Source organism: Paenibacillus macerans, assembly GCF_900454495.1.
GTDB classification, from domain to species: Bacteria; Bacillota; Bacilli; order Paenibacillales; family Paenibacillaceae; genus Fontibacillus; species Fontibacillus macerans.
The window spans coordinates 3,229,151-3,286,821 of record NZ_UGSI01000001.1 but is presented as its reverse complement, the minus strand read 5'-3'; the positions used below and the strand labels follow the sequence as shown (position 1 = coordinate 3,286,821).

Here is a 57,671-nt window from a genome sequence, read left to right as displayed (position 1 = left end):
CCAATTTCACCGATTTCGCTCCGCTCGCCGCCGAGCCGGACGTATCGCTCCGTTACGTGGACAAGCCCGCCGACCTGGGGCAGCCCGACGCGATTATCCTGCCGGGCACAAAGGACACGATCGGAGACCTGTCCTTCCTGCGGGAGCAGGGATGGGATCTAGCCATCCGCCGGCATATGGAGTTGCGGGAGCATGCTCAGCTGGCCGGCATCTGCGGAGGCTATCAGATGCTCGGTGCGCGTTTGCACGACCCCGAGGCGGTGGAGGCGGATGCGCCGCGGTCGGCGGAAGGTCTGGGCTGGCTGCCGCTCGCGACGACCTTCCGCGCGGGCAAAAAGACGGTTCGCGTCCGCGGGACGACGGCAACCGGGCATCCGGTACGGCTGCATCCTCCCGGCCAGGCCGCCTTGCCTATCGAAGGCTACGAAATCCATCAAGGGGAGACGGTTCGGTTGCCGGCGGATTCCGCTTCGCCATCTTCTGCTTCTGCCTTCGCTTCCGCCGGCTCCGCTATAGCCGATATGTTCCTGATCCGCCGCGAATTGGCCGCTTCCGTCGACGGGCCGCCTACGGATGGGGACGAAGTCCATCCCGAAGGCGCCGCACGCTCTGATGGACGCGTGTTCGGCACTTATTTGCACGGCCTGTTTCATAACGACGCGTGGCGGCGGGCCTGGTTGGACGGCATTCGCACGGCGAAGGGACTTGATCCCCTGGGCCCGACCTTCACGGCGGCCTCCCGTAAGGAAGCGGCCTTCGACCGCCTCGCTGGGCATGTCCGGCGGCATCTGAAGCTGGAGCAAATTTATGAAATCGCCGGGCTCGATCCGGCGCTGGCGAACAGGAAGGGCGACTAGGAAGTCAGCTAACCTCGTTTGCGGTGGATGGGTCATTTTTTATACGTTCAGTCATCAATCATTGACCCTGTTTTTAGGTTCAACCTAATCATCAGTGCTTGACAGTCAAGCCGGAAATAGACCATGGCCTGGAGCGAGACTCGCTATCCGGAGGCTTTGCACGATTATCCCGTTTGACCAGGTGACTTGGCTTCCTGAACTAAAGGGATGATCGTGCAAAGTGCTTTGGAGAGACAACCTCCCCCCCATCTCCATCATCATTTATTTTGTCAAGCACTGATTTTGGTCTTGAGCATGTTTTTTCTGACTTGTCCGACATAAGCGTATAGAATGGTGCATAAGTGCTAATGCGTTCTGACCGGCGGATGGAGCAGCTCCCATACGGAGGAGAGCATCTCCGCCCAATTAGATGCGGAACTTTTCCACCGCTTCGCGCAGCGACAGCGCCTGCTCGTGAAGGGAGCGCACGGTTTGGGCGTGGCTTTCCATTTCGGTGAGCTGCTGCTGGGAATATTGGGCGATTTGCTCCATGCTTTCCAGCGATTTGGCCGTAATGTTGGCCGCTTCCTCAACCGAGGCGGTAACTTCTTCCGTGCCGGCGGAAACCTGCTGCGTGGAAGAGGACACCGATTGGATCGTCAAATTGATGTTTTGGATCAGCACCGTCAGTTGGCCGAAGGCTCTGCCGGCTTGTTTTACGCGGCCGGTCCCGGAGACGATCTGCTCGCTGGCGCGCTGCATTGCGCTGACGGAATTTTCCGATTCCTCGCGGATGCTCAGCAAATATTCGCCGATTTCGTCCATGGCCCCCCGGGACTGCTCCGCCAGCTTGCGCACTTCCTCGGCGACGACGGCGAAGCCTTTGCCGTTCTCCCCGGCGCGCGAAGCTTCGATGGCCGCGTTTAACGCCAGAATATTAATCTGTTTCGTGATTTCGGTAATCGTGCCGACGACGGTGGCGATCGATTCGGACCGTTCGTTCAGGATGCGGATGTGCTCCAGCGTGCGTCCGGCCGCTTCCTCGACGAGCTGCATCTGCTCGACGGCCGTTTGTGCTAACGCATTGCCGGCGCCGGCTTCCTCGGCGGCTTGTCCGATCCGTTCGGTGACCTCGGCGGAAGAGGAGGCGATATGCTGGATGCCCTGCGAAATTTCTTCCATCGCCCGGGCGTTCTCGGCGGCGGCCGTGGCGATCGTCAGACTGCCGGATTCGATTTCCCGCGTCGCTGCGTTGGAGCGGGTGATCAGCTCCCCAAACGTGTCCACCGACCGGGATAAATGTTCCGATCCGCTCACGACGGTTTGCGATGTGTCCAGCACTTTGGCGAACATCTCTTTGAGCTGGTTCGTCATCGTCCGAAAGCTTGCGGCAAGCTGAGCGACTTCATCATGGCCAGCCACCTCGATCGCCTGCCGGAAATCGCCGCCGGCCATTTTTTCCGTAACGGCAACCAGCTTTTTGATCGATTTGGTGATGCGCCGGCTAACAAAATATGCGACCAACAGCCCGGCTCCGATCACGAGGGCGGTTATACCGATGCAGATCTGCAAAATTTCCGCCCGCTTCTGATCGATAAAAGTGGCGTCCAGCCCGATGGCCAGCACCGCTTTGCTTCCGGGGATCGCGATAAACGCCGTCTTGTGCGAACCGAACCGGTCCGAATACAGCTCGCTGATATGTATTTCGCCATCGGAGGTCTCGGCCATCGCGGCTTGAATCTCCAACGGGTCGCCGGCTTTCATGCCGGAATTTTCGTTGGCGGCGATGACGGCAGCTCCGTTTTCCTGAAGCTGGATCAGGTAGGCGTTGTTTAAATGAAACTCCTTGGCGCTTTTCGTCAAATAGGATTCAACCGCAAACCGGGAATTTTCCTTGCCGCTCATCAGTTGCATCGCCTGATTCGTGTCCAGCCTTTTGTAAATGTCCTGCGTACTGGTCAGGAGCACTTTGTCAAATTGCGGCAGCACGTTTTGGCTGATGATTCCCATAGAAATGTAATAAAAGCTTACACTAAACAAAAGCGAAGATACTACGATAAGCGCTGCAAACGTAAGCATGAATTTGCGGCTGATGGAGCTGTTGATTTTAAACACGGAAATCTCCCCAATCTCTCCCATAAAATAAGTGTTTTATGTCTATAGTCCTATGCCTGAACCGTGAATTCTCTTTTTTTAACCACTGGTTCATAAGTATTATTTTATAGGAAAAAATGCCCTTTGAAAATGAAAAATATCCGCTGAATGTTTGCGAAAAAGAAAAAAATCAGAGCTTTCGCCCTTTTGAAGGGGAAGGAGGCTCTGATTTCTTACATTTAGCGTTAGATATAAGTCAACTGTTTCGGATAGGCGGTCAACACTTCCACGCCGGAGGCGGTCACGAGCACGTCGTCCTCGATGCGGACGCCGCCGACTCCAGGCACATAAATCCCGGGCTCTACCGTAAATACGTTGCCTTCCGTCAGCAATTGTTCGTTTTTGCCGTGGACGGAAGGGAATTCATGGACGTCGATGCCCAGCCCATGGCCTAACCGGTGAATAAAATAGCGGCCGTAACCGGCGGCTTCGATTACGTCGCGGGCGGCTTTGTCGATCGAGGCAAAGCTGACTCCCGGTTTGATGGCTTCGATGGCGGCCGTGTTGGCAGCCAGCACGGTTTCGTATATTTTGACCAGTTCATCGGACAACTCCCCTACGGCAAATGTGCGGGTGATGTCGGAAGCGTATCCGTCCGCGTAAACCCCGATGTCAAACATGACAAGATCGCCGCGGCGAATTTGCCGCGTTCCGGGAACGCCGTGCGGCAAAGCCGTCTTTTCCCCGGACAGCACCATGGAGTCAAAAGAAGGGCCGTCCGCGCCCAGCTTGCGGATTTGATATTCCACTTCGGCCACCAGCTCGTTTTCGCTGATCCCTTCTTTGACCTGGCGCACCGATTCCGTCAGCACCTGCTCGATCAGGTTTACGGCGCGCTTGATTTTAGCGACTTCGTCCGCGCTTTTGCGGAAGCGAAGCTCACGCAGCCACGGGCCGGCATCCAGATACCGGGAAAAACCAAGCGTTTCCTGCAATTGTTCGAACCTGGCCATGGAGACCTGCTCTTTTTCGAACCCGATCGTGCCGATCGTCCCCTTCAAACGCTGTTTCAGCAGGAGATATGGATCGTCCGTGTCCTGGTGGGTGATGATTTCTGCGACGTCCGCCGCCGCCCGGGCCGCTTCCTCGTCCAGCGCGGGCACCACGAGAAACGGTTCGCTTCCCGCTTGAAGGACGGCGCCAAGAAAGCGTTCATGAGGATTGCTCAGGAATCCGGTGAGATAGTATACATGTTTCGGATCGGTAATCAGCAGGGTGCTGATCCCGGATTCGCGCATTTTTCGGTCAAGCTCAGCCCATTTCATATTCATAAAAAAATACTTCCTTTCGCAAGCAGTTTCAAATATCATTATAGGCTAATAATTGGAAAAGGGATAGTTGGGGGCCGGCGTAAAATTTAACGGAATAATGGTTTACATTTGCGGAAATTTCAATAGAATGGGAAGAAGCTATGTTATGTAAAATTTGAATCAATTGGCTAAAAGGAGAGACGACGTTGACAGCGGAAAAAAAGAATCAAACCCCACTCATCCTGATCGGCCTGATGCTGGCGATCCTGATGTCGGCCATGGACAATACGATCGTGACGACGGCGATGGGGACGATCGTCGCCGATCTCGGCGGCATGGAGCAGTTCGTCTGGGTAACCTCCGCCTATATGGTGGCGGTGATGGCGGGAACGCCGATTTTCGGCAAACTGTCCGATATGTACGGGCGGAAACGCTTTTTCCTGTTCGGGATCATCACGTTTTTGCTCGGATCGATCCTGTGCGGGCTGGCCGGCAGCATCATGCAGCTCAGCATCTTCCGGGCGATCCAGGGGATCGGCGGCGGGGCGCTGATGCCGATCGCATTTACGATCATCTATGACATTTTCCCTGTGGAGCAGCGCGGCAAAATGACCGGCCTGCTTGGGGCGGTATTCGGCACCTCCAGCATTTTCGGCCCGCTGCTCGGCGCGTTTATCACCGATTCGCTGGGATGGCACTGGGTCTTTTACATCAATGTGCCGATCGGGATCGTCTCCCTGCTGCTGATCACCGCATATTACCGGGAATCGCTTGCGCACACGAAGCAGCAAATCGATTGGAGCGGGGCGGTTACCCTCGTCGGCGCGGTGATTTGCCTGATGTTCGCGCTGGAGCTCGGCGGCGAAAAATACGCTTGGAACTCGGCGGTGATCATCGCTTTGTTTGCCGGCTTCGCCGTGCTGTTTGTCGCCTTTTTGCTGGCGGAAACAAAAGCGCGGGAGCCGATCATTTCGTTCGGCATGTTCAAAGTACGGCTTTACGCAACAAGCTGTTTGCTCGCCTTGCTGTACGGCAGCGTGTTTATCGTGGCGACGGTGTACATCCCGATTTTCGTGCAGGGCGTATTCGGCGGCTCGGCCACGAACTCAGGCATTATTTTGATGCCGATGATGGTCGGTTCGGTCGTCGGCAGCATGATGGGGGGAATGCTGACTTCCCGGCTGTCGTACCGCGCGGTTATGGCGATCTCGGTCGTCTGCTTCGTCTGCGGCGTTTTCGCCTTAAGCACGCTGACGAACGACACTTCGCGCCTGGTGCTTACCGTCTTCAGCATTTTGACGGGTTTTGGCGTCGGCTTCTCCTTTTCGGTGCTCAGCATGGCGTCCGTCCATCATTTCGATATGCGGCAGCGCGGCGCGGCGACGTCGACCAACTCCTTCCTGCGCTCGCTTGGCATGACGCTCGGGATTACGATCTTCGGCATCGTGCAGCGCAATCTGCTGGCGGACAAGATGTCGGCGGCTTTTGCCGGAACGGGACAAGCAGGGGGACAAGCAGGGGCAACCTTCGGCAATGCCCAGGAGGCGCTGAGTTCGGACAAGCGGGCCATGATCCCGCCGGAAATTTTGGATAAAATTACGGACGCCTTATCCGGTTCGATCGCGCACACCTTCATGTGGGCTCTGATTCCGGCCGTTTGCTCCGTCCTGGTCGTCATCGCCATGCCCAAGGACCGGATTGTCCGCGGCGCGGCGGCCAGGCCGTCCAAGCCGTCCAAGCAGCAGGGCTGAATGGTTTGATACAAAGTATACGATGATCAGGATGGAGAGAAAAGCACCATGCGGTTGCGCTCTGGCGACTAGAAATCGGCGCTTGAGAGCTGGCAGCTGGCTGAGCTGGCTGTGGAACGACGAACCTTGCCAGCGGGCAACTGGCTGTTGAAACGAACCGTAGGCTGGGTTTAGACGAAATGGCCTTCAAAATAGCGGCACTTTATGTACTTATTATCCGGAGCCAAGCATGTTTATCCTCATTAGCGGCATTTTTTGTCCTTATCTTCCTGCAGGTGGACCAAAATGCGGGCATTTCGATAGCGGCCGGGGAAATTAGCGGCATAAATTGCCGCTATCTCTCTCAAACGGGCGGAGATCGGCGGAATAACGGCGCTTTTTGTCCTTATTTTTTTCACTGGTGTTCTTCCGGCCATCCTGCCCAAAGAAAAAGCCGCTCCCGAAACATGGACGTTCAAGTCCAGGCCAGGGAGCGGCTTCTTTCCATGATAAGCGTGCCTATAGTCACACCTATAGGCACGCCGTGTAGTCACAGCGTGTAGGCACGCAATGTAGTCACGCCGCGTAGGTAAACCGCGTAGTCACGCCGTGTTAGGCACCCGCGTAGTCACAGCGTGTAGGCACGCAATTTAGACATGCCGCGTAGGCAAACCGCGTAGTCACGCCGTGTTAGGCACCCGCGTAGTCACAGCGTGTAGGCACGCAATTTAGACATGCCGCGTAGGCAAATCGCTTAGGCACGCCGTGTTAGGCACGCCGCGTAGGCATAGCGTGTAGGCACGCAATTAGGCACGCCGCGTAGGTAAACCGCGTAGTCACGCCGTGTTAGGCGCGCCGCGTAGGCACAGCGTGTAGGCATGCCGCGTAGGCAAACTGCGTAGTCACGCCGTGTAGCACACCGGCTTTAGGAGCGCAGCTCCTTGACCACATTCGGCGGTGTGCCGCCGGCTAGCGCCGTGGCCAGGTTCTCCGCGGCCAGCAACGCCATTTGACGGCGGGTCTGCGCGGTGGAGGACCCGATATGCGGCAGGGTGACGACGTTCGGCAAGCCGAGCAGCGGATGGTCCGGGGCAATCGGCTCGCGCTCGAAAACGTCGAGCCCGGCGCCGTAGATGCGTTTTTGCCGCAGCGCTTCGGTCAGCGCGGCTTCGTCGACCGTCGCCCCCCTGGAGGCGTTGACGAACACGGCCGTGGGCTTCATCCAGGCAAGCTCGCGTTCGCCGATCAGCCCCCGCGTTTCCGGGGTCAGCGGCGTCATCAGGACGACGAAGTCGGATGTTTGCAGCAGCTCTTCCATAGAGCAGTACACGGCGCCCAGTTCGGCTTCGGTCCCGGGCTTGCGGCTGCGGTTATGGTACAGCACGTCCATGCCGAAGCCCAAATGGCCCCGGCGGGCGACGGCTTCCCCGATTTCCCCCATGCCGATGACGCCAAGCGTCTTGTGGTGCACATCAAGCCCGAACAAAATTTCGTCGTCGCCGCGTTTCCATTTCCCTTGCTTGACGTACTGGTCCAGTTCCGGCACGCGGCGGGCGACCGCCAGCATCAAGGCAAAAATCAGGTCCGCGACCGTGTCGTTCAGCACCGACGGCGTGTTCGTTCCGATCACGCCGCGGGCTTTCATCGCCTCCAGGTCAAAGTTGTTGTAGCCGACGCTGATATTGCTGACGGCCTTCAGGCGGGGAGCATGCTCCAGCAGCTCCGCGTCGATCCGGGTGCCGGACGTCAGCAGGCCGTCCGCTTCGGCTAGGCTTGCGAGCAGCCGCGCGCGGGGAATCGGTCCGTCGCCGTCCCACTTGCTGCAAAGGCAGTGTTCGGCGAGATAGGCCTCAACCTCCGGAGGCACGGGTCTGGCGATAAATACATGTGGCTTCACGGTTCTCCTCTCCCTTTTCTATATAAGTTGAACTATTGATTGTACGTGTGGGGCAGCCGTGTGAAATGTTCTTACGAACGCTGTTGTTCGCAGATTTCGATGACCGGGTTTAAAATTAAATCGAATTAAATTCAAATATTGTAGAAATCCGCTCACAAAGGCGACCAAGCGTATGCTTTCGATGCAGCTTTCTTGCAGAAAGCTTTGAGTTTCTTCAGAATCATTTCCCCAAGGTTCAATATTCTAAAATGTCACTCTTTTAGAATATTGAACCCTCTTGCCTGACCACGCTTTTTTTAGTTCAACTTATAAAGATTTCGTACAAACACTTAAACTTACCTTTATCATACCAGAAAAGAGAGGGGGAGGCGTTAGCGATTGTCAATCTTTTCCGGGTACATGTCGTGATTGAGCAGGCGGTGTTCGGCCATTGCCTCGTATTTGGTGCCGGGGCGTCCGTAGTTGCAGTACGGATCGATGGAAATGCCGCCGCGCGGGGTAAATTTGCCCCATACCTCGATGTACTTCGGATCCATCAGCTTGATCAGGTCGTTCATGATGATGTTGACGCAATCCTCGTGGAAATCGCCGTGATTGCGGAAGCTGAACAGGTAGAGTTTCAGCGATTTGCTCTCCACCATTTTCACGTCGGGAATGTAGCTGATGTAGATGGTGGCGAAATCCGGCTGCCCGGTAATCGGACAAAGGCTCGTAAACTCGGGACAGTTGAATTTTACAAAATAGTCGCGGTAAGGGTGTTTATTGTCAAACGATTCGAGCACTTCCGGCGCGTAATTAAACGGATATTTTACGCCCTGGTTGCCCAGCAGCGTAACGTCTTGCATTTCTTCAGGTTTTCTTCCGGCCATGGTTGGCTCTCCTTTGCAAAGTGGTTTTATCAATATAGAAAAAATAATTGCCAAAACTATACGCCGCGTTTGTTCCCCCATACGAGGGCATGCAGCTGCGGCAGAACGCGCACGTTATTCAATTCGGACGAGGCGACAACCTTGTCGATCAACGCTTCATAGCGCCGCAGCAGATCGGCGGCATGCTCCCGGATATCCATCCGCCGTACGTCGGGATTGCCGACCTGCACATACATCGGCGTATCCGGGTAGCGGGCGTGCACTTGTTTGGCGTAGGCGAGATCGGCCTCGTCAAACACGACGACCTTCAGGCTGACGGCCAAGGGATGGGGGCGATGGGACAGCTTGGTCACGATATCGTCCAGAATAGCCCAATCGGTCTCCATTCCCGAGCTCGGCGGCTTGGGCGACAGCGTGACCTGCTCGATCTCGGCCAGCCAGTCCTGCCAGCGCGAGCCTTGCGTCTCGACGGCGATGGCAACGCCCTTGGCGTGCAGCAGTGCCACCAGGCCGGCGAGCTGCGGCAGTAGGGCGGGGTTGCCGCCCGACAGCGTGACGTGCGAGAAACGATCGCCGCCGATCTCCCGCAGCTCTTCCCAGATCGCCGCCGGCGTCATGAAGCGGATCGCGTCTTTGGCGCTGCCGTCCCAGGTGAAGGCCGAGTCGCACCAGACGCAGCGGTAATCGCAGCCGGCGGTGCGGACGAACATCGTTTTTTGCCCGATGACCATGCCCTCGCCCTGAACGGTTGGTCCAAACACTTCCAGCACGGGAATCGGCGGGTTATTCATCCAGCATCCACTCCCGTCTGACTTCGGCATAGCTGGTCGGCGTCTCGTACAGGCGGACGAACTCCGTCCGGCCTTCCAGCACGACATTCCGGTAGGTCTCCGACCCAAGCGCGGCTTCCATTTTCTCGAACAGCCATACGACCGTGTTTTCCGCCGTCGTATTCATCGGCGGCAGCGTTTCGTTCAAATAACGGTGATCGAGATAAACTTCGATCTCGTTTTTCCAGATCTCCTTAATCGTGCCGAAATCAACGGTAATGCCGATCTCGTTAGGCAGGGCGCTGATGCCAAACACGGCTTTATACGTGTGGCCGTGCAGATTTTTGCATTTGCCTTCATAGGCATGCAGATGGTGGGCGGCGTCGAAAGTAAATTCCTTGCTGACGAGAACGCGGCGCCGGTGGTAGCGCAGCTGCTCCTTGCCGATGTCGCGACCCAGCTTCTGCAGCGATTCGACGATTCGAAATTCGCCCGGCGTCCGGCTCATTGTTTGTCCGCCCCCTGACGCTCCAGCAGGTATTTGTCCAGGCCGGCTTTGCGCAGCTTGCAGGCCGGGCATTCGCCGCAGCCGTCGCCGATGACGCCGTTATAGCAGGTGAGCGTCCGTTCGCGCACAAAATCGAAGGCCCCTAGCTCGTCGGCCAGCTTCCACGTCTCGGCCTTGTCGATCCACATCAGCGGCGTGTGGATCACGAATTCGTAATCCATCGCCAAATTGAGCGTCACGTTCAGCGATTTGACGAACACGTCGCGGCAGTCGGGATACCCGCTGAAATCGGTCTCGCAGACGCCGGTCACGATATGCTTGGCGCCGATCCCTTTGGCCAGGACGGCCGCAAAGCTGAGGAACAGGTGATTGCGCCCGTCCACGAACGTGCTGGGGAGCTCCCCGTCCTTTTGCACGATGGCGATGTCGCTGCGGGTCAGCGCGTTTTGCGTCAACTGGCCGAGCAGGCTCATGTCGAGAATTGTGTGCTTGATATCAAGCTCTTGGGCGATGTCCTTGGCGCATTCGATTTCGCGAGCGTGGCGCTGGCCGTAATCGAACGTCACGGCCTCCACTTCGCCGAACTGCTTTTTCGCCCAGAACAGGCAGGTGGTGCTGTCTTGACCGCCGCTAAAGACGACGACCGCTTTTTCGTTTTTAAGCATAAAAAAACCCTCCATCTTCTTTGGGATTTGAAAGCGGCAAGCCTTGGCCGCCGGCAGAAGAAAGAGAGTTCTTGAACTGGTCGCAAAAAAACAAGCCCGGTTCCGGCGGGTGTTTCGGCTGCCCCTTCCGCGCTTGCAGCGCTGATGAACGGAACGCCAAAATCAACCCCTCCATATGACAGGGCGTTTTATAGTTTTTTATAGAGGGAGTTCTCGAACCTCTCCCATGCCGTAAGCCGGATCCGGCCAGCATGGATTCTTCTTCAATTGGGTGCTTTCATAATAGGCATTAGGCACAAAGTTCATTATAACACAATTTTTATAGCGGGAAAGGGGCTGATGCGATTCGGACGCAGGTAGTTCTTTGGAAGTGATATGTTATTTAGCTGTTCACAAAACCGGGGATATCGTCGATAATGGAGTAGATCATTTATAGATCAATATAGAGGAGGGTGAACGATGAAAAAAATGAAATGGCTGGCCATTCCCGTCATTTTGCTATTGGCGGTGCTGACCGGATGTCAAGCCGTAGGCGGCTTTGACGTCAGCAAGGCGCTGGCCGGCAGCCTGAACCCGACATCCAGCGAATCCAGACAGACGCTTAAGGTGGAACTGGTGCCGGCTTCCGGAAACTTGTCTGCCGAGGACAAAGCAGCTATCGAACTGATCAATTCTTTATCTATCAATATTGACAGCGCCAAGGTGCAGGATAAAAATCATGCGTCCATCAAAGGCTCGGTCGGATTCCAGGGAGGAAACATCCCGTTTCTGATGTCGATGGATGCCGCTAAAGGGATTGCGTTCCAGATCGAAGGAGCTAAGCAGCCACTGTACATATCGCTGGATAACGCGCTGTCCAAAGAAATGGGCATGAATGAAGAAGGCGTGCAAAATTTAACGTTGAAGACAGCGGAGCTTATTTTCAAGCATTTCCCGAATCCGTCGGTCCTCACCGTAAAACAAACGCAGGAACAGGTTAACGGCGAATCGTTAAACCTGACCAATCTGCACGCCGAGATCCGCGGCGATGAGCTGGTCGGCATGATCAAGCCGTTTCTTGTCAGCTTGTCCACGGATGAGCAAGGTTTGAAAGAGCTGATCGGCGAGTTTTATGATATGGTACTTCCTGTTGTTAACGCCGTTAACGAGTTTGGTGCCGGGGACATGGGAACAACGATGGACCAGCAGTCCAAAGCGCAAGTTGTAGAAGAACTTTACCCGGAAATCAAAAAAGAACTGGAAGAGTTCATCAAAGACTTTGATAAAGATATTGCCGTTCTGCTGAACGATACGCCGGAATTGTCCACCGTGCTTGGCAAAGATACGGTGCTTAAGCTGGACCTGTATTTCGACAGCAATCTGAACATCCGCAAGCAAACGATGGATCTGAACATAGCGCTCCCCAGCTCGGAAGATCTCCCGATTTCGGCGATCAAGGTTCACAGCGAAAACGAAGTCTGGAACATTGGCGGCCAGGTGGCCATCGATCAGGTGGATACCTCTGCGGGCGTGCTTGACACGACGGACGGAAAGGTAACGCCGGGGCAAATTTTGCGCAATTTCCAAGAAGTGACGCCGCTCTATAAGCTGCTTAAGGACCAAATGAAGATCGGCCATAAATATGCGGTGATCGATTCGAAAAACGATTATTACGGAGTCATCAATAAAAAGGGCACTGCTTTCGTGCCGCTTCGCTACTTGTCGGAGCAGTTCGACGCCGAAGTGAAATGGACGGAAGGCTCGAAACGGATCGTTGTTGTCAACGATCTCACCGGGGAGGAAATCGTCCTGACGATCGGCTCCAAACAAGCGGTGGTGGGCGGCAAGACCGTTCAGTTGAGCGGGCCGGTGTTCGTGCACAAGGACGGAGCGACCTACGTGCCGCTGCGTTTTCTGGCAGAAGCGCTGGGAGCGACGGTTGAGGTCGACCCCGAAGGCTGGATTACTGTGGAACGGAAGTAAAATGCCGCTTAGTTAACGTTTTGTTAACGCTTAGTCTTAACGTTTGGTTGAAGCTTTAGCTTATGCGTGGGATTGTCCCTGTCACTTTGGGTGGCGGGGACAATTTTTTATAGTCCCCAAATGCAAAAGTGCAGGCGATATTTGTCAGATTTCCTCGAAATAGTCCATCGAAATGCAAAAGCTTTTGCATTTGACGGGCCATTGTCAGGGGATTGGGCGCGAACGAACTGTATTTTTGCATCTCGCAGGAGCCGGCGCAGCCCGTATCCGTTACGTTTATCCCGGCTCCTATTGCCTAAATCCCTGTTTCTTTATATAATGATAATCATTATCAGTAGAGGTATGAATGGGGGATCAATTAGAAATATGCACGCTTTTAAATATCGTTTTCTTACTTTGGCTGTAATTATGCTGATGGCCGTCGTGCTTGCCGCCTGCGGCGGTCAAGGCGGAAACGCCGGGGCGAATGGGGCTGGCGGAGCTCCCGCAAATGGGGCCGCGAACGGCGGAGCCGCGGGGAATGCGCAGGGCGGAAACGCCGGAGCATCGGAAGGACAAGCCGGGACGAGAGTCTACACGGACTATAAAGGGGAGCAAGTGGAAATCCCAACGAATCCGCAGCGGATCGTGTCGATCACGCATTTGGGCGACCTGGCGGCCTTGGGCGTGAAGCCGGCTGGCGCCGGCTCGGTGGCGCTGGAAAATTCGGTTTTGCTGCAAAAGGAGCTGGAAGGTGTCGAGAATGTCGGCGATGTATCCGTGGAGAAGGTGCTGGAGCTTCAGCCAGACCTCATTATCGTGCCTACTTATCTGCCGGCCGAGACTGTGGAACAGCTCAAAAAAATCGCACCGGTCGTTACTCTGGCCACGACAGGCTGGGAGGGCGTCGATCCGCTCGAAGAGGTGAAGACGGTTGGCGCCTTGCTTGGCCGGGAGAAAGAGGCGGAAGCGTTCATTACCCGCTACAAGCAAAAAGCGGAAGAAGCCAAGGCTAAGCTGCAGGAAGTCATTGGCCCGGACGAAACCGTCGGAACGTATTCGATTTGGGCGAAAAATTTCTGGGTATGGCCGAAAACGCGGGATGCCGGCTACAACCTGTACGAGATGTCCGGCTTGAAGCCGCTTGACAAAATCGAAAAAGAAGTGTTCCCGACGACAGGGGCGGACATTTCGCTGGAGGTGCTGCCCGAGTATGCGGCGGACCACATGTTCGTAACGGTTTATGAGCCGGACGGCGGGGCGGAACGCGCGCAAGAGGTCATGAACGGTTCGATCTGGAAAAACCTCCCGGCGGTCAAAAACAATCATGTGTATAAGCTGGACAACAAAGAGTTTTGGATGGTTGACGGGCTGAACCTGGAGAAACAGCTGGATATTCTCGTCAATTTGGTCGTAAACCAAAATCAGAAATAACCGCGAGCGTTTGCTTGCATAAAAAAGCCGCTCCTTCAGTCGCTTGGACTGATGGAAGCGGCTTTTTGGTGTGCGGTAAGGATGGCGGAGGAAACCGGAGGATGCCGGATGCTGCGCAGGATATTGCGGGATGTTGCGGGATGTTGTTAGGATGCTGTCTTCCTATCTCGATGGACAACGGATACAGGACCCACGCCAGATGTTTAACGAACTCCGGCCCGCGCCGCGGGCGACCGTTAAACGAGCAGAGCCCATTCCTTGCGGATTGCTGTTTCCTCCAGCCCATAACCGATCAGTACGAGGTAATGCGGACCGCTGTGGGCAATGGACTCCCAACGGATCCGCTTGCCGGCGAATTGGAGGAGATACGTTTGCTTCTGCCGGGAAAACCGGAGATAGCCTTTAGCCCGCAGTACGCCGCTGCCCCATTGTTTGATAAAACGTTCCAGCTTGCTTGCCGGCAGGCTTAGAGGCTCGGGCAAAGGCAGAACGACGGTGCGGATTCTGCTGAAGGAAACGGGGGGATCATCCTTAAGCCCGCCCGAAGATACGTTGCCGGCAGGGTTCCCGCGCAGCTCGCTCCCCGGCCCGCTTCGGAGAGCTCCGGGAGAATGAGCGTGACCCGGCACGATCACCCGGAAAGGGGAGCGCTTCAACGGAACGGCCGTTTTGCCGGGGACCGGCTGCACGCCCTCAAAGAAAGGGCCCAGCGGGACGGCGGCGTTGACGGCATAATGCATCCGCGCCGCGGCATTGTGCTTGCGGGCCATTTCCGCCACTTTGGCGCAATGGGAGGAGGGGGCAAGATCGGTTTTGTTGATGATCAGGTCATCGGCCGTAGCGATCTGACCGCGCAGCGTTCGCACGAGCTGTTTGTCGGCGGCGAATATGCTGTTGTATTCAAGCGCATGCTCGGCATCTACGATCGTAATGACGCGGTGGAGATAGACCCGGCGGACCAACCCCGGCTCGGTGAGCTGCTCCACGATTTCTTCCGGATTGGCCACGCCGGTGAGCTCCAGCAGCAGCAAGTCGGGCGATTGCCGCAGCAGGCTGGCGATGGCTCCTTGGATTTCGTCTTTTTTCGTGCAGCAGATGCAGCCGTCCAGCAGCTTTTCCAGCGGAAAGGCCGTGCCGGATGCGCGGGACACGAGATCGCCGTCGATATCGAGCCGCCCGAGTTCATTCATTAATACACCGGGCCGAAGCCCGCGTTTGCCCGCTTCCTCAAGTAATTTCAGCAGCAGCGTCGTTTTGCCGCTGCCCAAAAATCCGCTTAAAATGATGACCGGCGTGCCTGGCGTGTTACTGTTAGGGTGCATACCTGCAAGCTCCTTTCGGGACATGTCATTGACAAATGGGAGACGTGCTCCTAATATATGTTTATTCGTAACAATTACGTTTAAACCACGAGAATGGAATGAGCTTATGTTAAAACTCAAACGCGGCGACGTGCTGCTGATGGCGTTTCTGGTGCTGGTCGGTTCCGTTTGGCTGCTGCTCCGGGCCGCTGCGGAAAACCGGCAAACCTTTGATCCGTCCGCCCTGGACGCGGTTATAACGGTGGATGGAAAACCTTATGCGACCGTACCCCTGGACGGTCCGGAGCAAACGGTCGATATCCGGACGGAATACGGCCACAATACGTTAAAGGTGTTTAACCAGGGAATTCAAATGGTTTACGCCGACTGCCCGAAAAAAATTTCCATGCAGATGGGTTTCATCTCCCGCCCGGGCGAAACGATCATATGCGTTCCCAACCGGGTGTACGTGGAGATCGTGAGCACCGGAGGCGGGGAACCTGATGATGACGGAATCGACGCTTACGTAAGGTAGCCCCAACGTCCGATCCGCCGACGCTAATGTAAGGCAGCGCTCCTAGCCGGCTCCTCCTTTATTCGTCTTGCCCGCTCTCCCAAACCTTCACCGAGTCCCCGCTCGGGTACACGTAAGGCGTGTCCGGCCTGGGGATTTCCTTGATCTGTTCGGCGGCGACGGTGATGATGTTTTTCCCCTGGCGAATCTGCGGCTCGATCGTTCCTTCCACTTCCAGCCAGGCATCCGCCCGAATATTCCTCAGCGGCTCGGCCGAGGTCACGACAACGCCGAACGGAGCCGCGTCCGCCGTGCAGCACATCACCAGGAAGCGGCCGAGAATAAATTCATGGGCGTTCGGCGCTTGGTACACAAACCCGCTCAGTTTGACTTTTTTTCCGCGAAATTGATCCTGGAACAGCTCGATCGCCCCCACTGTTTCCGAGAAAATCTCCGGCCGGATCTCGATGATCTCCTCCGGGTACAGCCGCTTGGCCAGTTCGGCGAATTCGGCGTTGTACGGGTCGGGCGCTTTAAACGTCGCCTCCAGTTGCTCTGCGGCAGAGAGGGGGGAGGTCAAGCTCATCCCTCTTTTGGCGGCGGCGAAGCTGCCGAGCGCCTGATCGGGAAGCAGCGCCCCCAGCAGCAGCGGGAGCAGGAACAGGCCGTAGACCGCGGCGTTTTTCCAGCTTGACGCGGACAGCGGGCGCTCGCAGTCGCAGAGGACGGCGGCTTTTTGAAACAATGCCTGATAAGCTAGGGCCACGGCCATCAAAACCAACGCGATCGGGCAGTAGCGGATATACGGTTCCATGGACGGGGCGATATAATATTTCAGCGCTCCCGCTTTGGACAGATGAGCGATGAACAGGGCGAACCCGAGCAGGATTAGCGATCTGGCGAAATAATGGGCCCGAATCACGCGGGGGTGGTTCATCCGGCTCGATACCTCCTTGTTTTTTCCGTTAGGGGCTTAGCCACAGCGCCTCCGTCAGCACGGCCCCCGTAAACACGATCGTACAGATGAGAAAGGCCAGGTAGAGGACGAATTTGGTTTTAAAGACGGAGAGCAGCATCAACCCGTTTTTCAAATCAAGCATCGGCCCGAACACGAGAAAAGCGAGCAGCGAACCCCCGGAAAACGTCTGCAGAAAAGTGGCGGCCACAAAAGCGTCGGACGTGGAGCACAAAGACAGCAGAAATGCAAACCCCATCATAAATACATAGGCGCTGACCGGCCCGCCGCCGATTTCCGCGAGGTTTTCCTTAGCGACAAAAGCCTGGATGCCCGCCGTCAACATGCAGCCGACCAGCAAATATTTGCCCATTTCGAACACTTCGTCCGCGGCGTGCACGAACACGGCCGTCAACTTCCCGCCGCCATGCCCGGGCGTATGCCCTCCATGTTCAACCGTCCCGCGGGCAAAGCTGAGCTTCAGCGGGCCGTCTTTCCAGGTGAGATAGACGATGGCGCCGATCGCCGCGGACACGGCAAAAGCCAGTCCCATCCGGGCGTACACCATTTCGGGATATAAGCGAAAAGCCATGTATGTGGCGCTGAACACGACCGGATTCAGGATAGGTCCCGACAATATAAACACGACCGCCATATAAACGGGCATCCCCTTCTGGATTAATCGGCGAATGAGCGGAATCATCCCGCATTCGCACACGGGGAAGATCAGGCCGAGCAGGCAGGCGCAAAGGATGCCGAGCGCCGGGTTTTTGGGCATAAAGCGGCTGAGGGTCTCCTCGGACACGAACAGATGGAGCAGCGAGGAGAGCAGCGCTCCGACCAGCACGAAGGGCAGCGCCTCCAGTAAAATGCCGATAAAGCTCGTTTTGAACGTCTGCACCTCGTTCAGCGGGACCTGCTTTAAGAGAGCCGGCCCAAGGACTGTCAGGCAGGCCAGCGCAAAAGCAAGCGGAACCAGAAGCGGCAGCAGGCGGCGGGGCCGGGCGATTTTGTTCATGTCGATCTCCTTCAACGAACGGGTTCAAATTTAATGGCAGATAACGGCTTGGCTAAATCATAATTATTACTATTAATTAGCGCCGGATTTCAGAACCGAACTTGTGTGCAATCGAAAAAAAATTCAATCGGATTCGGTTCCGCCCAGCCCGCTCTTCAAGCCGCGAATCTAAAGCTGGCTCCCCCCGATAAAAGAGGCGTTGCCAGCGCGTCATTTATGACGGCGTTTGATCTGGGGGATCGGGCTTGGCTCGATCATTCTCGGCTGGGTTTCCCAATATACCGGATACGAGGTTTTGTTTTTCGTCTGTGCCGGTTCCGTATTCGTATCCGCCATGATTTTCTTAACCTTTGTTATGCGGCGTTTGGCGGAGAAACGGCTGGCTACGGCAGACGCTGCGTCCCCGGTGCCGGCCGAGTGAATAAAAACAAGGCACGGCCGGACAATATGTCCGGACCGCGCCAAAGGGGGAGAAGGAGAAAGTAAATCGTTACAGTGTGCGGAGGTACGCCTTACGGCTCAAGCCCCCACACGAGAGTGCCGTTGAGATAGAGCGGAACGCGCTCCCACTCGGTATAGGATGTTTTCGTCGCATCGTAGGAGAAGTCATCCGTTTCGCTGTAGTTGGACCAGTCCGTCTTGTTGAAGCGGACCTGGATTTCGCCGCTGTCCGCGCCGGGCGCAAGGGTTCCCGCGCCGGGGCCGAAGGAAACTTCCAGATAGTAGTCCGCGCCCTCAGCGCTTTCGTTCAGCTTCACAAAGGTGCCCCTCACGTTCCCGCTGCCGACTACCGCGTAGTCGCAGTGGAACTCCTGCGGTTTGTCTCCGTCAATCGTAAAGTAATAACGGAACTTCACATCGCTGAGGTTGACGGTTTCCTTTCCATTGTTGACGATCTTAAATTGCGCCCGGATATGATTGTCGTTCGGATTCGAGTCGTTCGTTTGGTACTTCAGTTTCAGATCGCCTTCCACCGGTTTTGGCTTTTCCGTCGGGGTAGCGCTGACTTCGGCGGAATCCGGGCTCACGCCGATATCGTTAGCCGCGTTGACGACATAATAATACGTTTGATCGTTGACGACATTTTGATCCAGGTAGACTGCATTCGTAACCGTGGCAATTTCCGTGTAAGGTCCGCCGCTAACTGTTGCGCGCTTCACCGTGTAGCTGTTCGCTCCGGCCGGTTTGCTCCAGGACAACGATACTTGGGCGTCGCCCGCTTCGGCCTTCAGTTTTGTCGGCGTTTTCGGGGCGGTCGGTTCGCCCGGACCGCCGCCGCCGTTGATCAAGCGGTCGTATTCGGCATAAGCCGTGGCCATGTCGACTTGCGACCAGAAGCGGTGGTAAGTGAATTCCGGCGCGCCGTTTTCCCATTTTCCGGTTTGCGCATTCCAGGACGTATTGTATTTATCCTCAAGGTATTTCCAATCGGGATCGTTTTTGATCTCCGGAAGAAGATCGTAATAACTGATATATACGCCGTTGCCGCCTTTGGACGGGTCGGACGGAACCGAATTCGTCCCCGGGATCGTGTTGCCTTGCCCGTATTTGCCGCTCCAGCCCGCCGGGAAGTAGATTTCCTTCGTGAAGTAACGGTAATAATCTTTACGCGGCTCCGGCTTCGTAATGCCGACGCCGTCATTATAGTTCCAAGAAGCATCCAGCAAGTTTTTGGCCAATTTTTCGGCTTGTTCGCCAAGCTCGGTGTATTTGCCGTTTTCAGCCTTCGTACCGGCTGCGTAGAAAGTCAAAGCTTTAACGTAGCTGCCGATTACGCCGAAGTCCTGGCCAGGGTCTTTCGTTACAACGTGCAGGTTTGGATTGCCGGCGTGATTGTCGAACCCGTTCCAGGTTTCCGGTTGGCCTTGCCATTCCAGATTGCCTGGAATCCAGAGTTCGCCCGGCGCTTCGACGGTAGCGATTTGCGGATCCTGTCCGCCGAGCACCCGTTTTCCTTGCTCATCGAGATAATACCCGTCCGCGTCGGAAGCCGGACGGCTGTCCACAAACACGTAATCCATCGACCAATCGATCCATTTATCGAGGACTTGTTTGGCCATTTGGAAGTTTTCCGACGAAGTGTCTCCGTTCGAGGCGAGAATATAATACAATTCCGCGATCCGTTCCACCGGCCATGCCTGCATGCCGAACCAGTTGTTGGACGGCGGGTCGTGGTAGACGGGCGCGCCGTCGTAAGCCATTCCGTAGAACGTGCTCGTTCCGGCCGGATACGCTTTGTAGGCGCCGTCCCAGCTGTTCGTCGCGCCGCCGGCGATCGCTCCTTCGGCGGATTGCAGCCAGGTGTAGAATTCCAGCTGGCGCTTCAGCGAAGTGTCCCAATCCTGTCCGGCTGTCGGTGATTCGGGGATCAGGCCGCCGTCCGGGTTGGAGAGAGCGTAAGCCGCGACCACGTTTTGATACCCTTGGTGAGCGTGGCTGGCCCCGATCCGCCAAGCCCAGTTGGCGTAGTTCCCGAGACCGCCGCCCCAGGACGTATACCAGGCCATCAGATAATGGCTGGCATTTTTGCCGTTGCCGGGAGTCGGGCTGCCGTCCGCGGCGCTGCCGATTTCCTGGAAGTATTTATCGTACATGCCGTAGCGGAGATAGTCGCCCATTTTTCTGGCTTTGTCCAAATACTCTTCGTTGTCGTAGCCCAGCTCTTTTGCCCAGTACATGGCCTGAACGGCCCGGGCGTCGGCGTCGGTGGCGTTGGTGTAGCGCCACTGCGCCGCCGGAGCTTGGTTCTCCTTCGTGAACAGGGACATGAAGCCTTCGCCGGCTTTGCCGAACGACTTGTCATCCTGCGAAGGATGGGGAATCGCTTCCCACACCGATTCCTGCTCGCCGCGTTGGAAGGTATTCACATAGGCCGCCGTATGGTTTGGATTCAGCAGATTTCCGAAGCCGTACCAGTTGTCTACGTCGAGCAGCCAGTGCATCAGGTAAGTCTGGTTGTTCCCGTAAGTTTTCTTCAGCTCGGCGTCCAACGGGTCTTTACCGCCTGCGTATTGGCCGGTGAGATCCGAAGGATAACGGTCGGGCTGCGGATATTCCGCCGCATAGGTAGCCGGGCTGTTCGGGTTGTAATAGTTCATCGTCGGCTGTTCTTCCTTGCCGTCGCCTTCATTGACCGGGATAATATACTTTTCCATGTTGTCCCAGGCCTCTTCAAGCTTGCTCCAATCTTCCGTGTAGTATCCGTACAGCACTTCGAGCCACATCCAGTAGCTGTAGGCCTCCGAGGTCGTCATATGCCCGTAATTGGGCGCTTCGCTCATCAGCGTTTCCACGGAGTGGTAGGGAATGCCTTCGGCCGAGAAATAACCGTTAGCCGGGTCCTTGATCTGATCGTAAAGCTGCAGGAAGCGGGTTCTTTCCGTGGAAGCGGCCCCGGTTTGAGCGGAGACTGTTGCCGCTGCGTTTTTTGCTGCAGTTTCAGCAGCGGCTTCGGCAGCGGCTCGCCCCGAACCGGAACCGAACAAGCCGGTTCCCACGCTTAGAGATAACACCACGGTCATCAGGATTGAAGCAGGTTTCCTGCATCGATTCCAATGCGTCATCTTTATATCATCCTTTCATGGATATTGGTTTTGGTGACGTTATAAGATTTCCGCAAAATAGCGGGCTTAAGGCTCGACGCCCCAGACGAGCGTTCCGTTCCGGTAAAGCGTCACTTTGTCCCAGTCGGCAAACTGCTGCTGAGATCCGCTGTAGGAATAATCGTCGGATTCGTTATAATTGCTCCAGTCGGTTTTGTTGACGCGGGTTTGGATTTCTCCGCTGTCCGCCCCGGGAGCCAGCTTGCCCGCTCCGGGAGCAAATGAGACCTCCAGGTAGTAATCGCTGCCGTCCGCTGCGCTATCCAATTTCACGAACCGGCCGCTTACGTTGCCGCTGCCGATGAAGGCATAGTCGCAGTTGAACTGCTGGGACTTGTCCCCGTCGATCGTGTAATAGTAGCGCAGAGTGAGCTCGCTGAGCGGAACGGCCTCATCGCCGGTGTTGACGATGCGGAAGTGCGGCCGCAGCTGGTTGTCTCCGGCATTTGTGTCATTATTGCGGTATTGAACCTTCAAATCCCCTTCCGCCGGCGTCTGCGCTTCGCGCGGCTTGGCGCTGACCTGGGCTGAAGGGAGGCTCTCTCCGGCGGCGTTTGTCGCGGTGATGACGTAATAATAGGTCGTATCGTTGATCACCGCGGAATCGGTATACGCGGCCGCGGTCACCGTTCCTACCGTCTCGTAAGGACCGCCGCTGGCCAGCGATCTTTTCACCGAATACGCTTCGGCGCCGTTTACGGCGTTCCAGGACAATTGGACGAAACCGTCGCCCGGAACGGCGCGAACATTGCGCGGGGCGGCCGGTGCCGTCGGTTCTCCCGGATTTCCGCCTCCGGCGGGCAGTTCGCCGAACACGTGGCGGCCGGCGTCAAACACGGGAATGTACGGCGTCTTGACCGGAGAAGCTGCGCCCGTCGCGATTCCCTGGAACGAGAAGTCATTGGCATTGTCCCAAAAATTCGTATTCTCCGGCGCGGCGATGCGGAACTGCACTTCCTTCCGGAAATCCGACTGGCCGCCGGGGTAAATGCGGGTTCCCGAGAAGTCGACCGTCGTGTAGTAAATATGATTGTTCTCGTCATACGGCTGAAGCTGGGATACCGTCGCTCCCTGATTGTAGCCTCCCACCGTAACCTTGATGTCCTCCGGACCGTATCCGGCCTCGATGGCTTCGCTGAGGTCGACGTAGTAGCGGAAGGATATGTCCTCGCTGGCGCGTGCCGGCCAGGCCGAGCGGTTGTTCAGCAGCGCGCGGATTTCCACGAAGTTGCTGCCGCTGACATTAACCGCAGCCTCGACGAACATTTCGTCCTCGCGCTCTTCCGGAGCGGGAAAGGAGGGAAGCGGCTGCTGACCTTGGCCGTGAAGGATCATCATTTTCGCCAAAGCGCCGGTGAAGCCTGCGTTATAATCGGTCGCCACTTCATTGGAGACATAATCGTTGACCGAATCCTTGTAGGTATCGTCTTTGTTAGGTCCCCCGACGAGTGCGCCGTATAGAGTATGGCGATGGTTCTCCGGCACGCTCAGATTGTCGGCCCAGGAGCCGTGGGCAGTGCGGTGATGCGGATGCTCCGGCGGATTGTTGCCGTAACCGACGACATAGCTGCTTTGGCGCGGATTGTCGCCAAGCATGTAAAGAATTTGCCGTTCGGCGAATGAACGCGCGTTTATTTTCTTCGCGGGATCGCTCACCCAGTCGGAGTAAACAAAGGCGAGAAAAGCCTGGTTAGCCGAATAACGCAGGGCTCCCCATTGATCGAGATGGGCCAGTCCCCCCGGTGTATACGCGACGCGTTCACCGGTTTCCGCAACGCCGGTCGTCCAGAATTCCATGTTCTTTTCCGTAGAGCGGACGAACTTGGGATCGCCGGTGATCCGGGCCAGCAGCAGCTGCGCGCCGTAATGCTTGTCGTCCCAGCCTTGCGTCCATTTATAATCCCAATCGCCCTGCTGGTTGGTGCCCCATTCCTTGCTGGCGGCGATCGCCTTATCGAGATACGTTTGATCATCGGTGGCCAAATACAGCCACACCGCGCCCCAGCTCAGTTCGTCGGCGTATCCGCTCCAGGAATTGTAGAACTCCTTGACACCGGTAATGCTGTCGGAATATTTGCCCCGGTACCGGTCGGCGAAGTCGTATAACTCCTTGGCGTGACGAAGCAGCTTGTCCGCGTAAGCCGGGTCGCTGTCCCGAAAAACAATCGAACTTGCGGCGAGCGCCGCGGCCGTTTCCCCGGCCAGATCGGAGCCGGGATGAGCGGCGTCGATTTTGTAGGCGGGCCGCGCCATCGGCATAACCTCCGCCGGTCCCCACCATTTATGGTCCGCGTTGCCGTCCCCTACCTGGCCCCACAGTTCGTTCGGGGCCGTGTGGGCTTTCATGAAATAATCCGTCGCCCAGCGGATATTATCCAAAATTTCATCAAGCTGCCCGGACTGTTCGTATCCTTCCCGGTACTCATAAACCGACCAGGCAAGCATAGTTGCGGTAGAGGCCATGGGAAACCCGAATTTGACATGGTCTCCGGCATCGTACCATCCTCCCGTCAGGTCGTGGCCGACGTCCGCACCGTCCTGAAGCCCAGAATCGCCGCGCCACTCCACGCGGTTGTTTTCCGGGAGCTTGCCCGACCGCTGGGCTTCATAGAAATACATCGATTTTTGCAGCGCTTCGGCGTAGTTATAATCCGATGCCGCCGCGTTTGCTGCAGGAGAGAAAGCGCCCCATCCCGAATAACCCGTAAGCGCTATCATGAGGCTAAATGACAGCATACCACCTTTCCTGATCCTTTTGCCCATTTGCTAGATTCCATCCTCCTTCTTAAGAGATTCTACGAGAAAACAAAAGATGCGGCGCTTGCTGGCCGAACAGCCCTCGTTTCTCCTAAAACCCGAAATTATGCCGGCCGGAGTAACGTCTAAACCAATAAAACGATCCGTTCACCTCACTTTCAGTTTCAATATAAGGGGGTGAGTAACAGACTAGCGAGAGGATAAGTTATCCGACCTACCCATAATATACCAAAAGGAGCAATAGAATTCTATAATCGACAACTAATATTTATCAAAAATCTACAAAATATTACTTTGGAACTATCATTTATAAAATTTAAGGCGTTCGAATTTCCGTGCATAGAAGAGGCCGCCCTTAACCTGATCCGGTCAGGGGCAGCCTTTAGGTTGGCGGGCATCTTATGCCCGGGCCGGCTCGATATTTTTGCCGTAGAAGATTTCATCCATTTCCGCAACGAGCCTTTCTGTCATTTCCTTTTGCTCCTCGGGCGTCAGCGTCTCTTTCGTGTAACCGAACAAATAATTGTTTAAATCAAACTGCTTCAGCCTGCATTTCGTATGAAAAATATGCTCCTGATACACGTTGACGTCGATCATTTGATAAAGTTCGATCACTTCATCGGGAATATAATTTTGAATGGAGCTGATATCGTGGTCGATAAACAGCTTCTGGCCGTTGATGTCCCGGGTGAACCCTCTGACCCGGTAATCGATCGTCATGATGTCCGAATCAAACGAATGGATCAGATAGTTGAGCGCCTTCAGGGGAGAAATTTCACCGCAGGTGGAGACGTCGATATCGGCCCGGAAGGTGCTGATGCCTTCGTTCGGATCGTATTCCGGATACGTATGGACGGTGATATGGCTTTTGTCGAGCTGCATGACGACGGACTCGGGAAGCGGGCCGGGAGATTCGGCCAAAGATTCGGTAGGCACCTCTACCACCGGGCCTTCGGAGACGAGCATCGTGACGCTGGCCCCCTGGGGGACATAATCCTGGTTGGCGATGTTCAGAACATGGGCGCCGATGATGTTCGCCACGTTGCCAAGAATGTTCGTCAGACGGTCCGAATTGTACTCGTCGTCGATATAGGCGATATACGCTTCGCGCTCTTCCTTCGTCCGGGTGTAACAAATATCGTACATATTAAAGCTTAACGTCTTGGTCAGATTGTTGAACCCATGCAGTTGAACGCGCTGCTGCGGCGTCAGCTTCATCAGGCAATCCCCTCCAGTATAGGTTTACCCTAATTTTTATTCCCAATCTGGCGGGAAAAAAACGCGAGCACCCGGGGTTTTTATGCTCCTCGGGTACTCGCGTTCGGCATGTATCAATCACAACATCGATTTGTTCCGATTAGGACACGGTAATCGAACATTACGGTCAGCTCCGGCTGCCGGGTGACGCGGGCCGCCTGGTCCGCCGGCAGATTCCAAAGCAAGGGGGTCATCGCCACCAAATGCCGGATCTCGTCATGCCGCAGCGTGACGGGATATTGAATCCGCCGGGAAAGGACGAGCTCAAAATGCTCGGCAAACCGTTCGACGGTGCGGGCATTCGAGTACGATTTTTTCGCGCTGTCTCCGTAAAACCGTGCGCGCAAAGGCTGCAAATACTCCGTTTCGGGAACGACCTTGATCAGCAGCCCGCCGGGCGCAAGCAGACGTTTAAACTCCGCGTAATTGGAAGGCGACAGCAGGTTGAGAATGCCGTGCATTCCCCCGTCCGCAAAGGGGTTTTGGGCCAAGTCGGAAACGCACCATAGGATATCGTGACGCTCCTTACGGCCGTTTTGGACGTCTGCTGCGGCATGTTTGGCTGCCAGGCGGATGCCTTCCTTGGAAATGTCGATGCCGATTCCCAGGGGAGCGCCCAGCGGTCCGGTCCCTAGCTTGTGCAAAATAGCGGACAGATGGGAGCCTTCGCCGCAGCCCGCATCCATGATTACAGGTTTATCGGGAGCCAAGGCGGGCAGCCGGTTGGCGATTTCGCCGCAAAGGGCGGAGATCAGCGGTTCGAAATAACCGCGCTCATGCAGAAGCCGGCGCGCTTCAAACAGCCGCCCGTCGTATTTAGTCGTTTTGGCGGCGCGCGGCAGCAGATGTACGTACCCCGGCTTGGCCAAATCAAAGCAATGCCCCTGCGGGCAGATCAGGCTTTTTAAATGGTCAACGGCCATGCGGCCGGAACAGATCGGGCAAATAAACAGATGCGCATATTCGGCAAAAAGGGATTGCCATGCAGTAATTTTTCCATTGGCGGACATAGAAGCACCCCATTCTCATTCGTATTTACGTGAATGAAAAAAGGCACAGATAAATAAACCCGGCAGCTACAATTCAAAAAAAGCCGAGTTTACGCCATCCGTACCTTTCATTAACGTAAGCGAATGTAATGGATCATGATTCAAAAGTCACTCCAATGCGAATGTGATCCTTACTATTATACCTTTCCGCAGACGTGTCATTCAACATCTATTGTGCCTCTGTCTCCACCGTGTAACTGAAGGAATGCCACACTCCGAAATTGTCTTTGACCGTGATTCCCCGCCGTCCTCCCATGGCGGCATCCAGGTAGTAGGGATAGCTTCTGCCTCCGGTGTAATGGCCGCGGTAGGAGCCGGCGAACGTGACGGGAACGGCCTCGAACCGGATTTCGCGAGGCGTTACGCTAAGCGCGCGGGTCGTTTGCTTGGAAGTGCCGTAGTTGGCTTCCACCGTTTGCTGCACGCTGCTTTCGGCCTTCAGCATGTTGATGTCGCTTTGCATCGCGGTGAGCGTCTCGCGAACCCCCGAAATATCGGCCGCTCCTCCGGCCCCGATCGCGGGGATGCAAAGGCGCTGGCCAACCCGCAAGGCCTTCGGATCCGTTCCCGGGTTGGCCTCCAAAATGCTTGAAACGCTGACTCCGTAGGCTTGCGCTATGGCGTATAGCGTATCTCCGGGCTCAATGATTTTTGAGAAATGATTGGGCGGGCAGGATGGGATGCAGATCACCTGGCCGATCTGGAGATTGTTCGGGTCGACTCCCGGATTGGCCGCGAGGATACGGGACACGCTCGATTCCAGCCGGAAGGCGATGTAATTCAGCGTATCTCCGGGCTGAACCGTATAAGGGTAGTGCTCTGCGGGGCACTGCCGATAGTAGTAATTAAACAAGGAAACGTTCTCCCTTCTATGAACGGTTTTCCTATACACTATGCGGATGCTGGGCGTCTGTTACCCTCATCCTTCCCGATGCTGAAAAGCCGACTTTTTGAACATTCATTTATAGGTGAATCCGCGGTTTGGTGTATATTGGTTTTATGGCTTATGGCGGTTGCCCAAATCAAACTCAGGAGGACGGAACATGACGGTTTATATTGCGCTGCTGCGGGGCATTAACGTCGGCGGCAAAAACATGATCAGGATGGCGGATTTGAAACGTTCTTTAACGGACAATGGTTTAAAAGAGGTGCAAACCTATATTCAAAGCGGAAATGTGCTGTTCGTATCGGATGAGGAGGAGGAAGCGCTGCGCGTGCGGATCGAACAGATTATCCGCCAGGACTTCGGCTTGGACGTCCCCGTCGTTTTAAGAACGTCGGCGGAACTGCGAGGCGCAGCGGCAGGCTGCCCGTTTACGGCGGAGGAAATATCCGCGGCGGAAGCGGCTTCCGCGGGAGAATGCTTGTACGCGGCGTTCTTGCAAGGCGAGCCTTCGGCGGAGGCGCTGGAGCGATTTGCCGTTTACGCGAACGACAAGGAGCAGTTCCGCGCGGCCGGCCGTGAGGTTTATCTGCTGTTCTCGGACAGCGTCCGCAACTCCAAGCTGGCGGCGAATCTGCAGAAGCTGGACGAATCCGCCACCGTTCGCAACTGGAAGACGGTAAACAAGCTTGTGTCTTTGGCCGAAGGCTTGGAGAAGCAGCAGTAGAAGTCAGTACTGGTTTGTCGGGTCCGGTTCTTGGTCCGGCGGCCAGCTAAAGGCACTTCTAGGTGCCTATGTTACCGCAAAGTGCGTACTGTTAATTTCACGAGCTATGAGTGCATAATAACATATTGGATCAGAAATTATCAGGAGAGTTACGGAGGGATGGGTTATGGATTTGCAACTTCAGGGGAAAACGGCGCTCGTTACCGGGTCCACGGCCGGCATCGGCAAAGCGATCGCCGCTTCGCTGGCGGCGGAAGGCGCGGCCGTGCTTGTAAATGGCCGAAGCGTTGAGAAAGTAAATCAAGCCATCGCGGAGATTCAAGCGCGGTATCCTGCGGCGGTGCTGAGACCGGCGGCTGCCGATTTAGGCACGGAGGATGGGTGCAACAAGGTGATGGACGATTACCCGGAGCTCGACATTTTAATTAACAATCTCGGGATTTTTGAGCCGGCCGAGTATTTCGATATCCCCGACGAGCAATGGTTCAAGTTTTTTGAAGTCAATGTGATGAGCGGCGTCCGGTTGACCCGCGGGTATTTAAAACGGATGCTGGAAAAAGGGACGGGGCGGGTCATCTTCGTCGCCAGCGAAGCCGCGGTGATGCCGTCATTGGAAATGGCGCATTACAGCGCGACAAAAACGATGCAGCTTTCGGTGTCCCGCAGCTTGGCCGAGTTGACGAAAGGGACCGGCGTCACGGTCAATACGGTCATGCCCGGCTCGACGCTGACCGAAGGGGTGGAGAAGATGCTGGACACGCTGTACCCGAATGAGCAGCTGACGATCGAAGAGGCGGAAAAGAAATTCATGGCGGAAAACCGGCCGACTTCGATCATCCAGCGGCTGATCCGTCCGGAGGAAATCGCCCATTTCGTGACTTACTTGAGCAGCCCGCTATCCTCGGCGATCAACGGCGCCGCATTGCGGATCGACGGGGGACTCGTGCGAAGCGTATTCTAAGGTTGAAATTCATGACTCAACTTTCGCTATATGAAATTGGCAAGCAGGGCCATTGATGTAATTGGGGATATCCACCTTCTACCGAAAAAATATAACGTTTTTCATGGGAAGAAGACGGTCGTATAGGATCAAATGCAAAAGTGTTTTCCATTCTTCGTAAATTACCATTTTGGAGCGATTGAAGTGCAAAAGTACATCTCATTTAGGGCTGGATGATAAAAAAGCAGCTTTTGACCGGAAATGAACTGCCTTTTTACATTTGAACCATCGGTTTGGAGGAGTTTCGACAAAAATCGCCTGCACTTTTGCATTTCGCGGGATTTGCTCCACCTGCTTTTAAGTTGGTTTTCGTTTTGCGAAAGTTGAGTTACAAATTCGGAAGCTGCCAATCGATTTCGGGAAGTCCCTTGGCGCGCAGAAACTGATTTGCCCGCGAAAAAGGCCGGCTGCCCAAAAATCCGCGATGAGCGGACAAGGGGCTGGGGTGCGGCGTCCGGATCTGGTGATGGTTATTGTTGCTGATGAGCGCCGCTTTTTTCTGGGCATGGCTGCCCCACAGCAGGAACACGACCGGCTCTTCTTTTTGGTTCAACGTCTCGATCACTTTGTCGGTGAAGTTCTCCCAGCCCATATCCTTGTGGGAATTCGGCGTGTCCGCGCGCACGGTCAGCACCGTGTTGAGCAGCAGCACGCCCTGCTTGGCCCATGGAACGAGATAGCCGTTATTGGGGATGGAGCAGCCGAGATCGTCCTGCAGCTCTTTGAAAATATTTTGCAGGGATGGAGGCGGCTTGATTCCCGGTTTCACGGAAAAGCTTAGCCCGTGGGCTTGCCCCGGCCCGTGATACGGGTCCTGACCTAAAATGACGACTTTCGTATCGGCAAAAGAAGTATAATGGAGCGCGTTGAAAATATCGTACATGTCGGGATAAATCGTGCGTGTTCTATATTCGTTCGCCAGAAATTTGCGCAGGTTCAAATAATACGGTTTCGCGAATTCGGCCTCCAGGAAGGGGGCCCAATCATTTTTCAGAATAGTCAAAACATTTGTCACCTCGAGTTTAAATCTAGCGGACCGACGCTGGAAAGAACGCGGCAATCTGCGGATGGATACCCACCTCATAAAAATAGAGGAACTTTATGGCCCTATTTCCCAGAACAGGCCATGTTCATCTTCATTGGCGGAATTTTTTGCCCTTATTTTCCTATGGACGTTGTGAAATGCGGTCATTTCCCTTACGTTTTGAGAAAATAACGCCATAAATTTCCTCTATTTCACTCAACTTGGGGGATATCGCCGAAATAGCGACATTTTTTTCCCTTATGTTTCGTTCCGCAAGAGGAGCCGCCGCCCGCCGCCATACTCACGTTATTCCAGCACCGTTTGCTAGTTTGTTAAGGTTAAATTTCGACAAAGTTTTGTAAAGTTCCTGCTTTGGCGGAGAGAAAGTGTTCAAGTTATCCTGGCCGGGGACATGCTCCGATACGCAAAAAGACCGCGCCCCGGCGAGGCCGAGGCGGCGGTCCATAAGGAGGAACCCGGGAGTCCGGGGTTACAGCGATTTTTTCCAGTCGGCAGCGAACTTTTCCAATCCCTGATCGGTTAATGGGTGTTTGGTCAACTGTTCGATCACGCCGAACGGAATCGTGGCGATATGCGCGCCGGCCAGCGCGACGCGGGTCACATGGTCCGGGTGGCGTACGGAGGCGGCGATGATCTGCGATTCCAGCCCGTGGATGCGGAATACTTCCGCGACTTTCGATACCAGTTGCACGCCGTCTTCGGAAATATCGTCCAGGCGGCCGAGAAACGGCGATACGTACGTGGCGCCCGCGCGTGCGGCGAGCAGCGCCTGGTTGACGGTGAAGATGAGCGTCACGTTGGTTTTTACGCCTTTTTGGGAAAGATAACGGCAGGTTTCCAGCCCGGCGAGCGTCATCGGCAGCTTGATCGTAATCTTGGGATCGTTGTTGTTGATTTTGATCAGCTCGTTGGCCTCGGCGATCATGTCTTCTGCGGTGAGGGCGTCGGGCGTCACTTCGGCGGAGACGGATTCGACTTCGGGTACGGTCTGCAGGATTTCGGCAATCCGGTCCTCGAATTTCACGCCTTCCTTGGCAACGAGGGAAGGATTGGTCGTCACTCCGGACAAAACACCAATTTTGTAAGCTTTTTTGATGTCTTCCACATTCGCTGTGTCGATAAAAAATTTCATCGTCCTTACCTCCAATTTTAGATTTTTTGGCTTTATTTGATCGACAAGGCTTCCCGAACGCCGTTTGCGGCGGATGAAGCTGCGGCGCCGGCGTCGGCCTCCTCGTCGAACCACCAACGATACCCGTCTTTCGCGAGCAATTCGTTCGCTGCCTCCGGACCGAAGGAGCCGGCCGGGTAATCGTGAAGGGGAACCCGGTCAGCCGCAAAAGCGTCCAGAATCGGCTGAACCCATTTCCAGGACAGCTCTACTTCGTCCCAATGCGCAAAATAAGTGGAATCCCCGCGCAAAGCGTCGAAAATCAAGTTTTCGTATGCTTCGGGAACCGCGTTGCCGGTTTGTTCCGACCCGATCAGCACCGGGGTAAGATCCTGTTTATGGGAAACTCCCCCCGAATTCAATTGCAGGTAAATGCCTTCATTCGGGCTGATTTCAAACACCAGGAGATTGGGGGCCTGCCCGCCTTTTTTCGCGGCGGCCTGCTTGATCGGCTCTTTGAATTCGATCACGATCCGCGTCGATTTCTCCTTCATGCGTTTCCCGGTCCGGATGTAGAACGGGATTCCCCGCCAAAAGGCATCGTCGATCTGCAGCTTGGCGGCGATAAATGTGTCGTTGCGGGAGTCCTTGGCGATGCCGGGCTCGGATGTATAGCCGGCGACGGGTTTGCCTTGAATGACTCCATTAGTATATTGCCCGCGAACCACGTTTACTCCCACATTTTCAACCGATAACGGTTCAAGCGATTCCATCACCAGCTTTTTGTTTTGACGGACCTGCTCCATGCTGTTGCTGCTCGGCAGATGGCTGGCCAGCATCATCAGGAGCTGGAGCATATGGTTTTGGAACATATCCCTGACGGCGCCGGATTTATCGTAATAACCGGCCCGCTCCTCAACGCCGACCGTCTCGCTGGCCGTAATTTGCACATTGGCGATGTAACGGTTGTTCCAGGCCGCTTGCAGCACCGGATTCGTCTGCTGCAGCACCTCCAGCTTCTGAACCATCCGTTTGCCGAGATAGTGGTCGATCCGGTAAATTTCCTCTTCGGTAAAAGCTTTGCCGAGCTGCGCGTTAAATTGGCGGGCGGATTCCAAATCGCGTCCAAACGGCTTTTCGATGATCAGCCGCTTCCAGCCTTTGGAAGAGCCGAGCCCGCTTTCCTGAATGTTGGTGCTGATCGTTTCGAACAGCTCGGGCGCCACCGACAAATAGAACATCCGGTTCGGGGCAGCCCCCAAGGCTTGCTCCCGCTGCTCGATCAACCGCAGCAAAGTTTGGTAATCCTCTTTACGATCCACGTCGAGCACTTGGTAGCGGAACATGCTCAGAAAACGGGCCAAGGCTCCGGAATCATCGGCATCCCGTCTGGAAAAGCTGCGCAGAGATTGTTCGATGTTCGCCCGGAAGGTGTCATCGGACCACTCTCTTCGGCCAAGGCCAATCAGGGAAAAAACCTGCGGCAGCTTGCCGTCGAGATATAAATTAAACAGGGCCGGATAAATTTTCCGTTTGGCCAAATCTCCTGTCGCCCCAAACAAAACAAATGTGCTGGCTTCCATACGTTTCTCTCCTCTCGCATAGCTTCTCTATGGTCATATTAGATGAACGGAAGACGGGATCAAATAACCCTATCTCCTATCTGTAAGCTATGGTATCTTTTTTCATAATCCACTATAATACGAATAGACTTCATATATGTAATTAATATATTTGACAGGAGATATAGATCACGTCTATGAGCATAAATTATGAATTATACAAAGTGTTTTATTGGGCCGCTAAGACAGGCAGCCTGACGCAAGCCGCCAACGCCCTGTACCTCACTCAGCCGAGCGTAAGCCACGCGATCAAACAGCTGGAGGAAAGCTTCGGGCTGACTTTGTTTTACCGGAATTCCAAGGGGGTCTCGCTAACCCAGGAGGGGGCCGTCCTTTATTCCTATATCGAACAGTCGCATATTTTAATGACGACAGCCGAGCAGAAAATGGCCGAGCTGAAAAACCTCGACAGCGGCGAGCTGCGGATCGGCGGCAGCGATTCGCTGTTCAAGCATTATTTGCTGCCCTTCGTGGAGGCGTTCCACGTTCGGTATCCGGGGATCGGCATTCATCTGCTGCACGGGACGACACCGGAGATTATGACGTTTCTGAAAGAGGGGAAAATCGATTTGGGCGTCGCCCGGATGCCGATTGTGGACGCGCAGATTGAGGTTCGCCAGGGGATCGAGCTGCAGGATTGCTTTGTGGCGGGCTGCCGTTTTTATGAGGAGCTTAGGGACAAGGTGCTGACGCTGGAGGAACTGATGAAATATCCGCTGATTCTGTTCTCGCGCAACAGCCGGGCGCGGATGGCCATTACGGAGCTGTTTCAGGACTTCGGCTTTGAGCTGAAGCCCGAAATCGAGGTCGGCAGCGTGGGGCTGCTGATCGAGATGGCGCGCAGGGGGCTGGGGATTTCTTACGTGGCGCGGGAATTCGTGTCCAAAGAGCTGGAGGAGGGCTCCCTGTTCGAAATTAGGCTGGACGTCAAACTGCCGCCGTCCCAGGTCGGCATCATGAACATGCGGAATATGCCGCTTTCGCAAGCGGCCCGCCGGTTTATCGAGAGTTTTAAATAGGGGGACCGCGAAAAACTAGCTTTGAAGTGCCGTTAACACGTTTCATTAAGGGCCTTATAGGAGTTAATCATAAATAATTGCATTTCTTACACTTGGCATAGAGCGCTTGATCCGCAAGTGGCGATAGTTGTAAAAAGTACAACTAAAAACAAGGGACAGAGGAATAAGCGAAATTTTGCTCCGGTTTAACTGCAGGTTTTGCAATTAAACCGGAAGGAGCAAAAAATAGTCCAAAAATAATTGTATGTTTTGCACTTACCCTAAATTCAGGCATCCGCGTCCAGCATGGCCGGCACATTGATTTCTTTTATGCACGAAGCGTTTGACAGATGAATGACGAATCTGACCAGTTCAACGATATCCTGCAGGGGGATTTGGGCTCCACGGTAAGCCGCCCAGACCGCTTCGACGCCGGCTTCATAAGGCATTTGGGTAGCCAGTTCCCCCGGATTAATGCAGGTTACACCGATGGCGTGCGGCTTAAGATGCTCCCTTAACGCATTAGCTGCGCCGCGCAGACCAAACTTGGATGCGGCAAAAGCGACCTGGGATATATGATTGTTCTCCAGTCCAGCGGTCGAACCGATCAGAACGATTTTGCCCCGGTCCGATTGTTTCAGATTAGGCAGCAGCTTCTGAATGCAGGTGATCGCGGAGGTCAAGTTTACCTGGAGGATGGCGGATATGTGCTGCGGGTCGTCTTTTTCAAAATCATAGTCTGGGCTGAACCCCCGGCTTTCCCAGATCCCGACGTTATAGATGAGCACGTCGATGACCGCGCCCTGAAGCGCTTTGGCGATCATGCTTCCGGCATCCGGCGAAGCGAGGTCGGCTTCAATCCAATGGCGGCGTACGCCATCCTTGAGCTCCAAACTTTGCGGACGGTTGCGGGAAACGATCCACACGGTATCCCCTGCGGCGGGCAAGGCTTTGGCGAACGCGCCGCCCAAGCCTTTGCTGGCTCCGAAAATAATAAAGCTGCGGCCGGTTGCCGGCTTGGCTTCGCCGGAAATCGCCGGTAGGATATCCTCTTTGAGGATCGCAAAGGTCTGATGGTCCCGCCATTCTCCGTTAATTTTTACGTTTTTGCGGGCAAGCCCTTCTTTCTTAAACCCCGCTTTCAACAGCACCTGCATCGATGCGGCATTATGCGGCATCACCCCGGCTTCGATCCGGTGAAGGTCCAACTCCTCAAACGCATATCGGACGATAAGCCTTACGGCTTCCGTCATGTAGCCTTGGCCGTTGTAAGCTTGATCGAGGAAATAGCCGATCCAGCAGCCTTGCAGATTTCCGCGGGCGACCTCGGTTAACATCACTTCGCCGATCACTTCATCCGAGCCCGGGAAAAAAATCAAGAAAAGGTAGGCTTGATCGGCTTCGCTTTGTTCCAAAAATCTGCCGATTCTGTCCGCCTGCCCCTCATAAGTATAAAAAGATCCGTCCTTTTTGCCGCTGAATTGCTGAAAAAACGGCCGGTTTCTTACCTCGAGATCCAGCAGGGACTGGGCGTCTTCCTTGGCGGCTGGTTTCAGTATAATTCGTTTTCCTTGCAACAGCATGTTGCGCCTCCTTTTTGCGAAATCTGCAGCAGGTAACCCATTCAAGGAAGTTCGTTTCATTATAACATCCGGGACTTTATTGCACCACGCTCCTGCAAATACGTTCCTCCGCTAATAAAACCATCAAAGATGGGAGATTTTAAAAAAGAAATTTTGATTCAGGATCAAAAGGAGTGAATCCATCGTGAAAGTAGTGGTAACGGGCGCGGCGGGCAAGATCGGCCGCTGGACCGTAAGAACGTTCCTTGAAGCGGGGCACGACGTAGTCGCTTCGGACCGGAAGCTGCGGGAAGAATCCGCGTCGAAAAATTTTATCCAGGCGGATTTGCGCGATTACGGCCAGGTTATCCAGCTCCTGTTGGGATGCGATGCCGTTGTTCACCTGGGGAACATCCCTACGGACGTAAGAAATACGCCCCAGGCCATATTCGAAAATAACATGATCGTCAATTTCAATATCCTCGAAGCCTGCAAGGATTTGAAAATTCCCAAGCTGGTATGGGCGTCCAGCGAAACGGTGTTAGGGTATCCGTTCGTGCCGGAAGAGCTTAGTTATCTTCCCGTGGATGAAGAGCATCCGACGCTCGTCAAGTCCTCCTATGCGATGGCGAAGGCGCTGACGGAACAGTTGACGGGAATGTTTCACAAACTGACGAACGCCCAGCTCGTATCCCTGCGTTTCGCCAACATGTATGAGCCCGACGAGTATGAGAAGATTCCGATCCTGCACTGGCATGACAAGGAGAAGGATATTCAGAAGAAAAACGCATGGGCTTACTGCGATGTACGGGACGCCGCAACCGCCTGCCTGCTGGCGATAGAGAAGAACGGACTGGGGCATGAGGTGTTCCACATCACGGCCCCGGACACGATTATGCCCGATCCGAGCCGCGATTTGGCCGAAAAGTATTTTCCGAAGGTCCCTCTAAAGAAGGAGATCCAGGGATACGAGACGCTGATGGCTATCGACAAGGCCCGGAAAATACTCGGTTATGAACCCCGTTATTCCTGGCGCTCCATCCTTAATCTGGACGGCTCGACCAAGGCTATGCCCGAGGATCAGCTCGCTTTGTCTCACACGGATATCTAATGTGGAATATCATCAAAACCGCCTGCGAGTTTGCAGACGGTTTTTTTTATTGCCGGAATGCGCCGATAGGGGACAAGCGTTAAAAGCAATAGTTACGCTTGTTTTTGATCACCAATTGACGAGAGAGTTTGCAATAGATTACATGAAACAATTGTTAAACGGCAGGCTTTCGGATGCCCCATATTATTTGAACGCCGAGATCGTGTCTTGCTCCAGTGATCTTTACCCGCTCGAAGTTTACGAAGATATCAAACAACTGTATGAAAGCGGGGAACTCGAGAAGAACTACATAGATTTTTCAATTACCGCTCGAACTTTCAGCCCATTCTCTCACTCTCCGGGTGCTCTCTTCTTCGGATAAATCCTCAACCCTGGTCATAATGCTCCATCTCACCCCAAAAGGATCCCAAATACTTCCGAACCGGTCACCTGAAACAAAGTTTGTAACGGCTTCTCTGACTCGCGCACCTTTTGCCACTGCATGTTCAAATACCTGATCCACGTCAGCAACATAAATGCCCAAGGAATAGCAGGTATTATCCTCACCAGGCGGCAAAACCAGATTAAAGGACGGATTCGCTGCTCCCAACTGCAAAAATCCGTTTCCAAAATCCAATTCCGCATGAGCAACTACTTTATTGCCGTTTTCATCCGAAAATTCAGTAATATCCTTAACCCTTGCGTGAAAAACAGATTTATAGAACTCGATGGCTTCAGAAGGATGATTCACTGCGATAAATGGTGTTATCGCCGTAAATCCGTTAGGTACTCCATTTTTTGTATAGTTTCCGGTTGCTCCAATGTAATTCGTCATGGTTGTTCCTCCTCGTATAATTGATCAAGCATCTATCGAAGCTTTTCGTCATTATAAATCATTTACACTGACAGCTGCTGTCAGTAATACCTTTTGAGACGAATTGACAATCCGTTTACCCGGCAATGATACAGCGTTAATAAATCCCCGTTAAAGTGAAGGTATCGTCAGATGTTGGAGAACCTCGTGTTCGGCCGGGCAGACGGCGGCTCTTAAAGCTTTTCAAAGCAATTGAATATCGGGTAGAGACAAGGAGAAAACCCTCTTTACGTTATCCGCATGGCAAAACGGACCGGATTGGTCCATGGCCTCGCGGGAGCGGAGAAGAAGGGTTTTTTTGTGCTGCCTAAAAAAGCTTGGGACCGCGTCTTCTTTAGCCGGACGACGGACGTGCGCCGCATCTTTCAACCTATTTGAACTCGCACTATTACAGGGAGGGATACGCGAATGTACAAAGCAACAAAGCTGTTGAATATGATTGCCGTTCTGTCGCTCCTGGCCGGACTCGCGGATGTCGGACTGAGGCCCGCGCCGGTTGCGGCGGCGGCGGAACCGGGGAGGGCGGAGATACGGGCCGCTCGAACCCTGACGGCCCCCGCGATCGACGGGAGGCTCTATGAATCGTTCTGGAACGTAAGCGAGCCGCTCACGGTGCATACCGATCCGTCTGCAAGTGAAGACAGCCGGCTTGGCTTGCTGTGGGACGACACCTATTTATACATAGGTGTGCGGATCGAGGATGATACGCCGATTAGCGGAGCGTCCGGGTATTGGTTTGATCAGGACAGCCTGCACCTGTTCTTCGATCCGGCGCTGCACCGGTCGTCGCCATTTGTGCAGGATGATATGCAGATCGGCCTCGTTTACGCGGAGGGCTCAAGCACGCCGGAGTTCCGGTTCGGCGCGGCCTTAAACAATCACGCGGGGAAGGACGAGAAAAAGGTGCTTCGCGCCATCCAGGCCACGCCGGAAGGATGGACCGCGGAGCTTGCCGTGCCGTGGGATATGCTGAATACGGATCCCCGCTTGAGCCGGCAGCTCGGCTTTGAGGTGGGCGTCACCAACCGTTACGATGCCGCTGATACGGCCAAGCAGCGGACAAGCTACTGGAGCGCCTACAATACGATGAGCTTTTGGAATGATACCTCGGGTTATGGGGTGGTGAACCTGGACTACGATGGGCCGGTGTCCGGAGCCGTCGATCCGGTACTGTTTCAAGAAAATTTCGATGATATGCAGGAAGGTACTGTGCCGCCCGGATGGATATCCGATGTTAATGCGGGCAGCCCGGCTTTCCGGGTGGTTCATGAGGCGGCTACCGTCACCGGAGATACTTACAGCATAACGGACGCGGTGTATCAGACGTATCAGAACGGCCGACTGCGTTTTGACGGCAACGGAGCGGGGCTGCAGGCGCGGATTACGGCGCCGGTTCAAAGCGATAATTATACGGTGGAGGCGGATGTCCGAATTGAAAGCGTGCTGAACGGGGCACGCTGGGCGGCCTTGATGTTCCGGGTTCCCGCAAACGGCAAAGCCCCCTATAATCAAATGGCCGTTCGCCAGAACGGCACGTATGAGTTCGCTTACCGCAAGCCCGACAACAACTGGTCCGTCCCGGCAAACGGAACGTGGCGGCCGCTTGAACCGGGCGAGGATTATACGATGAAGGTCCGGGTGTTCGGCAATAACGTCAAGGAATACATCAAGGCCAAGGACGACGAGGACTTTACCCTGTTGATGGACAGGACGCTGGAGAGCGACCTGCTGGAGCGGGGAAAGGTGGGTTTTCAAGCTGACCAGATGACGGTCTCTTTCGACAACCTGAAGGTTACGCGCATCACGGCGAATCGGCTTGACCTGAACCTGCCGGCTGCGGCGGAAGCGCTGACCGGGCCGCTGACGGTGACCGGGACTGTATATTACTCCGACGGCTTGGAAGTGCCTGTGACGGGGAAGGAGCTCAAGCTGTATTCTTCGGATGAGAGCGTGATCAAAATCGTCGATAATCAGCCCGTTCCGTTGAAGGAAGGCGAGGCGATCGTCACCGCGGTGTACCATCAGGCGGAAGCGAGCGTAACCGTCCGGGTGACGCCGTCGCTGACCGGGGCGAAGGTGCTGAAGCTCGCGCACGATACCGGCTACCTGCTGGCGGATGCCGGAACTCCGCTTAAGCTGGCGTCCGTCATGTTCACGGCTGAATCCAGCGATTATTCCACGGCGGAGCTAAGCGGTGACGCTGTGGAATGGTCCGACGAAAGCGGCAGGGCAATCCGTGTAGATGGTGGGGAATTGGCGGCGGAGCATCCCGGCGTATACGAAGTGAAGGTCCGCAAAGACAACGCCGAGCTCAGCCTGATCGTCGTGGCCAAGGCCGCGGAAGACGAAGAATACGTCCTGTATGAAGAGAACTTCGATCGGCTGGCGGAGGGCGCTTTTCCCGAGGCTTGGACCCGCCTTCAGGGAGCATCCCAGGGCAAAGCGGGCGTACGCGGCGGAGCGTTTGAGATGCAGGCATCCGCTTCTCCGGATAACCCGTCCCGGGTGCTGCTGCCTGATTATCTGAAGCTGTTCGGCAACTATACGATCGAGGCGGACATCACGAATACGGCCGCGAATAACAGCGCGCGCTGGAATTCGATCATGTTCCGGATTCAAGGCGGGAACTATCCTTATTATCAGATGGCCGTCCGCAAAGACCCGTCCGCATACAACGGCATCGAATTCGCGGAACGCACGGCGTCGAACCAGTGGAACGTGATGGACCGCGGCTCCTACACGGAGCCGATGCAGGAAGGGGGGGCGCTGCATTATACGGTGAAAGCCTTCGGGAACCGGGTCCAGGAATGGGTGGACGAGCTGATGGTTATCGATTCGGTCAAGGCAACCGCCTATGATAAAGGCGGCATCGGCTTCCAGGCGGACGGCAGCGACATGAGAATCGATAACATCCGGGTGACGCTGCTGGAACAACCGCTGCCCGCTCCGGCGATCAAACCGTTCATCAAGGTGGCGGAGCCGGAAACGCGGATTGCCATGGCGCCGACGATTGTGGCAGATATTGCCCGCTCCGGCGATCTGGCTAAGCTGACGGGGAGCCAATTGCCCGCCACGGCGATATTTCACCTGAACGCGGAGTTGACCGTGACGGAACCGGGCGGCGGCCAAGAAATTGCAAGTCTGGATGAGGCGCTTGCCGCGGCCGGCGCTAAGGTCATTCCGGCCTTTTATGTCACCGAAGAGCTGGCCGTGGACCGGCTGGTTTTTGAGCTGCGCGCCCGCGGGCTGGAGGATGTGTTTATCGTTTCGGATCGGGCGGATCTGGTCAAAAGAGCCCGTGCGGCGTATCCGATGATCCGCGGCATTCTGGATTTCACCGCCATCGCCAATCCTTCCCTGGAGGAACTTCTGGACATCCGCAGGCAGACGGCCGCGAGCCAGGCTCGGATCGTGCTGCTGCCGCAAAGCGCGGTGACCCGCGAGAATGTGTCCTACCTGCAGAAGCTGGCGATCATGGTCTGGAGCAAGGAAGCGCCTGACTCCTCCGGCGGGGTCTTGCCGCTGCATCGCATGATTACGGCCGGGGTCAACGGGATGGTGGCCGCCGAGCCGGGCGAGGCGTATGAAGCGTTGAAGCTGTACGGACGGGATACGACACTGGTGCGGAAAGTCTATATGATCGGGCACCGCGGCATGCCTTCCGTATCGCCGGAAAACACGATCGAAAGCAATACGATGGCATTGGACGCCGGAGCCGATTACATTGAAAACGACATGTTCCTGACCAAAGACGGCTACTTGATCATTTCGCACTCTTCCGTGCTGGAAACGACGACGGACGGCTACGGACCGGTAGAGAACTATACGCTGGCCGAGCTTAAGGCGTTTAACGCCAACAAGCCTTATCCGCAGGGTTTTCCGGTGGTCCGGATGCCGACGCTGGACGAACAGCTGGAGCTGGCCCGCGCCAGAGGGCGGATGGTGTATGCCGAGATCAAAACCGAGACGCCGGCGGCGGTGGATGCTTTTGTCAGCACCGTAAAAAAATATAACGCCGAGGATATCGTCAATGTCATGTCCTTTCATCCGGCGCAGTTGGACCGGCTGGCGGTTTTGATGCCGGAAATGAACGCCGGCCTGCTGACCGGCTATATCGCCAGCGAGAACAATGTCGAAGGTTCGCTGCGCGACACGCTCAAAGCGTTATCCAAGCAAAACTGGACTTATAATACCGATTATAACGGGCTGGGTCCGAAATTTATGGAAGCGGCCAAGCACCGCGGGCTTCTGATTTCCCCGTGGACGCTAAATAAGCGCGAGGATATCGTCAAGTATTTTAAAATGGGCGCGTTTGGCATTACGACGGATTATACGTATTATGCTTCCGATTGGGCCGCTTCGCTTGCCGCCCGGGAGCCGGTCATTACCCTGGACAAGGGCGAGAGCAGGACTTTAAGCGCCCAGGTTGAAACGTACAAAGGCGACAAAACGGAGGTCGAGCCCGAAGTCGTGCTGATTGCCGGAGCTGACGCGGTGCAGGCGGACGGGGCGTCGATACAGGCGGTCGGAGCCGGTAAAGCCTACGCGCTGCTGCGCTACTCCGCTGCGATCGACGGCGGCGGCACCTACGACCTGTACTCCGAGCCTGTGGAAATTGCCATTAACGGCGGCGGCGAATCGCCGGGGGGCGGCAATAACGGAGGAGGCAACAATGGAGGAGGCGGTAATGGTGGCAGCAGTGGTGGCGGTTCGCCTGGCAACAGCAGCGGTGGAACGAACAGCGGAAATAGCGGAGCGTCCGGGACCGGCGGTGTTTCGCAGCCAGGCCAAGCTGAGCAGACAGGCGTAGTGGAAGCCACCGGCGGCGCAGTTTCGGCCGCGGAGCTGGAGCAGGCGTTCCGGGACGGCCGGCGGGTTGAGGTCAGATTTACGGGTGAGCGTCTGACGCTGCCACTGTCCGTGCTGTCCGAAGCGGCAGGAACGAGCGGAGCGGAACTGACGGCGGTAAACGCCGATCTGAACGCGGGCTATAGACTGCCGCTGCACCTGCTCGATACCACACAGGCGGCAAAGGCTCTCGGCGTTAACGCGGATGCGCTGGAACTGGTCGTCACCGTTCGCGGGCTGGATAGCGCTGAGGCGGAAGCCGTACGGAACGCCGCCGACCGCGCGGGCGGAACGCTGACCGGGCCAGCCGTGGAGTTCGCCCTTGAGGCGGCGGCCCCTTCGTTCCAATCCGCCGTACCGTTCGCACCCCTTGGCAGCATCAAGTATATTGGCCTTTCGGGGGACGGAAACGGCATGGAAATCACCGGCGCCCGGTACGAAACGGCACAGAAGGCGCTGTCCTTTACGCCGGGCCGGTATGCGGCGGACGCTCCAGAAGTCGTCCTGATCCATGGCGGCAACGGGATTTATACGGCCGTCGCGATGAACAAGGACTTCGCCGACATGAACGGCCACTGGGCCGAAGCCGCCGCCGAGAAGCTGGCGAACCGGCTGCTCTTAAGCGGCACCGGCGGCGGAGCGTTCGAACCTGACCGCGCTGTGACCCGGGCCGAATTCGCGGCGATGCTGGTGCGCGCGTTAGGGCTAAGCGATAGCGAAAGCACGGCAGCTTCGGAGCAGGGCGCGGTGACCCCGGCGCTGTCCGACGTCGGCGCGAACGATTGGTTTGCTCCGTATGTGCGGGCAGCTTCTGCGGCCGGGCTTGTGAGCGGCTATGCCGATGGAACCTTCCGCCCGGACGCTCCCGTAACCCGCGGCGAGCAGGCGGTCATGATGGCCAGGGCCATAAAGCTGGCCGGTTTTGGCGGCGAGGCTGCGGCTGCGGGAGGCTCCGGCGCGCTTGAGCGGTTCCGTGACGCCTCTGAGGTGAAATGGGGACAAGCGGAATGGAGTCTGGTCCTTGAGGCGGGCTTGTTTAATGGCATATCCGGGAATAGGCTGGCGCCTGCGGCTCCGTCGTCGCGCGCGCAGTCGGCGGTCATACTGGACCGTTTCCTTGAAGCGGCCGGCTTTCTGGAATAAGGTTCCCGGACGGGCGTGAATCCTGCGCGCTCTTTTGCAAACCGTTAACATAACGTTAATACCGGGATAACACGGAAGGTTTATTGTAAGGTAAGAAGTTTGTTTTTCAAAAATTTCATCATTAAAGGGTCGGAGACGAGGAGAAAGCCCTTATGCGGTACCGGAAGGAATGGTCTGTTTGCCATACCCGCTTCCGTGCGCCGCATAACGGGCTTTTTTGTGTTGTCCGCACCAAAGGAGGCTGCTCATTCATTGCCGGACACGCTGTCATTTGAAACGTACTTTTTCGATTTGGACGGTACCATCTTTCTGGGGGACGTCCTGCTGCCCGGCGTGCAGGAAACGCTATGCCATTTAAGAAGCTTGAACAAAAAAGTGAGGTTTTTGAGCAATACGACCATCCGCACCCGCGGGGAATGCCGGGACCGGCTGATGCAGCTTGGCCTTGCCGCGCATGAGAAAGAAATCGTGACGGCGGGGTTCATGTCCGCCGCTTACTTTCTGGAATTGCGTGGGGCGGTGCGGGTGCTCGTTGCCGGGGAGAAGGCGCTGCGCGATGAACTCGTCTCGGTTGGGGTAGAAATGACGGACGATCCGGCGCAGGCGACGCATGTGCTGGTCGGCATGGACCGGGAGTTCGACTACGGCAAGCTGCACCGTGCGATGAAGGCGGTGCGGAACGGAGCGTGCCTGATCGCCGCCAATCCGGATCCGAACTGCCCTGTGGCCGGGGATCTAATTCCCGACACCTGGTCCATGGTCAAAGCAATCGAAGCAGCGAGCATGGGGGCGGTGAGCGAAGTCATCGGCAAGCCGTCCGCCTATTACGCGGCCAAGGTGCTGGAATGGAGCGGTACGAGCGGCGACCGCTGCCTCATGATCGGGGACCGACTGGACACCGACATCGTGTTCGGGGCCAGCCATGGCATGCGGACCGCGCTTGTACTGACCGGGGTCGCTTCGCTCGGGGATCTGGAACAGTTTCCGGTCATGCCGGATTATGTCTGGGCCACGCTGGACGAACTGCTGGGGCAGGCCGAACGAACTTAAATCCGCCGGCTCGAATTTAACCGCGTTTTTACCCGGTGCTAATCATGCAAATAAACGAGTTTGCTACAGTGGAAGAAAATAACAAAAAGGCGATTCTTCCGCACACCAATATATGAAATTTTGGAGGAGATTGAAGTGATGCAAAAATGGAGTACGAAAGTGCTGGCAGTTGCGCTGGGATTGTCGCTTTTGGCGGGATGCGGGGGCGGCAACGGGAGCGGCGGCAACGGCGGATCCGTCTCCGGTGCGAATGCTTCCACGAACGGGGCGGGAACGGCGAACGCGTCCGCAGGGAAAAAGACCGAGCTTACGTTCTATTATCCGATCGCGGTCGGCGGGCCGCTAACCGCGACGATCGAGGCGATGGCGGCGGACTTTGAGGCGGAGCATCCCGATATTGACGTGACCCCGGTGTACACCGGCAGCTATGCCGACACCGCGGTCAAGACGCAAGCCGGCGTCCAGGCCAAGCAGCCGCCGGATGTGGCGGTGCAGCAGTCGACCGAGCTGTTCAGTCTGCTGGATATGAACGCGATTATTCCGCTGGACGATTTTATCGTAAAGGAAGAGGGCGGCTATCTGGCGGATTTCTATCCTGCCTTTATGGCCAACTCGCAAACGGACGGCCATACTTACAGCATTCCGTTTCAGCGCAGCACCATCGTGCTTTACTATAACAAGGAGATGTTCAAGGAAGCGGGACTCGATCCGGAAAAAGGGCCGGAAACCTGGGAGCAAATGCAGGAGTACGCGGTTAAGCTGAAAAAGGATGGGCGCTACGGCCTGGAAATCCCGGTCACGGGCTTTGCTTATTGGATGATGCAGACTTTTGCTCTGCAGAACGGCGACAATCTGATGACCCCGGACGGCAAAAAGGTCATGTTTGATACGCCGGAAAACGTGGAAGGGCTGCAGTATTGGGTGGACCTGGCCGCGAAGCACAAGGCGACGCCGGAGGGCGTGACCGATTGGAGCACCGTGCCGTCCGATTTCCTGGAAGGCAAAACGGCGATGATGTACCATACGACCGGCAACCTGTCGAACGTGAAAAAGAACGCCACCTTTGACTTTGGCGTCAGCTTCCTGCCGGCGAAGAAGCAGTACGGCAGCCCGACGGGCGGCGGCAACTTCTATATTTTCAAGGATATCGCACCCGAGAAGCAGCAGGCCGCCTGGGAATTCGTCAAGTTTATGACCGAACCCGAGCACGCCGCCCAATGGAGCATCGACACCGGTTATGTAGCCGTGCGCAAGTCCGCTTATGAGACGGAACGGATGAAGGAGTACGCGGCCGGGTTCCCGGCGGCGGTCGTGGCCCGCGATCAGTTGGAATACGCGGCGGCCGAACTGTCCACCCATAACAACGGCAAGGTGATGAAAATTTTGAATGATTCCGTGCAGGCGGCATTGATAGGCGATTTGACTCCGGCCGGCGCGCTGAAGAAAGCTCAGGCGGAGGCGGACCAGGCGCTGGCGTCCTTTAACAAATAGCCATGAAGGGTATCAGACTTGGAAACAACGGATTCGCCTGGCTGCTGCTGCTGCCGTCGCTGGCGATCCTGGCGCTGTTTACGTTTTACCCGATCTTTCTGACGCTGCGCCTGAGCTTTTTTCAGGCTGACCTGGCTACGCCGGAGCCGATTTTCGCGGAGCTGGACAACTTCCGCCGGCTGGCGGAGGACGAGGTGTTCTGGAAGGTGATGCGCAACAATTCCCTGTTTGCGGCGGGAACGGTTCCTGCGGGGATCGCCCTTGCCCTGCTGATGGCGGTTTTTGCCAACAAAGCGATCCGGGGAAAAGCGCTGATGCGGACGGGCTTTTTTTATCCGACGCTGATTCCGATGATCGCAGCGGCGAACATCTGGCTGTTCATTTACACGCCGGAGTACGGCTTGGTGAGCAGGATGTTGTCATGGACGGGTCAGCCCGAACTAAACTGGCTGGGCACGCCGGGGCTGGTGATGTGGGCGATGATTATCATGATTATCTGGAAGGAATCGGGGTACCTGATGATTTTTTATCTGGCCGGTCTGCAAAATATCCCGCGCGACCTTTACGAGGCCGCTCAGATGGATGGGGTCGGGGCCTTTACGGTGTTCCGCAAAATCACGTTCCCGCTGCTGATGCCAACGACGTTGTTCGTTAGCATTATCGCTTTGACGAATGCTTTTAAGCTCGTCGATCATCTGATGATCATGACCCGCGGGGGTCCCAACAATGCCAGCAATCTGCTGCTGTATTACATTTACGAGACGGCGTTCAGCTTCTGGGACCAGGGGCTTGCTTCCGCGCTGACCGTCATTATGATCGGGCTGATGCTGCTGTTTGCAGCGGTGCAGTTCTTTGGGCTCGACAAGCGAATTCATTACAACTGATCCCGGATGGCCGTCCGGGAAGAAAGGCGTATTTATGCTGCAGAAACTTGCGCCGAAAATCGGCAATGTTCTCATGCTGCTGCTGGCCATCATTTGGCTGGTGCCGCTCGTCTGGATGACGGTGACGGCGTTTCGCCCGCGGCAGGCGGCGCTGTCCGGCTTTTGGTCGGCGGATTTTACCTTGGATAACTTCGCGACGGTGTGGTCCGCCGCCCCCTTTGCGGTGTATTGCCTGAACACGCTGCTCATTGTGTTTTGTGTATTTGCGGTGCAGATGCTGACCGCAACCATGGCGGCCTTTGCATTTGCACGCGTTCCGTTTGTCGGGAGCAGCCTCGTGTTCCTGCTGTTCCTGGCCCAGATCATGATCCCTGCGGACGTGCTGATTTTTCCGAACTATAACATTTTGAAGCAGTTCTCACTGCTCGACACGAAGCTTGGGATTATGCTGCCTTATCTGGCCTCCTCCTTCGGCATCTTCCTGCTGCGGCAGGTGTTCAAGACGCTCCCTAACGAGCTTGAGGAGGCGGCGCTTGTGGAGGGGGCAAACCGCTGGCAGGTGCTGTGGAAGGTGTATTTTCCCTTGTCCAGGCCAACCTTTGTCGCGTTTGCGCTGGTGTCCATCAGCTATCAGTGGAACAATTTTTTGTGGCCCCTGATCGTAACCAATTCCGTGGAAAACCGGCCGCTAACGGTGGGGCTGTCGATTTTCGCGCAATCGTTCGAGGTCGGCGTGCAGTGGACGGAGGTCAGCGCGGCGACGCTGCTGGTGATCGTGCCGCTCCTGATCATTTTTCTGGCGTTCCAGCGCCAGTTTATCGACAGTTTTATTCATTCCGGCATCAAGTAGACAAGCAGACGGATGGGGCGCGCTCCCCGGGAATGGAGGCGTCGGCACCGTCCCGATCGAAGCGGTGGCCGTCTGGCTGGCGGCCTGCGAATATCGGGGAGCCTGGGTGCTGGAGATGCGCCGCCCCGGGGGCCTGCTGCCCTCCGCAGAACGGCTGCACAGCTTGCGGCGGCAGTTCCAGAAATTTAACGCAAGTTATCTATAGCGCGTTGTAGGATTTCCGCTTTGATTTCCTTGGACAGTTCATATGAATCGTATCGCAAAGCGTGCGGGTTTATTTCTACGTTTCTTCCTGTCTCGGCTTCTTTTTTGGCAAAGCAGGTTATAGTATCTACCGGATTGGACGATTCCCAAAGCAGTTGGCTCTTTAAATCCGCCAATAATTGTTGCTGGTCAATATCCTGGAATTGCAGTTGTCCGGCGGTACGCTTTAAATGGGATTCATAATCACCGTAATGATGAACGACTTCCCAGCCGGACCATTTCGATTTAAGTTCATGGGATATGTTGGGGATGTCATTGGCATGCCAAAATTCCAATCTCCTGCAATCTATATCAATATGGAAGCCTCCGATAGGGAATTCCTTAGACCATTCACGCAGGGCGATGCTTTTATATCCATAGGATTTATTGATCTCGTGGATCATATTAAGGCCATCTCTTCGGGAGGTTCTAAGTTTGTATCTTTTAAATCGTCTTCACCGTACGTCAATATTTTTTCCTGCGGATAACCGACGTAGTTGGCCAAATCTAAAATGCCCTCGTAAGCCCATGCGATTTCCCAACCGGACCAAATAGTTCTCATCAGTTTTAAGTAGAAATTCCTGAGTGGAACATTGTAAAGTATATCCTCGCCGCCATAAAATACTAACTTCTTTTTATCCAAGTCAACAATTGCTCCGCCTTCGGCCCAAACGTCATCCAACCATCCGGATTCATCCACCCTCTTTTGCATTTCAATGAATTTGACGGCATGTTGCTCCCCCAAAAACAAATCTTTAGGCAGCGTGTTTGCGCACCAATGGCCCTTCAAACAGGGGGAGGGGGGCGAGGTAACCAAGTGTAAAAGTGCAGTTGATTTTTCGTAAATCGCTATTATTGAGCGGCTGAGATGCAAAAGTGCATCTGTTTTGGAGCTATGCGATAAAAAAGTGACTTTTGGGCGGAAATGAACTGCACATTTGCATTTGAACTGCCCCTATTGAGGAGTTTCGACAAAAATCGCCTGCACTTTTGCATTTCGTGGCATTCTGCATCCCTTTGTGCCACTTGGATCTTACAGTTGGATCTGGCCGATCGGCCTTCCCTCACGCTTACAAACCGGCTGTTTTTGTATACTTGACCGCTATGCGTACAATAGTAACTCAACACCCTACAGTTTGCTTTCTGTATCCGATTTTGCCGGATTTGGCGTTCTGATTGGTCTTGTAGAATCGAAAAGAAGGTCATCAAACAACGCTATTGCAAGTTGCACACCGTCCATCATCCCTTGCATGTACAAACGTTCATTTTCTAAACCCTGCCTGAAGTGGTGCTTGTCCTCCCAGTCCATATACTCCGGCGACTTCGTTTGATCCGTACCGGAAAACATGGCCTCAAAAGCCGAGCGTTCCTCGGCACGAAGTTTACGCAATTCGGGATGACGATTGATACGCGCTGTAATGTGGTTCAACCTTTCCTGAATCGCGTCTCGAGGGATCGGTTTGTTTTAATTCGGTATTCGCAGTGAAAAAATAATCTTTCACTTTTAGGATTACGAAGTCGTTGCCATTGCCAAGGCGCTGGATATTTCCGTTGGTGAATTATTACGGGAGGAGTAGGGAGAATTAGTGGCAGGAAAAATAAAAAAACGGGACGCAGGTTCCGATAAATGGTTAGCCTTTGTCCCGTTATTTCTATGTTGATTTAAGTAGAATAATTTTATTTTTCTTCCTCAAGTAAATTGCTAAACAAAACACGTATGAAATTCCGTCTGCCGTATAAGACTCTAACCACATAAACTACTCCATCTTCATATCTGTAAAATATCAGGTAATTGTCACAAACAAGATACCGATAATCGGTTTGAATGTCTATAGTAGCGGATAGAGGTGTACCAATTTCAGGATAATCCACCAAGCTGCGAATTTTTTTCGTTATTTTTGCGATCAAATTTACAGCGGCTTCAGAATTATAAAGCTCCTGGGAGATGTAGTTTTTCACTTCCACTAAGTCATTTCTGGCTTCAGGTGAAATTTTCAGTTTATTCATTTTATATTTCCAGGTCTGCTTCGACTTCCTCTATAGTCATCCATCCCTTTTCTTTCCCTGATTGCTCCCCTTGAGCAAGCTTTGACATCAGTTTTAGAGAAGCCGTTAGTTTTTCATATTCACTTATATCGACAATAGCAAATTTCCCTCTGCCGTTTTTAGTTAAAAATACCGGTTCACCTACAGAAATATCCCGCAAAACCTCATTGTAATTTCTCAAATCGGATATGGGCTTAATATTCGGCATATATAACAACTCCTTTTGGTTGCTGTTATCATTGTATGTTTATTATTCGTAAAATTCAACAGCAATATTCCTTCCAAACATATGCTTCTTATACTTTAGGGGCGAATTACAGTTTTTTCTGATTGAACGTGGAACGAATATTCGTATATAATACAAACATATGTTCTTATTCAAAAGGAGTGATCAAAATGCTTCCAGACCTTGAACGGAAATTACTCCGTATCCTATACAGCTATTCGACGCAGCGGAAACGGATGCCTACGATCGATGAGTTGGAGATTAAGACCGGTAGGAACAAGCAGGATATATTTGCCGGATTGCGGGGGTTGGTGGAGCAGCGGTATATCTTCTGGCCGGACAATCCCAGATTGGATACGATAGTCATCCTGGAGGCGTGGGAACGGGATCAGCCTCAACGTCCAAAATTCAACTCCTCAAGCGGCAATATAGATTATTGGACGAAATATTGATAACGGTATTTAGGGAGAAGAGAGGAGAGGGTAAATAATAGCGGGATTTGGGCTTCCGACAGCCTAAGTCCCGATTTACCGCAAAAGCAATCGTAGTCTCTCCATATCCTTCACAACCGATCACCTTCACCGTTTTTCGTTATGTCCCTGTTATACTCCCTCTGCACACATACAGGGTTTTACCCAAGCCCAACTTCAGCCCAATTTTGTTCCTCACTCCCCGCCATCGTTTGTTCTCAACGATCCTCCAAAATGAAAGCGTTTTATTATATGATCATTGCAGGAGGTGGTTCCATTGATGATTGATAAACGTCCTGCGCTTTTACTGAAGCACCTTTTGAAAGTGAAGCATACAACCATGAATCAAGTCATGGAGCACTCTCAATTAACCAAACGGCAAATTGCCTACGATTTGGACAAAATCAATTATTGGTTGAAGGAGAGAGCACTTCCTGCCATTCCGTACAAAGGAATGAACCATATCATGGTGCCGGAAGAGGTGATGGCTTTTTGCCGGAAGCAGCAATTGGAGAACCGCAAACAGGATTTCTTTTTAACGGAAGAGGAACGTTTGATATTCATTTACCTGTATCTCTTTATACGGCAAGAGCATATTTCGTCGGTACATTTGACGCAGCTGCTCCAGGTAAGCAAGAACACGGTGATTTCCGATGTGAAAAAGGCCAACGAAATGAACCGGCCTTTCCTGGTTGAAATTCGTTATTCCAGGCAGAAGGGCTACCATCTTCGGGGGACCGAGTCCGATAAGCGAATCCTTGTCCAGCAGCATTTAGCGCAGATGATGCAAATTCCGTATTTTGAAAAACTAATCCACTATCTGGTGCGGGATCGGCAAGAACTTCTTCCCTTAGATTCGGCTCACCGTGCGCTTGTGCAAGCGGAAAAGCTTTTTCAGCTCGATTTTGTGGAGGAACGGGTTCGTCAATTTGCTTATTTTCTTGTTCTTTACGCTTACCGTCACAAAGAAGGAAAATCCGTTCAATTTCATAGTGATGAAATCGAGTTGTTAAGCAGAGATCCCATGTGGCCCGTGGCCAAAACCTTATTTGATCATCTGGGATTCGAGGAAGATGAACATGAGCTGTGCTATTTCACCACCCAATTGTTAGGTTTGTCTTTAGGCAGCCGCGCGGTTCAAGAAGGGAGCCGGGACTTGCTTTTTCACTTATGTGAACAGTTGGTCGTCGATTTTGAATATAAGGCGGCGATTGTTTTCGAACAAAAGGATGAAGTTATCCGCACCTTATATCAGCATTTTAAGCCGGCTTATTTTCGCATGAAATACCGGATTCCGATTCATAATCCGCTGCTCGAGCAGATTCAGAAGGAACATCGCGAGCTTTACACCATAATCAAGGAACTGCTTCAGCCGGTCGGATCGCTGCTAAGCATCAATATTCCGGAGGAAGAAATCGGCTTTATTACGATGCATTTTGGAGCGCTGCTGGCCAAACCGCAGCACGCCATGCCGAAAAAGAAACGAGCGATTGTCGTTTGTCCCAGCGGAGTCAGTTCTTCGTTGATGGTGAAGCACCAGATCGAGTCGCTGTTTTCGGAAATCACCGTGGAAAAAACGCTGTCCTTACAGGAGTACCAAACAGAGAATGACGATCCGTATGATCTGATCTTTTCGACGATTGAGCTCGAGTCCAAGCTCCCGTGCTTTTATGTAAAGCCGATTATGACGCCCAACGAAAAAAACAGGCTGGTCAATGAAGTGTATCGGCAGCTGTTTGGAATCGGGTACCAGGACCTGTCCTTAAAAGAGCTGATCCAAACGATTGGGCGTTACGCCGACATTTTCGACGAAAAGGGATTAACGGATGCGTTAAGCCAACTGACGTTCCATAGAAAAATAGATATCCAGAGGAGGAGCCAACCTGTGCTAAACGATTTATTAAAAGAAGAAACGATCCAAGTGGTTGATCAGCTCTCGGATTGGGAAGAGGCGATTAAAGTAGCGGCAAACCCGCTGCTGGAGAAAGGAGCCATCGAGTCCTCCTATATCGAGGCGATGATTGCAAATATCAAGACCATGGGGCCGTATGTCGTGCTTGGCAATGAAGTGGCGATCCCGCACGCGCGTCCCAAAATGGGCGTGAACCAGGTGGGGATGAGCTTTTTAAAGCTTAATCGGCCGGTCTATTTTTTGAATGACGAAAAATACCCTGTCCGGCTGTTGTTTTGCGTTGCGGCCAATGATAACAAGACCCATCTTAAGGCGCTTACGCAATTAACGAAACTTCTCAGCGACACCAAAAACATTGAGCTCCTCAAAGAGGAAGCGTCGATAGAAGCATTTCTTGACTTATTCAAGTTATATTCTGCCGCGGTTTAAAACATGGAAACGAAAGGAAGAAGAGCTATGAAAATTTTAGCGATTTGCGGTACGGGTTTGGGAAGCAGCTTTATGTTGGAGATGAACGTCAAACAAATCTTGTCGGAGCTGGGGTTAAGCGGTGTCGAAGTGGACCATTCCGACCTTAGCTCGGCTACGCCGGATTCTGCGGATCTGTTTATCGCCGCCAAGGATATTGCCGCAGGAATGGGGCACTTGGGAGAGGTGATTGTGATCGACAGCATTATCGATATGGACGGTTTGCGCGCCAAACTTAAGGACGTATTCCAAGCCAAGGGAATGATTTAATAACGGGGGGACATCTGCTATGGGCGAAAGAATTCTCAAATTGATGATGGATATTTTAAGCCAGCCGGCCGTCCTGGTTGCGCTGATTTCTCTGGTGGGGCTGATTATTCAGAAAAAACCGGCAAGCGAGATCGTGAAAGGAACCACCAAGACGTTCCTCGGTTTTCTGGTCATTTCCGCCGGGGCCGGAATCATTGTTCAGTCTCTGGATCCATTCGGAAAAATGTTTCAGAGCGCCTTCCATGTGTCGGGGGTTGTGCCGAATAACGAGGCCATCGTGGCCATGGCCTTAAATGAATTTGGCAGCGCCACCGCCTTCATTATGTTCTTCGGCATGATCGCGAATATCCTGATTGCCCGCTTTACAAAGCTGAAATATATCTTTTTGACGGGTCATCACACGCTTTATATGGCTTGTATGCTTGCTGTCATCTTGGTGGTTTCCGGCTTGGAAGGAATCCCGCTGATTATCGTCGGTTCCCTGGCTTTAGGCTTGATCATGGCGGTGTTTCCGGCCATTTGCCAACCCATTATGCGGAAAATCACAGGGAACGACAGCGTGGGGTTCGGGCATTTTTCGAGCATAGGTTACGTTGCTTCCGGGCTTGTCGGAAAGGTTGTCGGGAAAGGCTCCCGTTCCACGGAAGAGATCAGCTTTCCCAAAGGGCTGGGATTTTTGCGCGACAGTTCGGTGACCATTTCGTTAACGATGGTGGTTCTTTATATTATCATTGCTATTTTTGCCGGCCCGTCTTATGTGGAAAAAGAACTTAGCGGCGGCACGCATTACCTTGTATTCTCCATCATCCAGGGGGTTACCTTTGCGGCAGGGGTGTTTGTGATCCTTTCCGGGGTTCGGCTGGTGCTCGCGGAAATTGTACCCGCTTTCAAAGGGATTTCCACCAAGCTGGTTCCGGACTCCAAGCCTGCTCTCGATTGTCCCGTTGTTTTTCCCTATGCGCCAAACGCGGTGCTGATCGGCTTCTTCAGCAGCTTTCTTGGCGGGATCGTGGGGATGGTGATTTTGGCCATGACAGGCTCCGTGATCATCTTGCCGGGCGTGGTTCCCCATTTCTTTACGGGGGCGACGGCCGGGGTATTCGGCAATGCCACGGGCGGAGTTCGCGGCGCAACCCTGGGGTCTTTTGTAAATGGCTTGATCATTACGTTCCTTCCCGTATTCTTAATGCCGGTTCTCGGCAACCTCGGTTTTGCCAGCACGACGTTCTCGGATACCGATTTTGCGGCTTCCGGCATTTTGCTCGGGAATATCGCCAAATCGCTGGGGGCGACAGGCGTCACCGTAACGGTGGTTGGACTAGTGCTGCTGGCCGTGGTATTCGGGTTCTTTAAGAAAAGCAAAGCGAACCAGGATTCGCAGCAGATGGAAGCTTAAATGCCAGACATACCAGAGGAGGAAATACGAATGGGCTTGGATATGCAGAAACTGGAATTATTTCGTGACGAAATCCGCTTAAAAACGTTAAAAGAGCTGCATCATCTTGGTTTTGGCCATTACGGCGGCAGCTTGTCTATCGTAGAGGTTTTGGCCGTATTGTATGGCGGTGTGATGAAAGTCGATCCGCAAAACCCGAAGTGGGAGGAACGCGATTATTTCATTTTATCCAAAGGCCATGGCGGACCGGGGCTGTACGCCGCTTTGGCGGCTAAAGGCTACTTTCCCGAAGAAGTTCTGTATACGTTAAATCAAAACGGCACGAAGCTCCCTTCGCATCCCGATAAAAATTTAACGCCGGGCGTGGATATGACCACCGGATCTTTAGGCCAAGGCATTTCCGCGGCTGTTGGGGTAGCTCTGTCTCATAAACTATCGGGTAAGGACAATTACACCTATTGCATAGTAGGGGACGGCGAATTAAACGAAGGGCAGTGCTGGGAGGCTTTTCAATTCGCGGCGCATCATAAGCTGAACCGCCTCTTTGTCTTTGTGGATGACAACAAAAAACAGCTGGACGGCTTAACGAAGGACATTATCGATCCGCTCGATTTTGCGGAGAAGTTTAGCGCTTTTGGTTTTTACGCGATGAAGGTGGACGGCGGTTCGTTGCGGGAAATCCATGAAGCGATTGAACAAGGAAAAGCGCAGGGGGATCAGCCGGTTGCGATTATTTTGGATACGGTCAAAGGGCAGGGCGTTCCTTATCTGGAAGAGAAGGCCGATAACCATCACATCCGTCCCAGCGAAGCCGATGAAGCCGCTATTTTAAGGGCGATTGCGGAATTGGAAGCTAAACTTGGAAAGGCGGTGGAGTTATGATGAACGCAGTTGCCGGAAACTATGAAATGGAAAACGTGGAAATGCGCCAAATGTATGCCAATACGTTGTTGGAGCTGGCCAAGGCCAATCCCCATGTCATCGGCCTGGAAGCCGATCTAATGAGCGCAATCTCGACAAATAAAATAATGAAAGAGATTCCGGGGCAACTCATCAACACCGGAATTATGGAAGCGAATATGATGGGGGTTGCCGCCGGTCTGTCGCTGACGGGCAAGATCCCTTATGTCCATACCTTCGGCCAGTTCGCCACCCGCCGCGCCTTTGACCAGCTGTTCGTTTCCGGCGCTTACGCGAAAACGAACATCAAAATCTTAGGCTCCGACGCCGGCGTGACCGCCGAGCATAACGGCGGTACCCATATGGCCTTCGAAGACCTTGGCCTGGTTCGGCTGATTCCGGGGGCCCAGGTGTATGAGGCGAGCGATTCCACGATGCTGCGTTACCTGCTGCGCAAAATTGAACAAGAATACGGGATTCATTATATACGCACGATCCGCAAACATGCCGTAAAACTTTACCCGGAACATGAGGTGTTTGCAGCGGGGAAAGGAAAGGTTCTGCGTGAAGGAGGCGATGTCGCCATTATTGCCAGCGGTATTATGGTGGCGGAATCCTTAAAAGCGGCTGACCTGCTGCAAGAGCAGGGCATCGAAGCGTCAGTGATCGATATGTTCTCGATCAAACCCATCGATCAAGAGTTAATCGTCAAGTACGCCGAAAAAACCAAAGCGGTCGTTACGGCGGAAAACCATAACGTGATCGGCGGACTGGGAAGCGCCGTGGCCGAGGTGCTCAGTGAACATTGCCCTACCCGAATGCGGCGGATCGGCGTCAGGGAACAATTCGGCCAGGTCGGCAAGCTTGAATACCTAAAACAGTTCTACAAGCTGACCGCGAAGGATATTGCCGGTGCGGCGGAGGAGGTTGCCTCTCGATAAGTAAAAAGAAGATCAGGACATCGGCGTCCTGATCTTCTTTTTTTCCTGTAAAATAAAGCTGAATATAACATTGCTGGGAGCAAGGGGAGTGCCCTTATGTTCTGAAGGAGAATATTCGGAGCCGATCCAGGTTCATGACCGACTGGTCGTCTCCTGGACATCCCGCATCGGCGGTTTTCCGTACATCCGGGCGTATTCCCGGCTGAACTGGGACGGGCTCTCGTAGCCGACGCGGAACGCCGCATCGGATGCCGGCATGGACTCCGCCAACATCAACCGCCGGGCTTCCTGCAAACGCACCGATTTCAGGTATTGCAACGGACTCATCGCGGTGACGCGTTTGAAATGCTTGTGAAACGCCGACACGCTCATGTTCGCGGACTTGGCGAGCTGCTCGACCGCCAGCGGGCGGTCATATTGCCGGTTAATCACCCGGATCGCCTGCGCGACGTTGTACCCATGGCTGCCGACGATCGCAAATTGATGGAGGAGCGCCCCTGGTTCCCCTTGAAGCATTCGATACAGAATTTCGCGGACGATGAGCGGCTCCATAATCGGTATATCCTCAGGCGTGTCGAGCAACTGCATGAGCCGCACGACGGCTTCGAGCAGCGATGAGGACATCCGGTTTACGCTGATGCCGCGGCCGGCTTCCGCGGGAGCGGAAACGGGCAGATCCATTTTGTTCAAGATCTCAAGAATGACGTCGGCGTCGAAGCTCAGCTTTAAACTTAAATAGGGGATCTCGGGCGTAGCCTCGACAATTCTCCCGATGGTCGGCAATTCGACGGAAGTGACCAAATAAGTCGAAGGATCGTAACGGTAGGTTTCCTCCGCCAATGTGGCCGTCTTCGCCCCTTGCGCCACGACGCAAATGGATGGCTTGTGTACGGTTTCCAGCGGTTCCGCCGGATGCGCGGCATACATCAGCGTCAAAGAAGGCATAACCGTCCGATGCGTTCCGTTCGACGGGGCGTGGCGAAGGATCAACCGCGCCAATTGCTGCAAGGCCTGCTCCATCCGCTGCGGTTCATTCATAGTTTCCATGTTTGCCTGCTCCTTCCGGTTACGATTTATATCCTCAATTTTCATAGATTTTGCATCATGTCGAACG

50 protein-coding genes, 2 pseudogenes and 1 riboswitch (2 of these 53 running past the window's edge) are annotated in these 57,671 nt (G+C 54.4%); of the genes and pseudogenes, 22 read left to right on the top strand and 30 right to left on the bottom strand.

The window, feature by feature from the left end:
- Positions 1-857, top strand: the 3' portion of a protein-coding gene (locus DYE26_RS14865) for a cobyric acid synthase (RefSeq protein ID WP_036625027.1). It extends 823 nt beyond the left edge of the window; 857 of the gene's 1,680 nt are visible here — the last part of the coding sequence; its start codon lies beyond the left edge, outside the window; its stop codon occupies positions 855-857.
- A 405-nt stretch (positions 858-1,262) separates the two neighbouring features.
- Here the strand turns inward: DYE26_RS14865 and DYE26_RS14860 are convergent, their stop codons facing one another.
- Both DYE26_RS14860 and DYE26_RS14855 read right to left on the bottom strand, forming a co-directional pair.
- A complete protein-coding gene (locus DYE26_RS14860) occupies positions 1,263-2,951 on the bottom strand; it encodes a methyl-accepting chemotaxis protein (RefSeq protein ID WP_036625026.1) in 1,689 nt (562 codons plus the stop codon).
- Positions 2,952-3,175: 224 nt separating this feature from the next.
- Entirely contained in the window at positions 3,176-4,261 is a 1,086-nt protein-coding gene (locus DYE26_RS14855) for a M24 family metallopeptidase (protein ID WP_036625024.1), read from the bottom strand.
- Positions 4,262-4,494: 233 nt separating this feature from the next.
- Here DYE26_RS14855 and DYE26_RS14850 point away from each other — a divergent pair, with 233 nt between their 5' ends.
- Entirely contained in the window at positions 4,495-5,991 is a 1,497-nt protein-coding gene (locus tag DYE26_RS14850; protein ID WP_082208087.1) for an MDR family MFS transporter, read from the top strand.
- A gap of 242 nt (positions 5,992-6,233) precedes the next feature.
- Here DYE26_RS14850 and DYE26_RS33160 read toward each other — a convergent pair whose 3' ends face one another.
- The 7 genes from DYE26_RS33160 to DYE26_RS33455 form a co-directional block, all read right to left on the bottom strand.
- A complete protein-coding gene (locus DYE26_RS33160) occupies positions 6,234-6,416 on the bottom strand; it encodes a hypothetical protein (RefSeq protein WP_127463448.1) in 183 nt (60 codons plus the stop codon).
- Between the two features lie 479 nt (positions 6,417-6,895).
- Complete coding sequence (locus DYE26_RS14845) at positions 6,896-7,867, bottom strand: 2-hydroxyacid dehydrogenase (protein ID WP_036625021.1); 972 nt, start codon at positions 7,865-7,867, stop codon at positions 6,896-6,898.
- Between the two features lie 371 nt (positions 7,868-8,238).
- Positions 8,239-8,736 carry a preQ(1) synthase gene (gene queF, locus DYE26_RS14840; protein WP_036625020.1) on the bottom strand — a complete coding sequence of 166 codons (498 nt, stop codon included), beginning with the start codon at positions 8,734-8,736 and terminating at the stop codon, positions 8,239-8,241.
- Between the two features lie 56 nt (positions 8,737-8,792).
- Positions 8,793-9,527, bottom strand: coding sequence for a 7-carboxy-7-deazaguanine synthase QueE (gene queE, locus DYE26_RS14835; RefSeq protein ID WP_036625019.1), 735 nt, complete (start codon positions 9,525-9,527; stop codon positions 8,793-8,795).
- Positions 9,520-10,014 (bottom strand): 6-carboxytetrahydropterin synthase, encoded by a 495-nt coding sequence (locus DYE26_RS14830; RefSeq protein ID WP_036625017.1) that lies wholly within the window; start codon positions 10,012-10,014, stop codon positions 9,520-9,522. The genes queE and DYE26_RS14830 overlap by 8 nt, the downstream gene beginning before the upstream one ends.
- Positions 10,011-10,679, bottom strand: coding sequence for a 7-cyano-7-deazaguanine synthase QueC (queC, locus tag DYE26_RS14825; protein WP_036625015.1), 669 nt, complete (start codon positions 10,677-10,679; stop codon positions 10,011-10,013). Before queC ends, DYE26_RS14830 begins: the two co-directional genes overlap by 4 nt.
- Complete coding sequence (locus DYE26_RS33455) at positions 10,672-10,839, bottom strand: hypothetical protein (protein ID WP_155620497.1); 168 nt, start codon at positions 10,837-10,839, stop codon at positions 10,672-10,674. The genes queC and DYE26_RS33455 overlap by 8 nt, the downstream gene beginning before the upstream one ends.
- A 24-nt stretch (positions 10,840-10,863) precedes the next feature.
- A riboswitch (PreQ1 riboswitch) is annotated at positions 10,864-10,907 on the bottom strand.
- A gap of 231 nt (positions 10,908-11,138) precedes the next feature.
- On the opposite strand from DYE26_RS33455, the gene DYE26_RS14820 reads away from it, so the two are divergent.
- Together DYE26_RS14820 and DYE26_RS14815 are read left to right on the top strand one after the other, a co-directional pair.
- Positions 11,139-12,641 carry a copper amine oxidase N-terminal domain-containing protein gene (locus tag DYE26_RS14820; protein ID WP_036625013.1) on the top strand — a complete coding sequence of 501 codons (1,503 nt, stop codon included), beginning with the start codon at positions 11,139-11,141 and terminating at the stop codon, positions 12,639-12,641.
- A 366-nt stretch (positions 12,642-13,007) separates the two neighbouring features.
- Positions 13,008-14,054, top strand: coding sequence for an ABC transporter substrate-binding protein (locus tag DYE26_RS14815; protein WP_036625012.1), 1,047 nt, complete (start codon positions 13,008-13,010; stop codon positions 14,052-14,054).
- 236 nt (positions 14,055-14,290) lie between these two features.
- Here the strand turns inward: DYE26_RS14815 and DYE26_RS14810 are convergent, their stop codons facing one another.
- Positions 14,291-15,376, bottom strand: coding sequence for a CobW family GTP-binding protein (locus tag DYE26_RS14810; RefSeq protein ID WP_036625010.1), 1,086 nt, complete (start codon positions 15,374-15,376; stop codon positions 14,291-14,293).
- A gap of 106 nt (positions 15,377-15,482) precedes the next feature.
- Between DYE26_RS14810 and DYE26_RS14805 the strand changes: the two genes are divergently transcribed.
- Positions 15,483-15,890, top strand: a complete 408-nt coding sequence (locus DYE26_RS14805; RefSeq protein WP_036625008.1) for a NusG domain II-containing protein — start codon at positions 15,483-15,485, stop codon at positions 15,888-15,890.
- 58 nt (positions 15,891-15,948) lie between these two features.
- On the opposite strand, the gene DYE26_RS14800 is transcribed toward DYE26_RS14805, so the two are convergent.
- Both DYE26_RS14800 and DYE26_RS14795 read right to left on the bottom strand, forming a co-directional pair.
- Positions 15,949-16,806: a TIGR03943 family putative permease subunit gene (locus DYE26_RS14800; protein WP_036625006.1), complete on the bottom strand. Its 858-nt coding sequence runs from the start codon at positions 16,804-16,806 to the stop codon at positions 15,949-15,951.
- A 28-nt stretch (positions 16,807-16,834) separates the two neighbouring features.
- Positions 16,835-17,842, bottom strand: a complete 1,008-nt coding sequence (locus DYE26_RS14795; RefSeq protein ID WP_036625005.1) for a permease — start codon at positions 17,840-17,842, stop codon at positions 16,835-16,837.
- 126 nt (positions 17,843-17,968) lie between these two features.
- On the opposite strand from DYE26_RS14795, the pseudogene DYE26_RS14790 reads away from it, so the two are divergent.
- Positions 17,969-18,263: pseudogene (locus DYE26_RS14790) on the top strand (MFS transporter); the annotation flags it as partial.
- Positions 18,264-18,354: 91 nt separating this feature from the next.
- Here the strand turns inward: DYE26_RS14790 and DYE26_RS14785 are convergent.
- The 5 genes from DYE26_RS14785 to DYE26_RS14765 form a co-directional block, all read right to left on the bottom strand.
- On the bottom strand, positions 18,355-21,405 hold the full coding sequence (locus tag DYE26_RS14785; RefSeq protein WP_036624999.1) for a glycoside hydrolase family 48 protein: 3,051 nt from the start codon (positions 21,403-21,405) through the stop codon (positions 18,355-18,357).
- Between the two features lie 66 nt (positions 21,406-21,471).
- Positions 21,472-24,162, bottom strand: a complete 2,691-nt coding sequence (locus DYE26_RS14780; RefSeq protein ID WP_326043657.1) for a glycoside hydrolase family 9 protein — start codon at positions 24,160-24,162, stop codon at positions 21,472-21,474.
- 438 nt (positions 24,163-24,600) lie between these two features.
- Positions 24,601-25,419 (bottom strand): adenosylmethionine decarboxylase, encoded by an 819-nt coding sequence (speD, locus tag DYE26_RS14775; RefSeq protein ID WP_036624997.1) that lies wholly within the window; start codon positions 25,417-25,419, stop codon positions 24,601-24,603.
- A 113-nt stretch (positions 25,420-25,532) separates the two neighbouring features.
- Positions 25,533-26,468: a putative RNA methyltransferase gene (locus tag DYE26_RS14770; protein ID WP_051985636.1), complete on the bottom strand. Its 936-nt coding sequence runs from the start codon at positions 26,466-26,468 to the stop codon at positions 25,533-25,535.
- Positions 26,469-26,676: 208 nt separating this feature from the next.
- A complete protein-coding gene (locus DYE26_RS14765; protein WP_036624995.1) occupies positions 26,677-27,360 on the bottom strand; it encodes a LysM peptidoglycan-binding domain-containing protein in 684 nt (227 codons plus the stop codon).
- A 190-nt stretch (positions 27,361-27,550) separates the two neighbouring features.
- On the opposite strand from DYE26_RS14765, the gene DYE26_RS14760 reads away from it, so the two are divergent.
- Together DYE26_RS14760 and DYE26_RS14755 are read left to right on the top strand one after the other, a co-directional pair.
- On the top strand, positions 27,551-28,117 hold the full coding sequence (locus DYE26_RS14760) for a DUF1697 domain-containing protein (RefSeq protein ID WP_036624992.1): 567 nt from the start codon (positions 27,551-27,553) through the stop codon (positions 28,115-28,117).
- A gap of 166 nt (positions 28,118-28,283) precedes the next feature.
- Positions 28,284-29,078, top strand: coding sequence for an SDR family NAD(P)-dependent oxidoreductase (locus tag DYE26_RS14755; RefSeq protein WP_036624991.1), 795 nt, complete (start codon positions 28,284-28,286; stop codon positions 29,076-29,078).
- A 367-nt stretch (positions 29,079-29,445) separates the two neighbouring features.
- On the opposite strand, the gene DYE26_RS14750 is transcribed toward DYE26_RS14755, so the two are convergent.
- The 3 genes from DYE26_RS14750 to zwf all read right to left on the bottom strand — a co-directional run bounded on the left by DYE26_RS14750 (position 29,446) and on the right by zwf (position 32,856).
- Positions 29,446-30,120 carry a uracil-DNA glycosylase gene (locus DYE26_RS14750; RefSeq protein WP_036624989.1) on the bottom strand — a complete coding sequence of 225 codons (675 nt, stop codon included), beginning with the start codon at positions 30,118-30,120 and terminating at the stop codon, positions 29,446-29,448.
- A 511-nt stretch (positions 30,121-30,631) separates the two neighbouring features.
- The gene (gene fsa / locus DYE26_RS14745) at positions 30,632-31,294 is read right to left on the bottom strand and encodes a fructose-6-phosphate aldolase (RefSeq protein ID WP_036624988.1); all 663 of its coding nucleotides are present in this window, start codon (positions 31,292-31,294) and stop codon (positions 30,632-30,634) included.
- Positions 31,295-31,326: 32 nt separating this feature from the next.
- Positions 31,327-32,856, bottom strand: a complete 1,530-nt coding sequence (gene zwf, locus DYE26_RS14740) for a glucose-6-phosphate dehydrogenase (RefSeq protein WP_036624987.1) — start codon at positions 32,854-32,856, stop codon at positions 31,327-31,329.
- Positions 32,857-33,032: 176 nt separating this feature from the next.
- On the opposite strand from zwf, the gene DYE26_RS14735 reads away from it, so the two are divergent.
- Positions 33,033-33,914, top strand: coding sequence for a LysR family transcriptional regulator (locus DYE26_RS14735; RefSeq protein WP_036624986.1), 882 nt, complete (start codon positions 33,033-33,035; stop codon positions 33,912-33,914).
- 266 nt (positions 33,915-34,180) lie between these two features.
- Here the strand turns inward: DYE26_RS14735 and DYE26_RS14730 are convergent, their stop codons facing one another.
- Together DYE26_RS14730 and DYE26_RS14725 are read right to left on the bottom strand one after the other, a co-directional pair.
- Positions 34,181-34,954, bottom strand: coding sequence for an SDR family NAD(P)-dependent oxidoreductase (locus DYE26_RS14730; RefSeq protein WP_371860959.1), 774 nt, complete (start codon positions 34,952-34,954; stop codon positions 34,181-34,183).
- Between the two features lie 24 nt (positions 34,955-34,978).
- A pseudogene (locus DYE26_RS14725) lies at positions 34,979-35,476 on the bottom strand (GNAT family N-acetyltransferase); the annotation flags it as partial.
- 184 nt (positions 35,477-35,660) lie between these two features.
- On the opposite strand from DYE26_RS14725, the gene DYE26_RS14720 reads away from it, so the two are divergent.
- Together DYE26_RS14720 and DYE26_RS34875 are read left to right on the top strand one after the other, a co-directional pair.
- Positions 35,661-36,566: an NAD-dependent epimerase/dehydratase family protein gene (locus DYE26_RS14720; protein WP_036624984.1), complete on the top strand. Its 906-nt coding sequence runs from the start codon at positions 35,661-35,663 to the stop codon at positions 36,564-36,566.
- Complete coding sequence (locus tag DYE26_RS34875) at positions 36,469-36,927, top strand: DUF1186 domain-containing protein (protein WP_082207890.1); 459 nt, start codon at positions 36,469-36,471, stop codon at positions 36,925-36,927. Before DYE26_RS14720 ends, DYE26_RS34875 begins: the two co-directional genes overlap by 98 nt.
- On the opposite strand, the gene DYE26_RS14710 is transcribed toward DYE26_RS34875, so the two are convergent.
- Positions 36,865-37,380, bottom strand: coding sequence for a VOC family protein (locus tag DYE26_RS14710; RefSeq protein ID WP_036624982.1), 516 nt, complete (start codon positions 37,378-37,380; stop codon positions 36,865-36,867). The two genes, DYE26_RS34875 and DYE26_RS14710, sit on opposite strands and share 63 nt — an antisense overlap.
- A gap of 447 nt (positions 37,381-37,827) precedes the next feature.
- Here DYE26_RS14710 and DYE26_RS14705 point away from each other — a divergent pair, with 447 nt between their 5' ends.
- The 5 genes from DYE26_RS14705 (at position 37,828) to DYE26_RS14685 (ending at position 47,685) form a co-directional block, all read left to right on the top strand.
- Entirely contained in the window at positions 37,828-43,410 is a 5,583-nt protein-coding gene (locus DYE26_RS14705) for a glycerophosphodiester phosphodiesterase family protein (protein ID WP_036624981.1), read from the top strand.
- A 252-nt stretch (positions 43,411-43,662) separates the two neighbouring features.
- Positions 43,663-44,460, top strand: a complete 798-nt coding sequence (locus DYE26_RS14700; protein WP_036624980.1) for an HAD-IIA family hydrolase — start codon at positions 43,663-43,665, stop codon at positions 44,458-44,460.
- A gap of 138 nt (positions 44,461-44,598) precedes the next feature.
- Positions 44,599-45,951, top strand: a complete 1,353-nt coding sequence (locus tag DYE26_RS14695; protein ID WP_036624979.1) for an ABC transporter substrate-binding protein — start codon at positions 44,599-44,601, stop codon at positions 45,949-45,951.
- A gap of 2 nt (positions 45,952-45,953) precedes the next feature.
- The gene (locus DYE26_RS14690) at positions 45,954-46,835 is read left to right on the top strand and encodes a carbohydrate ABC transporter permease (protein ID WP_036624978.1); all 882 of its coding nucleotides are present in this window, start codon (positions 45,954-45,956) and stop codon (positions 46,833-46,835) included.
- A 34-nt stretch (positions 46,836-46,869) separates the two neighbouring features.
- Positions 46,870-47,685 (top strand): carbohydrate ABC transporter permease, encoded by an 816-nt coding sequence (locus DYE26_RS14685; protein WP_036624976.1) that lies wholly within the window; start codon positions 46,870-46,872, stop codon positions 47,683-47,685.
- A gap of 185 nt (positions 47,686-47,870) precedes the next feature.
- On the opposite strand, the gene DYE26_RS14680 is transcribed toward DYE26_RS14685, so the two are convergent.
- The 5 genes from DYE26_RS14680 to DYE26_RS14660 all read right to left on the bottom strand — a co-directional run bounded on the left by DYE26_RS14680 (position 47,871) and on the right by DYE26_RS14660 (position 50,182).
- On the bottom strand, positions 47,871-48,332 hold the full coding sequence (locus DYE26_RS14680; RefSeq protein ID WP_036624974.1) for a hypothetical protein: 462 nt from the start codon (positions 48,330-48,332) through the stop codon (positions 47,871-47,873).
- Positions 48,329-48,802, bottom strand: a complete 474-nt coding sequence (locus tag DYE26_RS14675) for a hypothetical protein (RefSeq protein WP_124331715.1) — start codon at positions 48,800-48,802, stop codon at positions 48,329-48,331. The genes DYE26_RS14680 and DYE26_RS14675 overlap by 4 nt, the downstream gene beginning before the upstream one ends.
- Positions 48,803-49,057: 255 nt before the next feature.
- A complete protein-coding gene (locus tag DYE26_RS14670; RefSeq protein ID WP_115311228.1) occupies positions 49,058-49,357 on the bottom strand; it encodes a hypothetical protein in 300 nt (99 codons plus the stop codon).
- Positions 49,358-49,605: 248 nt separating this feature from the next.
- Entirely contained in the window at positions 49,606-49,935 is a 330-nt protein-coding gene (locus tag DYE26_RS14665) for a type II toxin-antitoxin system RelE/ParE family toxin (protein WP_036624970.1), read from the bottom strand.
- A gap of 1 nt (position 49,936) precedes the next feature.
- Entirely contained in the window at positions 49,937-50,182 is a 246-nt protein-coding gene (locus DYE26_RS14660) for a type II toxin-antitoxin system prevent-host-death family antitoxin (protein ID WP_036624968.1), read from the bottom strand.
- 188 nt (positions 50,183-50,370) lie between these two features.
- Between DYE26_RS14660 and DYE26_RS14655 the strand changes: the two genes are divergently transcribed.
- The 6 genes from DYE26_RS14655 to DYE26_RS14630 all read left to right on the top strand — a co-directional run bounded on the left by DYE26_RS14655 (position 50,371) and on the right by DYE26_RS14630 (position 56,557).
- A complete protein-coding gene (locus DYE26_RS14655) occupies positions 50,371-50,652 on the top strand; it encodes a hypothetical protein (RefSeq protein ID WP_036624967.1) in 282 nt (93 codons plus the stop codon).
- 298 nt (positions 50,653-50,950) lie between these two features.
- Positions 50,951-53,011, top strand: a complete 2,061-nt coding sequence (locus DYE26_RS14650; protein WP_227872682.1) for a BglG family transcription antiterminator — start codon at positions 50,951-50,953, stop codon at positions 53,009-53,011.
- A gap of 27 nt (positions 53,012-53,038) precedes the next feature.
- Entirely contained in the window at positions 53,039-53,320 is a 282-nt protein-coding gene (locus DYE26_RS14645; protein ID WP_036624963.1) for a PTS sugar transporter subunit IIB, read from the top strand.
- A gap of 19 nt (positions 53,321-53,339) precedes the next feature.
- Positions 53,340-54,716: a PTS ascorbate transporter subunit IIC gene (locus DYE26_RS14640; RefSeq protein WP_036624962.1), complete on the top strand. Its 1,377-nt coding sequence runs from the start codon at positions 53,340-53,342 to the stop codon at positions 54,714-54,716.
- A 30-nt stretch (positions 54,717-54,746) separates the two neighbouring features.
- Positions 54,747-55,598, top strand: a complete 852-nt coding sequence (locus DYE26_RS14635; protein ID WP_036624960.1) for a transketolase — start codon at positions 54,747-54,749, stop codon at positions 55,596-55,598.
- Positions 55,595-56,557, top strand: coding sequence for a transketolase family protein (locus tag DYE26_RS14630; RefSeq protein ID WP_240534171.1), 963 nt, complete (start codon positions 55,595-55,597; stop codon positions 56,555-56,557). The genes DYE26_RS14635 and DYE26_RS14630 overlap by 4 nt, the downstream gene beginning before the upstream one ends.
- A 132-nt stretch (positions 56,558-56,689) precedes the next feature.
- Here DYE26_RS14630 and DYE26_RS14625 read toward each other — a convergent pair whose 3' ends face one another.
- Both DYE26_RS14625 and DYE26_RS14620 read right to left on the bottom strand, forming a co-directional pair.
- Positions 56,690-57,595 carry an AraC family transcriptional regulator gene (locus DYE26_RS14625; protein WP_036628580.1) on the bottom strand — a complete coding sequence of 302 codons (906 nt, stop codon included), beginning with the start codon at positions 57,593-57,595 and terminating at the stop codon, positions 56,690-56,692.
- Positions 57,596-57,645: 50 nt separating this feature from the next.
- Positions 57,646-57,671, bottom strand: partial view of a MurR/RpiR family transcriptional regulator gene (locus DYE26_RS14620; protein WP_036624957.1) — the end only. 841 nt of this gene lie beyond the right edge of the window; the window shows 26 of its 867 coding nt (coding positions 842-867); the start codon falls outside the window, past its right edge; it ends in the stop codon at positions 57,646-57,648.

Coding starts and splice junctions, on each gene's coding strand:
- DYE26_RS14855 (WP_036625024.1), bottom strand. CDS start 4,261: ATGAATATGAAATGGGCTGAGCTTGACCGAAAAATGCGCGAATCCGGG.
- DYE26_RS14850 (WP_082208087.1), top strand. CDS start 4,495: ATGCTGGCGATCCTGATGTCGGCCATGGACAATACGATCGTGACGACG.
- queF (WP_036625020.1), bottom strand. CDS start 8,736: ATGGCCGGAAGAAAACCTGAAGAAATGCAAGACGTTACGCTGCTGGGC.
- queE (WP_036625019.1), bottom strand. CDS start 9,527: ATGAATAACCCGCCGATTCCCGTGCTGGAAGTGTTTGGACCAACCGTT.
- DYE26_RS14830 (WP_036625017.1), bottom strand. CDS start 10,014: ATGAGCCGGACGCCGGGCGAATTTCGAATCGTCGAATCGCTGCAGAAG.
- queC (WP_036625015.1), bottom strand. CDS start 10,679: ATGCTTAAAAACGAAAAAGCGGTCGTCGTCTTTAGCGGCGGTCAAGAC.
- DYE26_RS14820 (WP_036625013.1), top strand. CDS start 11,139: ATGAAAAAAATGAAATGGCTGGCCATTCCCGTCATTTTGCTATTGGCG.
- DYE26_RS14815 (WP_036625012.1), top strand. CDS start 13,008: ATGCACGCTTTTAAATATCGTTTTCTTACTTTGGCTGTAATTATGCTG.
- DYE26_RS14810 (WP_036625010.1), bottom strand. CDS start 15,376: ATGCACCCTAACAGTAACACGCCAGGCACGCCGGTCATCATTTTAAGC.
- DYE26_RS14805 (WP_036625008.1), top strand. CDS start 15,483: ATGTTAAAACTCAAACGCGGCGACGTGCTGCTGATGGCGTTTCTGGTG.
- DYE26_RS14800 (WP_036625006.1), bottom strand. CDS start 16,806: ATGAACCACCCCCGCGTGATTCGGGCCCATTATTTCGCCAGATCGCTA.
- DYE26_RS14795 (WP_036625005.1), bottom strand. CDS start 17,842: ATGAACAAAATCGCCCGGCCCCGCCGCCTGCTGCCGCTTCTGGTTCCG.
- DYE26_RS14785 (WP_036624999.1), bottom strand. CDS start 21,405: ATGACGCATTGGAATCGATGCAGGAAACCTGCTTCAATCCTGATGACC.
- DYE26_RS14780 (WP_326043657.1), bottom strand. CDS start 24,162: ATGATAGCGCTTACGGGTTATTCGGGATGGGGCGCTTTCTCTCCTGCA.
- speD (WP_036624997.1), bottom strand. CDS start 25,419: ATGAAGCTGACGCCGCAGCAGCGCGTTCAACTGCATGGGTTCAACAAT.
- DYE26_RS14770 (WP_051985636.1), bottom strand. CDS start 26,468: ATGTCCGCCAATGGAAAAATTACTGCATGGCAATCCCTTTTTGCCGAA.
- DYE26_RS14760 (WP_036624992.1), top strand. CDS start 27,551: ATGACGGTTTATATTGCGCTGCTGCGGGGCATTAACGTCGGCGGCAAA.
- DYE26_RS14755 (WP_036624991.1), top strand. CDS start 28,284: ATGGATTTGCAACTTCAGGGGAAAACGGCGCTCGTTACCGGGTCCACG.
- fsa (WP_036624988.1), bottom strand. CDS start 31,294: ATGAAATTTTTTATCGACACAGCGAATGTGGAAGACATCAAAAAAGCT.
- zwf (WP_036624987.1), bottom strand. CDS start 32,856: ATGGAAGCCAGCACATTTGTTTTGTTTGGGGCGACAGGAGATTTGGCC.
- DYE26_RS14735 (WP_036624986.1), top strand. CDS start 33,033: ATGAGCATAAATTATGAATTATACAAAGTGTTTTATTGGGCCGCTAAG.
- DYE26_RS34875 (WP_082207890.1), top strand. CDS start 36,469: ATGAACCCCGTTATTCCTGGCGCTCCATCCTTAATCTGGACGGCTCGA.
- DYE26_RS14710 (WP_036624982.1), bottom strand. CDS start 37,380: ATGACGAATTACATTGGAGCAACCGGAAACTATACAAAAAATGGAGTA.
- DYE26_RS14705 (WP_036624981.1), top strand. CDS start 37,828: ATGTACAAAGCAACAAAGCTGTTGAATATGATTGCCGTTCTGTCGCTC.
- DYE26_RS14695 (WP_036624979.1), top strand. CDS start 44,599: ATGCAAAAATGGAGTACGAAAGTGCTGGCAGTTGCGCTGGGATTGTCG.
- DYE26_RS14690 (WP_036624978.1), top strand. CDS start 45,954: ATGAAGGGTATCAGACTTGGAAACAACGGATTCGCCTGGCTGCTGCTG.
- DYE26_RS14685 (WP_036624976.1), top strand. CDS start 46,870: ATGCTGCAGAAACTTGCGCCGAAAATCGGCAATGTTCTCATGCTGCTG.
- DYE26_RS14680 (WP_036624974.1), bottom strand. CDS start 48,332: ATGATCCACGAGATCAATAAATCCTATGGATATAAAAGCATCGCCCTG.
- DYE26_RS14665 (WP_036624970.1), bottom strand. CDS start 49,935: ATGAATAAACTGAAAATTTCACCTGAAGCCAGAAATGACTTAGTGGAA.
- DYE26_RS14660 (WP_036624968.1), bottom strand. CDS start 50,182: ATGCCGAATATTAAGCCCATATCCGATTTGAGAAATTACAATGAGGTT.
- DYE26_RS14655 (WP_036624967.1), top strand. CDS start 50,371: ATGCTTCCAGACCTTGAACGGAAATTACTCCGTATCCTATACAGCTAT.
- DYE26_RS14650 (WP_227872682.1), top strand. CDS start 50,951: ATGATTGATAAACGTCCTGCGCTTTTACTGAAGCACCTTTTGAAAGTG.
- DYE26_RS14645 (WP_036624963.1), top strand. CDS start 53,039: ATGAAAATTTTAGCGATTTGCGGTACGGGTTTGGGAAGCAGCTTTATG.
- DYE26_RS14640 (WP_036624962.1), top strand. CDS start 53,340: ATGGGCGAAAGAATTCTCAAATTGATGATGGATATTTTAAGCCAGCCG.
- DYE26_RS14635 (WP_036624960.1), top strand. CDS start 54,747: ATGGGCTTGGATATGCAGAAACTGGAATTATTTCGTGACGAAATCCGC.
- DYE26_RS14630 (WP_240534171.1), top strand. CDS start 55,595: ATGATGAACGCAGTTGCCGGAAACTATGAAATGGAAAACGTGGAAATG.
- DYE26_RS14625 (WP_036628580.1), bottom strand. CDS start 57,595: ATGAATGAACCGCAGCGGATGGAGCAGGCCTTGCAGCAATTGGCGCGG.